The sequence below is a fragment of the Novosphingobium sp. genome, assembly GCF_025351285.1.
Lineage (GTDB): Bacteria > Pseudomonadota > Alphaproteobacteria > Sphingomonadales > Sphingomonadaceae > Novosphingobium.
Window position 1 is genome coordinate 1 of the sequence record NZ_JANXWG010000089.1, and the last position, 41,055, is coordinate 41,055.

At 63.9% G+C, this 41,055-nt stretch carries 45 protein-coding genes and 1 tRNA gene; 29 read left to right on the forward strand and 17 right to left on the reverse strand.

Translation table 11 applies throughout. The annotated features are described in order from the left end of the window. Nucleotides 1-74: 74 nt before the first annotated feature. The gene (locus Q0R16_RS10825) at nucleotides 75-1,052 is read right to left on the reverse strand and encodes an integrase arm-type DNA-binding domain-containing protein (protein ID WP_295635907.1); all 978 of its coding nucleotides are present in this window, start codon (nucleotides 1,050-1,052) and stop codon (nucleotides 75-77) included. A 147-nt stretch (nucleotides 1,053-1,199) separates the two neighbouring features. Continuing rightward, complete coding sequence (locus tag Q0R16_RS10830) at nucleotides 1,200-1,475, reverse strand: HU family DNA-binding protein (protein ID WP_295635908.1); 276 nt, start codon at nucleotides 1,473-1,475, stop codon at nucleotides 1,200-1,202. A gap of 85 nt (nucleotides 1,476-1,560) precedes the next feature. Here Q0R16_RS10830 and Q0R16_RS10835 point away from each other — a divergent pair, with 85 nt between their 5' ends. The 13 genes from Q0R16_RS10835 to Q0R16_RS10890 all read left to right on the forward strand — a co-directional run bounded on the left by Q0R16_RS10835 (nucleotide 1,561) and on the right by Q0R16_RS10890 (nucleotide 10,846). After that, entirely contained in the window at nucleotides 1,561-1,773 is a 213-nt protein-coding gene (locus Q0R16_RS10835; protein WP_295635909.1) for a hypothetical protein, read from the forward strand. 138 nt (nucleotides 1,774-1,911) lie between these two features. Next, complete coding sequence (locus Q0R16_RS10840; RefSeq protein ID WP_295635910.1) at nucleotides 1,912-3,162, forward strand: site-specific integrase; 1,251 nt, start codon at nucleotides 1,912-1,914, stop codon at nucleotides 3,160-3,162. A 98-nt stretch (nucleotides 3,163-3,260) separates the two neighbouring features. Then, entirely contained in the window at nucleotides 3,261-3,920 is a 660-nt protein-coding gene (locus Q0R16_RS10845) for a hypothetical protein (RefSeq protein ID WP_295635911.1), read from the forward strand. 715 nt (nucleotides 3,921-4,635) lie between these two features. Then, complete coding sequence (locus Q0R16_RS10850) at nucleotides 4,636-4,803, forward strand: helix-turn-helix domain-containing protein (RefSeq protein WP_295635912.1); 168 nt, start codon at nucleotides 4,636-4,638, stop codon at nucleotides 4,801-4,803. Between the two features lie 198 nt (nucleotides 4,804-5,001). Continuing rightward, nucleotides 5,002-5,244 (forward strand): hypothetical protein, encoded by a 243-nt coding sequence (locus Q0R16_RS10855; protein ID WP_295635913.1) that lies wholly within the window; start codon nucleotides 5,002-5,004, stop codon nucleotides 5,242-5,244. Continuing rightward, a complete protein-coding gene (locus Q0R16_RS10860; RefSeq protein ID WP_295635914.1) occupies nucleotides 5,241-6,086 on the forward strand; it encodes a toprim domain-containing protein in 846 nt (281 codons plus the stop codon). Before Q0R16_RS10855 ends, Q0R16_RS10860 begins: the two co-directional genes overlap by 4 nt. Then, nucleotides 6,079-7,866, forward strand: a complete 1,788-nt coding sequence (locus tag Q0R16_RS10865) for a DUF927 domain-containing protein (RefSeq protein WP_295635915.1) — start codon at nucleotides 6,079-6,081, stop codon at nucleotides 7,864-7,866. The genes Q0R16_RS10860 and Q0R16_RS10865 overlap by 8 nt, the downstream gene beginning before the upstream one ends. Before the next feature lie 352 nt (nucleotides 7,867-8,218). Beyond that, nucleotides 8,219-8,431: a hypothetical protein gene (locus tag Q0R16_RS10870; protein ID WP_295635916.1), complete on the forward strand. Its 213-nt coding sequence runs from the start codon at nucleotides 8,219-8,221 to the stop codon at nucleotides 8,429-8,431. Next, the gene (locus tag Q0R16_RS10875) at nucleotides 8,428-8,676 is read left to right on the forward strand and encodes a hypothetical protein (RefSeq protein WP_295635917.1); all 249 of its coding nucleotides are present in this window, start codon (nucleotides 8,428-8,430) and stop codon (nucleotides 8,674-8,676) included. The genes Q0R16_RS10870 and Q0R16_RS10875 overlap by 4 nt, the downstream gene beginning before the upstream one ends. Further along, nucleotides 8,657-9,457: a hypothetical protein gene (locus Q0R16_RS10880; RefSeq protein WP_295635918.1), complete on the forward strand. Its 801-nt coding sequence runs from the start codon at nucleotides 8,657-8,659 to the stop codon at nucleotides 9,455-9,457. The genes Q0R16_RS10875 and Q0R16_RS10880 overlap by 20 nt, the downstream gene beginning before the upstream one ends. Continuing rightward, complete coding sequence (locus Q0R16_RS19585) at nucleotides 9,342-9,599, forward strand: HGGxSTG domain-containing protein (protein WP_366857529.1); 258 nt, start codon at nucleotides 9,342-9,344, stop codon at nucleotides 9,597-9,599. The genes Q0R16_RS10880 and Q0R16_RS19585 overlap by 116 nt, the downstream gene beginning before the upstream one ends. 79 nt (nucleotides 9,600-9,678) lie before the next feature. Continuing rightward, complete coding sequence (locus Q0R16_RS10885) at nucleotides 9,679-10,299, forward strand: hypothetical protein (RefSeq protein WP_295635919.1); 621 nt, start codon at nucleotides 9,679-9,681, stop codon at nucleotides 10,297-10,299. Nucleotides 10,300-10,558: 259 nt separating this feature from the next. After that, nucleotides 10,559-10,846 (forward strand): lysozyme inhibitor LprI family protein, encoded by a 288-nt coding sequence (locus Q0R16_RS10890; RefSeq protein ID WP_295635920.1) that lies wholly within the window; start codon nucleotides 10,559-10,561, stop codon nucleotides 10,844-10,846. 802 nt (nucleotides 10,847-11,648) lie between these two features. Here Q0R16_RS10890 and Q0R16_RS10895 read toward each other — a convergent pair. Together Q0R16_RS10895 and Q0R16_RS10900 are read right to left on the reverse strand one after the other, a co-directional pair. Next, nucleotides 11,649-11,734: transfer RNA gene (locus Q0R16_RS10895), tRNA-Tyr, on the reverse strand. Further along, nucleotides 11,697-11,933 carry a hypothetical protein gene (locus Q0R16_RS10900; RefSeq protein ID WP_295635921.1) on the reverse strand — a complete coding sequence of 79 codons (237 nt, stop codon included), beginning with the start codon at nucleotides 11,931-11,933 and terminating at the stop codon, nucleotides 11,697-11,699. The genes Q0R16_RS10895 and Q0R16_RS10900 overlap by 38 nt, the downstream gene beginning before the upstream one ends. 50 nt (nucleotides 11,934-11,983) lie before the next feature. Here Q0R16_RS10900 and rlmB point away from each other — a divergent pair, with 50 nt between their 5' ends. The 3 genes from rlmB to Q0R16_RS10915 are packed head-to-tail and all read left to right on the forward strand — an operon-like array spanning nucleotide 11,984 to nucleotide 14,739. Next, nucleotides 11,984-12,820 (forward strand): 23S rRNA (guanosine(2251)-2'-O)-methyltransferase RlmB, encoded by an 837-nt coding sequence (gene rlmB / locus Q0R16_RS10905; RefSeq protein ID WP_295635922.1) that lies wholly within the window; start codon nucleotides 11,984-11,986, stop codon nucleotides 12,818-12,820. 19 nt (nucleotides 12,821-12,839) lie between these two features. Beyond that, nucleotides 12,840-13,706: a hypothetical protein gene (locus Q0R16_RS10910; RefSeq protein ID WP_295635923.1), complete on the forward strand. Its 867-nt coding sequence runs from the start codon at nucleotides 12,840-12,842 to the stop codon at nucleotides 13,704-13,706. Between the two features lie 19 nt (nucleotides 13,707-13,725). Further along, nucleotides 13,726-14,739 carry a sodium:calcium antiporter gene (locus Q0R16_RS10915; protein WP_295635924.1) on the forward strand — a complete coding sequence of 338 codons (1,014 nt, stop codon included), beginning with the start codon at nucleotides 13,726-13,728 and terminating at the stop codon, nucleotides 14,737-14,739. A gap of 159 nt (nucleotides 14,740-14,898) precedes the next feature. On the opposite strand, the gene Q0R16_RS10920 is transcribed toward Q0R16_RS10915, so the two are convergent. From Q0R16_RS10920 to Q0R16_RS10940, 5 genes are all read right to left on the reverse strand, one after another. Continuing rightward, entirely contained in the window at nucleotides 14,899-15,171 is a 273-nt protein-coding gene (locus tag Q0R16_RS10920; RefSeq protein WP_295635925.1) for an HU family DNA-binding protein, read from the reverse strand. 35 nt (nucleotides 15,172-15,206) lie between these two features. Beyond that, nucleotides 15,207-15,356: a hypothetical protein gene (locus Q0R16_RS10925; RefSeq protein WP_295635926.1), complete on the reverse strand. Its 150-nt coding sequence runs from the start codon at nucleotides 15,354-15,356 to the stop codon at nucleotides 15,207-15,209. Nucleotides 15,357-15,424: 68 nt separating this feature from the next. After that, entirely contained in the window at nucleotides 15,425-17,866 is a 2,442-nt protein-coding gene (gene lon / locus Q0R16_RS10930) for an endopeptidase La (protein WP_295635950.1), read from the reverse strand. Between the two features lie 265 nt (nucleotides 17,867-18,131). After that, nucleotides 18,132-18,704: a hypothetical protein gene (locus Q0R16_RS10935; protein ID WP_295635927.1), complete on the reverse strand. Its 573-nt coding sequence runs from the start codon at nucleotides 18,702-18,704 to the stop codon at nucleotides 18,132-18,134. Nucleotides 18,705-18,729: 25 nt separating this feature from the next. Then, nucleotides 18,730-19,401 carry a PspA/IM30 family protein gene (locus Q0R16_RS10940; protein ID WP_295635928.1) on the reverse strand — a complete coding sequence of 224 codons (672 nt, stop codon included), beginning with the start codon at nucleotides 19,399-19,401 and terminating at the stop codon, nucleotides 18,730-18,732. A gap of 151 nt (nucleotides 19,402-19,552) precedes the next feature. Between Q0R16_RS10940 and Q0R16_RS10945 the strand changes: the two genes are divergently transcribed. Together Q0R16_RS10945 and Q0R16_RS10950 are read left to right on the forward strand one after the other, a co-directional pair. After that, nucleotides 19,553-20,128 carry a LemA family protein gene (locus Q0R16_RS10945; protein WP_295635929.1) on the forward strand — a complete coding sequence of 192 codons (576 nt, stop codon included), beginning with the start codon at nucleotides 19,553-19,555 and terminating at the stop codon, nucleotides 20,126-20,128. 8 nt (nucleotides 20,129-20,136) lie between these two features. Beyond that, nucleotides 20,137-21,501 carry a M48 family metalloprotease gene (locus tag Q0R16_RS10950; RefSeq protein ID WP_295635930.1) on the forward strand — a complete coding sequence of 455 codons (1,365 nt, stop codon included), beginning with the start codon at nucleotides 20,137-20,139 and terminating at the stop codon, nucleotides 21,499-21,501. Nucleotides 21,502-21,812: 311 nt separating this feature from the next. On the opposite strand, the gene Q0R16_RS10955 is transcribed toward Q0R16_RS10950, so the two are convergent. From Q0R16_RS10955 to Q0R16_RS10975, 5 genes are all read right to left on the reverse strand, one after another. After that, nucleotides 21,813-22,184 carry a hypothetical protein gene (locus Q0R16_RS10955; protein ID WP_295635931.1) on the reverse strand — a complete coding sequence of 124 codons (372 nt, stop codon included), beginning with the start codon at nucleotides 22,182-22,184 and terminating at the stop codon, nucleotides 21,813-21,815. A gap of 548 nt (nucleotides 22,185-22,732) precedes the next feature. Beyond that, nucleotides 22,733-23,029, reverse strand: coding sequence for a hypothetical protein (locus Q0R16_RS10960; RefSeq protein ID WP_295635932.1), 297 nt, complete (start codon nucleotides 23,027-23,029; stop codon nucleotides 22,733-22,735). Between the two features lie 78 nt (nucleotides 23,030-23,107). Then, on the reverse strand, nucleotides 23,108-23,311 hold the full coding sequence (locus Q0R16_RS10965; protein WP_295635933.1) for a hypothetical protein: 204 nt from the start codon (nucleotides 23,309-23,311) through the stop codon (nucleotides 23,108-23,110). Between the two features lie 120 nt (nucleotides 23,312-23,431). Continuing rightward, nucleotides 23,432-24,580, reverse strand: a complete 1,149-nt coding sequence (locus Q0R16_RS10970; protein ID WP_295635934.1) for an acyltransferase — start codon at nucleotides 24,578-24,580, stop codon at nucleotides 23,432-23,434. A gap of 131 nt (nucleotides 24,581-24,711) precedes the next feature. Beyond that, nucleotides 24,712-25,047: a hypothetical protein gene (locus Q0R16_RS10975; RefSeq protein WP_295635935.1), complete on the reverse strand. Its 336-nt coding sequence runs from the start codon at nucleotides 25,045-25,047 to the stop codon at nucleotides 24,712-24,714. A 311-nt stretch (nucleotides 25,048-25,358) separates the two neighbouring features. Here Q0R16_RS10975 and Q0R16_RS10980 point away from each other — a divergent pair, with 311 nt between their 5' ends. From Q0R16_RS10980 to Q0R16_RS10995, 4 genes are all read left to right on the forward strand, one after another. Next, entirely contained in the window at nucleotides 25,359-26,102 is a 744-nt protein-coding gene (locus Q0R16_RS10980; RefSeq protein WP_295635936.1) for an SDR family oxidoreductase, read from the forward strand. 331 nt (nucleotides 26,103-26,433) lie between these two features. Further along, on the forward strand, nucleotides 26,434-28,053 hold the full coding sequence (locus Q0R16_RS10985; protein WP_295635937.1) for an FAD-binding oxidoreductase: 1,620 nt from the start codon (nucleotides 26,434-26,436) through the stop codon (nucleotides 28,051-28,053). A 160-nt stretch (nucleotides 28,054-28,213) separates the two neighbouring features. Then, nucleotides 28,214-29,113 carry a LysR family transcriptional regulator gene (locus Q0R16_RS10990; RefSeq protein ID WP_295635938.1) on the forward strand — a complete coding sequence of 300 codons (900 nt, stop codon included), beginning with the start codon at nucleotides 28,214-28,216 and terminating at the stop codon, nucleotides 29,111-29,113. A gap of 33 nt (nucleotides 29,114-29,146) precedes the next feature. Next, complete coding sequence (locus Q0R16_RS10995; RefSeq protein WP_295635939.1) at nucleotides 29,147-29,914, forward strand: hypothetical protein; 768 nt, start codon at nucleotides 29,147-29,149, stop codon at nucleotides 29,912-29,914. On the opposite strand, the gene Q0R16_RS11000 is transcribed toward Q0R16_RS10995, so the two are convergent. From Q0R16_RS11000 to Q0R16_RS11010, 3 genes are read right to left on the reverse strand one after another with little or no spacing between them, the layout of a single operon-like run. Beyond that, on the reverse strand, nucleotides 29,895-30,704 hold the full coding sequence (locus tag Q0R16_RS11000) for an alpha/beta fold hydrolase (RefSeq protein WP_295635940.1): 810 nt from the start codon (nucleotides 30,702-30,704) through the stop codon (nucleotides 29,895-29,897). The genes Q0R16_RS10995 and Q0R16_RS11000 overlap by 20 nt on opposite strands. 9 nt (nucleotides 30,705-30,713) lie before the next feature. After that, nucleotides 30,714-31,562: an alpha/beta fold hydrolase gene (locus Q0R16_RS11005; protein WP_295635941.1), complete on the reverse strand. Its 849-nt coding sequence runs from the start codon at nucleotides 31,560-31,562 to the stop codon at nucleotides 30,714-30,716. Further along, the gene (locus tag Q0R16_RS11010) at nucleotides 31,559-32,710 is read right to left on the reverse strand and encodes a zinc-binding dehydrogenase (RefSeq protein ID WP_295635942.1); all 1,152 of its coding nucleotides are present in this window, start codon (nucleotides 32,708-32,710) and stop codon (nucleotides 31,559-31,561) included. The genes Q0R16_RS11005 and Q0R16_RS11010 overlap by 4 nt, the downstream gene beginning before the upstream one ends. A gap of 193 nt (nucleotides 32,711-32,903) precedes the next feature. On the opposite strand from Q0R16_RS11010, the gene Q0R16_RS11015 reads away from it, so the two are divergent. The 7 genes from Q0R16_RS11015 to Q0R16_RS11045 form a co-directional block, all read left to right on the forward strand. Then, nucleotides 32,904-33,689, forward strand: a complete 786-nt coding sequence (locus Q0R16_RS11015; protein WP_295635943.1) for a helix-turn-helix domain-containing protein — start codon at nucleotides 32,904-32,906, stop codon at nucleotides 33,687-33,689. A gap of 139 nt (nucleotides 33,690-33,828) precedes the next feature. After that, on the forward strand, nucleotides 33,829-35,349 hold the full coding sequence (locus tag Q0R16_RS11020) for an aldehyde dehydrogenase family protein (RefSeq protein ID WP_295635944.1): 1,521 nt from the start codon (nucleotides 33,829-33,831) through the stop codon (nucleotides 35,347-35,349). Then, complete coding sequence (locus tag Q0R16_RS11025; protein ID WP_295635945.1) at nucleotides 35,346-36,512, forward strand: FAD-dependent monooxygenase; 1,167 nt, start codon at nucleotides 35,346-35,348, stop codon at nucleotides 36,510-36,512. Before Q0R16_RS11020 ends, Q0R16_RS11025 begins: the two co-directional genes overlap by 4 nt. Before the next feature lie 100 nt (nucleotides 36,513-36,612). Beyond that, the gene (locus Q0R16_RS11030) at nucleotides 36,613-37,401 is read left to right on the forward strand and encodes an enoyl-CoA hydratase/isomerase family protein (RefSeq protein WP_295635946.1); all 789 of its coding nucleotides are present in this window, start codon (nucleotides 36,613-36,615) and stop codon (nucleotides 37,399-37,401) included. A gap of 14 nt (nucleotides 37,402-37,415) precedes the next feature. After that, entirely contained in the window at nucleotides 37,416-39,131 is a 1,716-nt protein-coding gene (locus tag Q0R16_RS11035; protein WP_295635947.1) for a tannase/feruloyl esterase family alpha/beta hydrolase, read from the forward strand. Next, nucleotides 39,131-39,994, forward strand: coding sequence for an amidohydrolase family protein (locus Q0R16_RS11040; RefSeq protein ID WP_295635948.1), 864 nt, complete (start codon nucleotides 39,131-39,133; stop codon nucleotides 39,992-39,994). Before Q0R16_RS11035 ends, Q0R16_RS11040 begins: the two co-directional genes overlap by 1 nt. Continuing rightward, nucleotides 39,991-41,055, forward strand: a 1,065-nt coding sequence (locus Q0R16_RS11045) for an AMP-binding protein (RefSeq protein WP_295635949.1), incomplete at its 3' end; no start/stop codon positions are given. The genes Q0R16_RS11040 and Q0R16_RS11045, both read left to right, overlap by 4 nt.

Consider the following 41,055-nt stretch of genomic DNA (forward strand, 5'->3'; position numbering starts at 1 on the left):
GCCGCCGCGACAGCCCGCTGCTCAGCGCAATCCGCACCGCCTCACGCTTGAAATCTTCTGTATGCTTCTTCATCTCATCGGTCTCCTTGATCGAGTGTTAAACTCTCAAGTGACCGGCGCAAAACCGTTACAAGTCCAGCCCGCGCTGGACCGTTGAGGTAGATGATCTTCGGACCGGTCTTGCTGTCGGGCAGCATCAATCGGGGAGGCTGCACCCATTCCCAGCGCAGATTGAGGACCTCACTGCGCCGTGCGCCGGTGTAGATCAGCAGGCGAATTGCCTGGACGGCGATGGGATGGGATTCCTCAAACCCCCGGAGGATCGACGAGAGGCGAGCGAACTCTCGTGCGCTCAGATAGCGCTCCATAGGCTTGCGCTTGTAGCGCGGGGTTCCTCTGCACGGGTTCGAATTGCGCGGCCTGAGTTCCAACTGCTCGGCATAGGTCATCATCACCGACATGATCGGTATCGACCGGTTGAAGCTGCCGCTGCGCCTTGCCCAGCTGTCGCGCCAGCGCAGGATGTCAGCCTTGCGTATTGCTTCGACAGGAGTGTCGCCGAAGATCGCGACAAGATACTTGAAGATGACGAAGCGGTTGCTCTTGCAGGTAGAGGGCTTCCAGTGCCGCGAATAGTCCTCCCAGAAGCGCGGGGCGTAGTCGCGGAACAACATCGCATCCTTGCTCGCGAATATCCCGGGTATGGGCTCAACGGGCAGCCCGTCGAGCGCCACCGACGCAAGCTTCGCGCGCGCCAGTTTACGCGCCTCTCTTGCGCACATTGCCGGCGCGTGGCCGAGCGTCACCCGCCTCTGCCGCCCGCGCTGGCGATACTGGACGAACCAGGTCTTCGCCCCACCCGCGAAGACCCGCAGGCCAAATCCCGGCAATTCGTTATCCCAGTAAAAGCATTCCCATCCCGGCGCCTTGCGACGAGCTATGTTGCCATCGAGCCGGACGCTCTCACTACTCGCGGCACTGTCGCGATGACGACGATTCGATGTGGGCGATTCGCGCCCCACGAGCGTCATCACATAGCCATTCTTTGACATCGATCTTGCTCCCTCTATGAGGGAACAAATCAGCCACCTTTCAATGGTTTATTTTCCATTATTGCGCCTTGGCGCGTAGGGTGTGCTCAACGTAGAATCGGCGGTGGAAGACCGGGCCCCGCAAATTGCGAGGCCCGGAAACCCCGTTCAGCCGTTGAGCTTGTCTTTCACCGCCTTGGCAGGCGCAAATGTCAGCTTCTTCGATGCCGCGATTTGGATCGTGGCGCCGGTCGACGGATTGCGGCCTTCGCGGGCGGCCGTAGCCTTCACTTTGAACTTGCCGAAACCATTGAGCGAGATCTCGTCCCCCTTGGCGGCGGCATCGGCGATAGCCGAGCACACCGCATCGACGAGCTTGCGGGCATCAGCCTTGGTGAGGTTGTGGTCGGCGGCGATTACATCGGCCAGATCGGCATTGTTCATGAACTTGGACCTTTCGGATTATCAGGACGCGCCGCTTAGCCGAGAATGCGCAGGAATTCCAAGCCCCCCAGACGGATCAGAATAATTGACCAAGGACCACGGCAACATCGCCGACTGGCACAAACAGCCGCGTTCGATCACGCGGCGGCCGAGGCTGACGCTCAGCGAATGGGAACAGCCGGCCAGCTTTGAAAACATTCAATTAAATCAAAGGCCGGTGGTGGACAGGGGTTCCTCTATACTATGCTTCGCAGTGAACCGCTGGCATCCGATCATTCCCCAGAAATGCAGGCTTTAGCGATCTTTCCCGGTGTCGCTCATTCGCATTCGTTCGCTTGCGTTCCCATAAAACCGCGCTATTATCGGGGAACGGTTTAGGGAACCATCCCGCGCATCATGCCAGCCGCAAGTTCGAATCTCGGGAAAAGAACCGAACATGCCCAAGAAGCTCAGCAATGCCCTCACCCACGTGACGGTGAAGAACGCGAAGCCCGGTCGATATGCCGATGGTGGCGGGTTGCAGTTGCTGGTGAAGGACACCGGCGCGCGGTCCTGGGTCTATCGGTTCATGCTCAAAGGCCGGTCGCGAGACATTGGCTTAGGCCCGGCCGCAGGACCGGGCGCGGTTTCGCTGACCAAGGCGCGCGATCTGGCGGACGATCTGCGGCGGCTGGTCAAGGCTGGCATCGATCCGCTGCAACAGCGCGACCAGCAAGCTGCGGACGAAGCAGCGGCAACGCAGCTTGCAGCAATTGCCGGCATCACATTCAAGGCATCGGCTGAGGCCTATATCGCCGCGCACGAGTCCGGCTGGCGCAATGACAAGCATCGGTATCAGTGGACCGCTACGCTCAAGTCCTACGTCTATCCTACGATGGGTGACATTCCGGTGCGGGATATTGAAACCTCGCACGTCATGGCCGTTCTGGAGCCGATCTGGCAGGCCAAGCCTGAAACCGCCCGCCGCGTTCGCGGTCGCATTGAAACCGTTCTGGACGCAGCCAAGGCCCGTGGCCATCGGAAGGGCGAGAACCCTGCCCGCTGGCGCGGCCACGTCGATATGATGCTGCCCAAGGCCAAGCGCCTTTCGCGGGGCCATCACAAGGCGCTGCACTATGCCGAGGTTCCCGCTTTCATGGCGGCGCTCAGGGCGCGCGATGCAACCGCTGCATTGGCGCTGGAATTTGCGATCTTGACCGCCGCACGATCGGGCGAAGTGATCGGCGCGACGTGGGGCGAGGTCGATCTTGATGCCGCGATCTGGACTGTGCCGGCCGATCGCATGAAGGCCGGTAAGGTGCACCGCGTCCCGCTCTCGCCCCGCGCGGTGGAGATTTTGCAAGCATCGAAGCAACTGGACAGCGATTACCTTTTCCCCGGCGCTACAAGTGGCAAGCTGTCACCTATGGCCATGACCATGCTGCTGCGGCGCATGAAGGTTGACGCGACACCGCACGGCTTCCGTAGCAGTTTCCGCGACTGGGCGGCGGAATGCTCCAGCTTCGCCAATGAGGTTGCTGAAATGGCGTTAGCGCACGTGGTCGGTAACAAGGTGGAGGCAGCGTATCGTCGCGGCGACCTGTTCGACAAGCGGCGCAAGCTGATGGAGGCTTGGACAACCCGTTGCATGACCATCGATGCGGCCGGCGAAAACGTCACCCCAATTCGCGGCGAAGCAGCCGCCTAAAGTTTCACCGGGCGTGGTGCCCGATGGATGCGGGCCAGCAAAGGGATGGAAGCCCGATGCTGGCCCTAACCACAACCGACTGACAAGGAGTCGAGAATATGGCTACCAATCCCATAAGCGGCGTTGCCGCACCCGTCACGCTGCCCGGCACATTTCCGCCCATGCCAGCGGTCGCGCGCATCCTGGCTCGTCACGATCGCCGCAAGCTGGTGGCATTCGTCACCGTGGCGATCGACTTGCTGGACGTGCTGGACGGCGATGGCGATCTTGAGGGCGAATGCAGCGAGGACGAGGTTTCGCGCTGCACTGACATTGGCCGTGCGGTGGAAGGTGACGGGGCCGGTTGCGACATTTCCGACGCTGGCGAGAACGCTTGGCTCGAATGGACCACGATGCGCGGCAGCCAGAAGCGCGGGCCGAATATCGCCGGGCACGAGGACGACGAGGACGACGGCGACGCTGGCGATCACAGCGCCAGTGAGGACGATTGCCCCGGCATTGGGACGCGGGCGCTTCAGAGGCTTCACAGCGCCCCTGGCTGCAAGATTGGCGACCCTGGCGGGTGTGAGCATGACGGACGCGAGCCCGACCATGACGCCGAGGCTGAGCAAATGCCGGGCGACGTGCCAGCGCCGCACGTCTATTCGCTCGACCACAATCTGTTCAACGATCAGCGGACCTTGCTGGCCCGGCCGGGTCCTGGTGGTTCCGTATATTTCAAAGTGGGCGATCAAACGTGGCGGGGAATGCCGGTTTGAGGCACTGACAAAACTGACAAAAGCCCCCATACCATCGGGCGGGGATAGGCTGGCCAGCCGATAAGCGCGCATCCCACGCGCTTCCCCGTCACCCCTTGGGAACCGCTTGGGAGGCGGCATGCGTGGAGGATTAAGAGCCAATTCTGGTCGTCCGGGTCTGCTTACTGCGTTGCAGCGGTTGGCAATTGGAATTGAGTGCGAGGCTGAATTTGACGCAGTTGCGATGAGGAATCAGGCAGCCGCCGTGGAGCGCATCATTGCCCAAAGTGATTATAGGGCAGTGATCGGTAATCTCGACTATATCCCGGTCTCGAAGCGTGCAGCATGGCTGAGGTCCGAAAGTTGTGATGCCCATCGCGCCGATGTCGAGGAAGAGTGCCACGCAATTGCGGGGACCAGCCCTAGCGAGGGCGGGCCGGCGTCGCGAAACATCAGCGTTCCCTTGCGACGCCCCCAAGGCGTCAGACGTGCCATAATCGCCGCAATCGCAACGCAGTGGACGGAGAAGATGGGCAAGAATGTCAGTCGATCCACCGTTACGCGGTGTTGGGAGGAAGCCCGGTTAATGCTGAAGCGGATCGCGGACGAAGAAGCGCGCGAGCCGCCTCTTTGAATTTTGGGTAAACCAACCGGAGCGCACTCGTACATGGTCTAAATAGTCATCCGCCCCCGTTCGCAAAGACAACCGCGAACGAGATGGGCGGAGTAAATATCGATGACGAAGTTAGCCCTTTCTCGCAAGGACACCTGCGAGGCCCTTAGCATTGGCGTTACCAAGCTTCACGAACTGATCAACGCCGGCACGCTCGAAACCTTCAAGATCGGGCGGAAAACGCTCGTGAAGCGCGAGAGCATCGACCGCTTGATCGCAGGGGAGGCATAAGGCCATGCCCCACACATGCGAAACGCCGGCTGGCACCGGCGCGTCGCGGAATAGCTGTCTAGGCCCGTTCCGTGACCCCTTTAGCCCGATCGCCCTTCAATCTCAATTCCTGATCGCAGCGCACCGCGTGCGGCCTGAAATGGCTTCGACGGTGGCGGCGCTTGCGTTTGGCGGGGTGGCGTCATGACCGATAGGCCCATGCTGTTCGACATTGGCGCTGTCCACGATTTTCACGGGCAGACCTACACGGCCACCGGGCGCTTTGAGCGCGCGCGCCGTGACGGGACGATCGCCACAATCCTGATCTGGCGGTCGCCGTGCGCGACGTGCGGTGTGCCTTTCACGGTGACCACGCCCGCGACCTCGTCAAAGTTTCAACCGAACCGGCGCTGCCAAAAGCACAAGCGGCCCGGTCAACGCGTGAAAGGGGCGACGAAATGATTGTCGCGGCGGACCTTCGCGCCATAGCGGCGCACTACGGCGGCAACCTGTCAGGCAAGGAATGTCTGATTCCAACACCTGGACATTCGCGGCGCGATCGGGGCACCGCCATTCGACTGGCACATGGCGCGCCCGATGGCGTGCTGGTGGCCTGCTACAATGGCGGGCGCGATGAGGCGCTGGCCGTCAAGGATATGCTCCGCCGCGACGGCTTTCTGCCCGCGCGTGGCGACTACCGCCCCCGCCAACTGACACCGGCCGAACGGCTTGCAATTCGGCGGGCCGAGGCCGAGCGGGAAAAGGAAAAGGCAGAGGCGCGCGCCAAAGCGGCCGAGAATGCCCGCCAGAGACTCGCTGGGGCGCGTCCAGCCGAAACGGGGCATCCTTACCTGGTCCGCAAGCGCATCGCGCCAGAGGGACTCTGGCAGGGACGTGACGCCTTTGGAGCAATCGACGCCTTGCTGGTGCCCATGCGCGACCTCGATGGCCTGGTCTGGAATCTGCAGAGCATCGTCGCCGGCCGGGCCAAAGAAAAGCTCTATCAGCCCGGCTGTCGCACCAAGGGCTTGTTCTGGGCTGTGGGCGAACCTGTGGACCGGCTGGTGATAGGCGAAGGCGTGGGCACCGTTGCGGCTGTCCGTCGCGCCACTGGCTTGCCGGTTGTCGCGGCGATGACCGCCGGCAACCTGCCGACCGTGGCTGAGACAATCCACGCCAAGCGGCCCGACCTCACCCTGATAATCGCCGCCGATGACGACAAGGCCGGGCATGAAGCCGCCCGCCTCGCTTCGCAACGCACGGGCGCGCTGATCGCGCTGCCGGGAGGAATTTGGAATGGATAACCCGGCCCCCGCTTATTCGCGCCGCGATCATGCCGACTATGAGGATGATGCAATCCGCGACAGCTTCAGCACGGCCAAAGCCCATAGCGTGAAACTGCCGTTTGGGTTTCACCTGTCCGACAAGGGGCTGTTTCAGGATCAAGACGACGACAAGGGGCCGCTGCTGTTGTGCGGGCCCCTGGAGATCGTCGCTGAAACCCGCGACCGGCACAGCACCGCGTGGGGCGTCTTGCTGCGCTGGAACGATAACGACAACCAGCCGCATCAACTGGCAGTAGCGCGCGCCAATCTAGCAGGCGACGGGCGCGAGGTTCGCCAGTTGCTGTTGCATGGCGGGCTGTATGTCGCACCATCGATTAAAGCCCGCAACGCACTCCAGACGTTTCTGGCTTCGGTCAAGATCGACCGGCGAGCGCGGGCGGTGGCGCGCGTTGGCTGGGCTGACGGGGCGTTCGCATTGCCCGATCGCACGATTGGAATCAGCGGCGGCGACCTCGTTGTTTATCAGGGCGCGGGCACCGTCGACCACGAGTATCGCTCGGCCGGAACGCTGGCCGAATGGCAGGAAGGTGTTGCGCGCCACGGCATCGGCAACACGCGAATCGCCATTGCACTCTGCGCTGGATTTGTGGGGCCTTTGCTGGAAGCCGTGGGCGGAGAAGGTGGCGGCATTCACCTGCGTGGGCAGTCCTCGATCGGCAAATCGACCGCGTTGCTGGCGGCGGCGAGTATCTGGGGTTCACCATCATTCGTGCGGCAGTGGCGCGCCACGGCAAACGGGCTGGAAGGCATTGCCGAGCAAGCCAACGAAACCCTGCTGATCCTGGACGAACTTGCGCAACTCGACGCCAAGGAAGCCGGAAGCATCGCCTACATGCTGGCCAATGGTTGCGGAAAATCCCGCGCCTCGCAAACCGGTGATGCTCGGGCCGCGCGGCGTTGGCTTACGTTCTTCCTGTCATCTGGCGAGATCAGCCTGGCCGAGCACGCGCGATCGGATGGGCGCGGGCGGCGGTCCGCCGCTGGCCAAGAGGTTCGCATTCTCGACATCGAAGCCGATGCAGGCAAGGGCTTTGGTTTGTTCGACAGCCTGGGCGGGCTCGCAAATGGCGATGCCTTGGCGCGTTCGATCAAGGGCGCGGCGGCGGAACACTACGGCATAGCTGGTCCCGAATTTGTCGAACGCCTGATTGGCGAACGTGAAGCACAGGCCCGCCTGATACGGCAAGGCATCGATCGTTTCGCCAATGACTGCCAGCCCGCCGACGCATCGGGACAGGTGGCGCGGGCTTGTCGCAGGTTCGGTTTGATCGCCATGGCAGGCGAGATCGCAACGGGCCTTGGCATTCTGCCTTGGGCTCCGGGGGAAGCGACCGGCGCGGCGAAAGCGATCTTCGCTAGCTGGTTGTTAGGTCGCGGCGGTGCGGGTGCTGCCGAGGACGGCGCGGCAATCGAGCAAATAGCCGAATTTCTGACAGCTCATGGCGCGGCTCGCTTTCAGCCGATCGACGGCGATGGGCCAGTGGTCATTCACAACCGCGCCGGTTTCTGGCGGCTCGATCCGATGGGGCGGCGGGAATATCTGATACCGGCAACAATCTGGAAAGCGGAAGTCTGCCGGGGCTTGAACGTCAAGGCCGTTAGCGCGCTGTTGCTGGAGCGTCGCCACCTTTTCCCCGATAATGCGGGTAAGGCGTCCGTGAGCGTGGCGTTGCCGGGCATGGGCAAGACGCGATGCTACATCGTGCAGCAATCCATCTTTGGTGGCGACGATGCTTGATTGGCTCGACCGCATACCGAATTTGGGTGTTCCCGGTGTTCCCGGTGTTCCGTCGCGGTTTTCTGCGGGTTTGCACGGAACACCTGAGATTGCGCCCGGTGTTCCTGGTGTTCCGGAACACCTGAGCGGAACACCGGGAACACCTGCGAGAACACCTGCTGTCGCGCGTAACTCGCTAAAACATATAGAAGAACACCGGGAACACCGGGAACATCGCGAAAAGGGTGATCCCGCCGCGTGGCACACAGCGCTTGCCGAATTGGACCCCAGCCGCCCGCCCACTGGCATTGATCCCGACTGGTGGCGCACTTTGCTTGCGGACGCCCTGTGGCTGGCGCGGAACCACGCCGAGATGGCCGCTGCGATCAGCTGGACCGCAAGCGACCTGTTCGGCATCCGGCCGCACTTCGGCCCCGGAGAGGGCACCGTTGCCGATCGCCTGGACGGCGCGCGCCGGCTCGCCTTCACGTCCGGCGTTGCGCACTGGCAGGGCGACGATGGCGAGGGCTGGCTGTGGAGGCGCACGCTGGAGCCAATGCCGCTGATATGGGAGGCCCCGCTATGACGACGAATTGGCAAACCCGGCGCATTGTTTTACCCCTATTCGGAGAGTGCCGCCTTAAGCTGGAGGCGCTCGACAGCAAGCCAGCGTTCCCCGTCGCCTACGTCCAGTTGCAGGACCAGCCAGACAACCTCAAAAGCGCCGTTTGGCGTGCGGGGGAATGGCGCACGCGCGGCGGCCGTCCCTTCCGCGCCGCTGTGGTGGGCTGGTATTCGATCGTGAGGCCCGATGGCTCGCCCGTTTTCTGATCAGCCCTTGCCGGACGATGGGCGGGTGGAGCCGGAAAAGCTCGACGTAACGGTGAAGCCCAAGCGCAAACGGCGGGCGCGCAATCGTCCCGATCCGCACCCCGAATTGGTAAAGGGCGAAAGCAAGGCTGTCGATCGTGCCCTTGCTCGCCCGATCCCGCCGGGCATCATCTTGGAACCAGCCGGATTCGACAAAGAGCACTGGACCTCGCCGCACAACGATCCGGGCTTGTGGCAACTGCAACTGGCCGACGCGTTCGGCACGCGGTCGGCGTCCGTGATCGCAATGTTTCTGGCCCAACTTCAATCGCTCGTGGGCGAAAGCCATTGGGACGACGAGGCTCAACAATGGCGGCTAGATGAAAACGAATATTCTGCCGCGTTGGCGCTGGTCAACTCGGTAAAGCCGCGCAACGAGTTGGAGGCCGCACTTGCCGCCCAAATGGTCGCGATCCACTTGCTGACGATGAAGGTCGCGGCGCGCGCGATCAAATACGATTACGACACGCGCACCGCTGCCACGGCGGCAAAGCTAGCCCGGACATTCGCGATGCAGATGGATTCCCTTCGCGCGAACCGCACCAAGAACACGACCGCGCGCCAATCGATCAAGGTCCGCAAGGAAACGCACCAGCACATCCACTACCATAGGGGGGATGATAAAAATGGAAGCCAAGCCCAAGGACGGGCGACCCGCGCTATTGACGAATGCACCGCTCTGCCAAGCCCGAACGAGAGCGGGCGGGTTGTGTCGCTGCCCAGCCGTGAAGGGCAAGGCTAGATGTCGAATCCATGGGGGAGCAAAAGGCTCAGGGGCCCCCTCTGGTGAGCGCAATGGCGCGTGGAAGCATGGCGGCAGCACCAACGAGGTCATCGCGCTAAGGCGGGAAGCTGGGCAGCTTATGAAGGCAGTGCGCGATTAGCAGGATCGGTGCCCATCCGTTGAATTGCCATTGCCGTCGCGCCGCTCCTTGTTCGATAAGCTGTCGTTGGAGGTTGGCTATGCGCGATGATTACCGGTTTGATCTGCCACTTAAAAACCCGACAGTCCGCTATTTAAACAGAGGTATGAAAGGCGGCTTTTCCTTTCGTTTTTTGCCCTTGATGCTTGCGCTAGGGGCTTGCTCGCGCGAACCCGAGCCACCGCAGTTTGACTCGATGTCCGAGCAGGACGTTACCAGAATCGTGGAGAATGCGATCGTCGATACGATGGGCGATCCCGGCCAGACCCATAGGCAACGTCGTATCGACTTAGAAGAATCGCGATATTCGCAAGCTGATTTGCAGATTAAGACGATGCATAAATTGTTCAAGGATTGGGATGATTTTGAGAAGAAGCATCCTCGTCACTGGTATGACTGGCTAGGGTTTGATGCGAACCGGAGAATAGGAAGCTATGTGACAATCGGGGTGCTGCGGCTATCCGCCGATGGCGCGCTTGAAAGCGCTTGTCCGATCAACTCCGCTAACGCTACTCGGCAGGGCCGCTATTTAGCCGACGATTCAAGCGTTCAGCAAATAGGGTCTGCCTATGCTATGATTGATCGCGACGTTGCGGAATGCATGAAGAATAGGCGGGAATCGATTAAATCCCTGAAAGAAATGGCCGCGACAAATCCCTAACCCCTGTCCTCAATGTCGCGTTATTCGATAGCCATGCGCTACCTACGACGCGATAAAAGGCTGGTAAGATTGGGGTTGGCCCGGGAATCCCCTGTATTTCACAGGCAATCCATTTGAGCATCTGGAGGTTATCAAGGTGACGTCAGCGAGAACCTCAGTCATTTTATCCCTGATTCTGGCTTTACCGACTTCGGCCCAGGCTCAGGACGCGTCTCCGTTTTCTGCCGAACGGGCGGGAACCCCCCAGTTTCGACAATGCATGGAGGTGCATTCCTCGATGGTCGATGAAGGCAATTGCTTCAACGCAGAGTTGACTCGGCAAGACGCTTTCCTTTCGCTCGACTTCAAGGAAAGCGCACTGCACGCGACAGTGGCGCAGCGGGGTCAACTCATGGCTGCGCAGCGTGCATGGTCAGCCTTTCGCCTTGCAAACTGTCGGGTGCGATTGCTGAATGGCGGCAGCGGATCAGAGATATTTTACCTGGGGTGCATGGTGCGCGAGACCATTACACGGCGCGCGGAACTGGCGACCGCATGGGATTATTGAATCGCTCGCCTCCAAAGTTTCCTCATATTTTTCCATCAGGACAGGCCACGCCTTCCTTGCCGAATCGTTCCGCATTCGTTCTCATGCGAGCATGGGATCGAAGCGCCTCGACTCGATAAGCGACTACAGCCGCCACGGCTTCAACCTTCGCGTTGTTTGCCAAGGGTGCGGGCGAGCAACCGTGCTAGACAGCCTGGCGCTCAGCATGGCCCGATCTAAGGCGGGCAAAAGCCGGGACATGGGCGCGATCGAGCGCAACTTGCGTTGCCGGGCTTGTGGTTCTCGGCGGGTTAAGTGCGGACCGGTGGAATTGCTGCCCGGGGAGTAAGTACGTTTGGATAGTCCTAAAACTATCGGCACAATACGGGAAGCGACCGGCAATTCTGGTTGGCCGGGCAGCAAAGGAGCTATCATGCGAGTGTGGAGTTTGATGGCGCTCTTAGCGTTGGGCGGCTGTGGTTATAGTCTGCAACCGGCGAAGCCAGACGCAGTCCAGCCGAACGGTCGCTGGACAATCGTTCCTCTGGGGACCGTCCCTAATTTCAATCAAGAGCGGAACCCGGCGGTCTGGATACTCGACACACAAACCGGGCGGTTGTCGGTCTGCCAATTGAACTTGGGCGGATGGAACGTGCACTGCATATACAGCGCGGCGAAGCCTCTTAGCGTTTCAGACTGAATATAACGGACGATCGCTCGCCCGCGTTCGCTGCCGGCCGCCCCTAACGTGAAGCAGGTTTAGGGTGCGGTTTTGGGAACAGTCGGCCGGCTTTGAAAAAATATCAATTAAATCAAAGGCTGGTGGTGGACAGGGGTGGATTCGAACCACCGTACGCTCTCGCGGGCAGATTTACAGTCTGCTGCCATTAACCACTCGGCCACCTGTCCATACCAGCTTGTCGGTGGCGGTGCCGAAATCCAGGATTTCGATGCCGCGATTGGCCCCCGCAAAGGGGCCGTCTGGCCGAGAGGCGCTCCATTGGCGAAGCCGCGCGCGCGTGTCAATGCCGGCATTGCGCGTTCCGGGCTTTGAAAACTTGCGCAGGCGCAGTCTGGCTGGCAGGAGCGACCCCGCAGCGGCGGCCATTCCAGCGCAGGCCGCGTTCCGAAACCACCAGCAAAACCAAGGCCAGCCCCATGTCAGCCCGCGATGATCAGATCAGAAAACGCGCCTTGCGCGGGCGCGCCGGGCGAATGCAGGGTGGGCGCGGATCGGGCCGGGCCAGCACGGGCGCGGTGCGGTTGTGGGGCCGCCACGCGGTCGAAGCCGCGCTGACCAATCCTGAACGCACCGCGCGAAAATTGTGGGGCACGCGCGAGGCGATCCAGGAAATGCTCGACGCGAACGACGCCGAACTGCCGACGTCATTGCCGGTCGAATACGCGCAAGCCGCCGATCTGGGCCGGCTGGTTGCGCGCGATGCACCGCACCAGGGGCTGGTGCTCGAATGCGACGCGCTGCCCGACGTGGCGCTCGACGAGATCCTCGAAATTGCCGCCAAGGACGGGGGGGGCCGCGTGCTGGTGCTGCTTGACCAGGTCACCGATCCGCACAATATCGGCGCGGTGCTGCGGTCATGCGCCGCGTTCGGCGCGGCGGCGATGATCACGCAGGACCGGCACGCGCCCCCCGAATCGGGGGTGATCGCCAAGTCCGCTTCGGGTGCGCTCGAAATCGTGCCGTGGGTGCGCGTGGTCAACCTGGCGCGCGCGCTCGAGATGATCGCAGAGGCCGGGTACTGGCGGATCGGGCTCGACGGCGGGGCGAAGGACAGCTTCCCCGGCGCGCTGCCCAGCGGACCGGTTGCCTTGGTGCTCGGCGCCGAGGGTGATGGCCTGCGTCACAACGTGATCCAGCATTGCGATGCTACGGCCAAGCTGCCGATCAGCCGCGCGATCGAAAGCCTCAATGTATCGAATGCCGCGGCGATCGCACTTTATGCCGTGGCGGTGCGACCTGGAGCGTCGGATTGAGATAGATATGGGGGATGCGATGCGAGCGAGGGCCTGGGGATCATTCGTAGTAACCGCCGCAATGGCGATCCTGCTGACGGGGTGCCTGCTGTTGCCGGGCAAGTTCACCAGCGACCTGACGCTGAAGAAGGACGGCAGCTTCGGCTTCACCTACAAGGGCGAGATCTTCGTGCTGGCGCTGTCGCGCATGGCTGCGGGGATGAACGACCAGGCCGCGAACAAGCCGTTCGAAACCAAGGACTGCAAGGACGACGCAACCGATACGGTCCGCCCCTGCAAACCCGACGAAATCGCGCAGCAAAAGCAGGAATGGCAGGACGAGCGTGACGCCGTCAAGGCCAAGGCGACCAAGGACGCCGAAACCGCCAAGGCCATGCTCGGCGGGATCGACCCGACTGATCCGAAAGCCAGCGAACAGTTCGCGCAAAATCTGGCGCGGCAGGCCGGGTGGAAATCGGTGGTGTCGAAAGGCGATGGCCGGTTCGAGGTCGAATATGCGATTGCCGGCCGGCTCGACCACGATTTCACCTTCCCGACGGTGGAACGCATGCCGTTTCTGGTGCCGTTCGTGTCGGTGATCCGCCGCAACGATGGCACCGTGCGGATCGATGCGCCGGCGTTTTCGTCGGGGCAGTCCGCGGGGCCATTGGCCGGCATGGCCGGAATGGCGGGCGCACTGGGCGGCGCTGATACGTCCAAGGCCGACAAGACCGCAACCCCGCCCGGCTTTCCCAGGCTCGACGGCCATTTCACCGTGCACACCGATGGCACGATCCTGGCCAACAACACCGACGAGGGGCCGAAAGCCGAAGCGGGGATGCAAAGGCTGGAATGGCTGGTCAATCCGCAAACCACCGCGCCGCCGACCGCGCTGATCCGCTTCTGAAACCCATCCGAACCATGCGATGACCCCAATTCTGCTGCCGGCATTGCTCCTGCTCGGAGCCGCCGCAACGATCTATTTCGCCTGCGAATTCTTCGTCAACGGGGTCGAATGGCTCGGCCGGCGGTTGTCGGTCGGCAGCACCGCGACCGCGACGATCCTGGCCGCGTTCGGCACCGCGCTGCCCGAAAGCGCGATCACGTTCGTGGCGGTGGCGTTCGGCAAAAGCGACGCGCAGCGCGAACTGGGCGTGGGCGCCGCGCTGGGTGGCCCGCTGGTGCTGGCCACGATTGCCTATGCCACAGTGGGCGCCACGCTGATCTTCAGCCACCAGCACTTGCAGCGCAACCAGGCGGTGCGGCAGGAGTTCAAGCGCCTGAGCCGTGACCAGACCTGGTTCCTCAGCATCTTCGTGGTCAAACTGGCGGTCGGGCTGGTGGCGTTCGCGTACAAGCCCTGGCTCGGGGTGGCGTTCCTGGGTGCCTATGCGCTGTACTTCTGGAAGGAGATGAGCCGCGATGAAAGTGGCGAAGTCGAGGATGAACTCGAACCGCTGTCGTTCGCGCGCAAACGGCCGGGACCACCCCCGCTCGCGCTCGCCGCGCTGCAGACCGGGCTCGCGCTGGTAGTGATCTTTGCTGCATCGCGGCTGTTCGTAAGCCAGCTCGATGCGATCGGGCCGGCTTTGGGAATCGAACCGCAACTGCTCGCGCTGCTGCTCAGCCCCATCGCAACGGAATTGCCTGAAACCATGAACGCGGTGATCTGGGTGCGGCAGGGCAAGCACCGGCTGGCGCTGGCCAACATCAGCGGTTCGATGATGATCCAGGCCACCGTGCCGACCGCGTTCGGCCTGTTCTTTACGCCGTGGCTGCTCGATCGGTCGCTGATCATGGCAGGGGTGGTCACCGCCATCGCGGTGGCGGTGATGCTGGTATCGTTCGCGCGCGGGGTGATTTCGCGCGGGTTCCTGGCGTCGATGGGGCTGTTCTATGGGCTGTTCGCCGCGCTGCTGCTGGTGCTGCACGTCCGGTAAACCGCCCATGAAAAAAGCCGCGCCCGGATGCCAGGCGCGGCTTGATCATTCTGACCGTTCATTCCGACCGATGGCAAGCGATCGCCAGGGGTGCGGAGCGATGGGGAGAAAAACGCCGGTTGCGGCAGAACGCCGCGCGATCAGCGCAAAGGAGGTATCTTAATTCACCGAGTCCTTGAGGCCCTTGCCGGCCTTGAACTTGGGCTGCGACGAGGCCTTGATGGCCATCGGTTCGCCGGTGCGCGGGTTGCGGCCGGTAGACGCCTTGCGCTTGGCCACCGAGAACGTGCCGAAGCCGACAAGGCGAACTTCGTCACCCTTGCCGAGCGCGCCGGTGATGGCGTCGAACACGGCTTCGACGGCCTTGCTGGCATCGCCCTTGGTGAGGCCACTAGCGTCTGCGACAGAGCCGATCAGGTCATTCTTGTTCATTTGCAAACCCCCTACCACTGTCCTGGAAATCCGGACTATTGGGAAAAACGTACATTGGTTGCCTGCGAACGGCACTGAATCGCCGCGCGGGAACGCGGAATTGAGACGAGAAAGCCGGCCTTGTCAAAGGCAAAAGTGGCTGAAGCGCGGGGGTTATCCCAGATTCCACCGCGAATTTCATCCACTTTGGCATCGAAGCCACACCGAGCTTGCCTTGCAAGGCTTTGCAACTCCGCCAGTCGTCAATCCGCGATCAATGTGCCGTTGGCGTTCCAGGGACATGCCCGGGCAGAAGCGGCTGGCTCGCCAGATCGTCCGCCTCGGTCCATTCGATCGCTTCCAACGGCGCCACCAGCGCGATTTTCAGCACCTCGTCGACATGGCTGACCGGGATGATGTCGAGCCCCTCGCGCACGTTCGCCGGAATTTCGGCCAGGTCCTTGCGGTTTTCCTCGGGGATCAGCACGGTGGTGATGCCGCCACGCAGCGCCGCCAGCAGCTTTTCCTTGAGCCCGCCGATCGGCAGCACGCGCCCGCGCAGCGTGACCTCGCCAGTCATCGCCACGTCGGGGCGCACCGCGATCCCGGTCATCATCGAGACCATCGCGGTCACCATGCCCACGCCCGCGCTCGGCCCGTCCTTGGGCACCGCGCCTTCGGGCAAGTGGATGTGGATGTCCTTGCGCGCGAACAGCGACGGCTTGATCCCGTAAGCGGGTGACCGCGCCTTGACGAAGCTGAACGCCGCCGAGACCGATTCCTGCATCACTTCGCCCAGCTTGCCGGTGGTCTTGACCTGGCCCTTGCCGGGCACGGTCACGCTTTCGATCGTCAGCAACTCGCCGCCGACTTCGGTCCACGCCAGACCCGTCACCGCGCCGACCTGCGCTTCTTCCTCGCCCATGCCGTGCTTGTACTTGCGCACGCCGGCGAAATCGCCGAGGTTTTCGGGCGTGATCGTGACGCTGGTGACCTGCTTTTCCAGGATCTTGCGCAATGATTTGCGCGCCAGCCGCGCAATTTCACGCTCCAGCGTGCGCACGCCGGCTTCGCGGGTGTAATAGCGGATCAGATCGCGCAGACCCTCGGTGGTCAGCGTGAATTCGCCCTTCTTGAGCCCGTGCGCCTCGACCTGCTTGGCCACCAGATGCCGCTCGGCAATCTCGACCTTTTCGTCCTCGGTATAGCCTTCGAGCCGGATGATCTCCATCCGGTCGAGCAGCGCCTGGGGCAGGTTGAGGCTGTTGGCGGTGCATACGAACATCACGTCCGACAGGTCGTAATCGAGTTCGAGGTAGTGGTCCTGGAACTTCGAATTCTGTTCGGGATCGAGCACCTCCAGCAGCGCCGACGCCGGATCGCCGCGGAAATCCTGGCCCAGCTTGTCGATTTCATCGAGCAGGAACAGCGGGTTGCTGGTGCCTGCCTTCTTGAGATTGGTGATGATCTTGCCCGGCAGCGAGCCGATGTAAGTCCGCCGGTGGCCGCGGATCTCGGCCTCATCGCGCACCCCGCCCAACGATTGCCGCACGAACTGGCGCCCGGTCGCACGCGCGATCGACTTGCCCAGGCTGGTCTTGCCCACGCCCGGAGGCCCGACCAGGCACAGGATCGGCCCCTTGAGCTTGTTGGTGCGCGCCTGCACCGCGAGGTATTCGACAATGCGGTCCTTGACCTTGTCGAGCGCATAATGATCGGCATCGAGCACGTCCTGCGCGGCGGCGATGTCCTTCTTGAGCTTGGACTTCTTGCCCCACGGCAGTCCCAGCAGCACGTCGAGGTAATTGCGGATCACCGTCGCCTCGGCGCTCATCGGCTGCATCCCGCGCAGCTTCTTGAGTTCGACCTGAGCCTTGGCGCGCGCCTCCTTCGACATCTTGAGCTTGTCGATCCTGGCCTGCAATTCGGCGAGTTCGTTGGTCTCGCCTTCCTCGCCGCCGCCCAGTTCGTTCTGGATCGCCTTCATCTGTTCGTTAAGGTAATATTCGCGCTGGGTCTTCTCCATCTGGCGCTTCACGCGGCCACGGATCTTGCGCTCGACCTGGAGCACGCCAAGCTCGCCCTCCATGAAGGCCAGCACCATTTCCATGCGCTTGAGCGGATCGGCTTCGGTCAGCGCGGCCTGCTTTTCCGCGACCTTTGCCGCCAGGTTCGAAGCGACCGTATCGGCCAGCTTGCCCGCGTCCTCGATCTCGTCGAGCGCACCGCCGGCGTCCTGCGGCAGCTTTTTCGACAGCTTGGCATATTCGCCGAACTGTTCGACCACCTGGCGCATCATCGCCTCGACTTCGGTGCCCGAAGCCTCTTCCGGTTCGATTGCGGTCACTTGCGCAACGAGCATCTCGCCTTCTTCGCGCAGGCTGTCCAACACCGCACGGCGCTGGCCTTCGACCAGCACGCGCACCGTCCCGTCGGGCAGCTTGAGCAATTGCAGCACCGTGGCGATCACACCGGTTTCGTAAAGATCGTCGCGCTCGGGCTCTTCGCAAGCAGGATCAAGCTGCGCGAGCAGGAAGATTTCCTTTTCCGCGGTTCCACCATCCTTGTTTACGGCGCCACTCATCGCCGCTTCGAGCGCCGCAACCGACTTGGTGCGGCCGACGAACAACGGCACGACCATGCCCGGAAACACCACGATATCGCGCAACGGCAACAGCGGATAATCGGTCATGTCGGCACTTGTCTCGGGGGTCATATCGGTCACGGGGTCCATCCCATCACGCGGCGGGCGATGCGATCACGATGATCGCGGGCCGCAGCGGCTCGGTCCGGATATGGTGACAGACCCCCGCCCCTGCAATGCCGCGCTGCACAAGGACTGTGGATTGGCACCTTCGGGCGGCATCGGGATCGCCCCGGCGGGACCTGTGCCGTAGAAGCTCGTCCGCTGCACCGGATATCCGCGCAAGGCAATTGGGGACAACCGCGAGCCGCAGCTTGTCGCGTCAAGCTGACCGCGATCAGGCGACCTTGCGCCCGAAAGCAGGCCGCGCGGGCTGGACCAGCGGCACCGGCACGGCTTGCGCCTGTGCCGCCAGCCGTTCCCTTTCCGCAAGATGCCGCGCGATGATCGCATCGGCATCGAACGCCGGGGCGGCCGCTTCGGCCTGATAAGTCGCGGCGGCCTTGTCTTGCAGCGCCCGAACGGCTCCGGCTTCCGGCCCGGGCTGCGACACAGCCCGCGCAAGGTCCGCCGAACCGGGATCGGGTGCAGTCTTTTCCGCAGCCGGCAAGTGCGCGGACGCCAACGCCTTGCCTTTTGCAATCCGGCGCTGGCCCAGCCAGATCGCGAACAAGCCCATCAGCCCAGCTCCGATCAATGTTGCGACCGATCCACTGAGCAGGCTCGCCACGCCCGCTAAAATCCACAGCACACCAAAGGCGATGCCGATGTAGCCCTGGACCACCAGCGCCCCGCCATGGACCACGCGCGCGCCGGTCTGGAGCGATTTCAGGCCGCCACTGACCGCGGCCTGCGCCTTGCGGGCGCCCTCGCCCTCGCGCTGCCACTCGGCGGTCGGCTTCTTGATCACATCGCTTGCTCCTGGCCCGCCTCGGTCAGGCCGCTTGCTGCGCCTTCAGCGCGGCCAGCCGCTCGGCCACGGTTGCGGATTTCTGCATGGCGCCGATTTCGGCCACGCCGTTGATCGTTTTGGCGTCCGAACGCGTGAACCCGACCCCGCCCGCGCCCGACATCGCACGATCGAACGCGGCTTCGGCGGCATCGACCTTCTTTTCGGCCGAACGTTCGGGATGGCTCGGGCCGTCACCGCCCAGTGCAGCCTCGCGCTTCGAGATTTCGTACGCCGACAGCGCATCCTGCATCTGGGACTTGCGCGCTTCCAGAGCGGTCAGTCCATCGGCCAGCCGCGCTTCTTCCTCGCGCGCCTGGTCCTGCACCGCGTCGAGCTTGCGCGATTGCTCCTCGAAATCGACTTGCCGGGTGATCGCCGCCTCGGCCAGGTCATCGCGCCCGCTGGCCACGGCAAAGCCGGCCTTCTCGGTCAGTTCCGCAACCTTCTCGCCCAGCAGCTTCTGCTGGCGCGCGGCCGACAGCCGACGCGCCATCGCCGCATCGGCTTGCGCCTTCACCGCATCGATCGCGCGATCGGCCTCGCGCACCGCTTCGCGCATCACCGCATCGCCGCCGGCCTTCTCCATGCGATCGACCGAATCTTCGACCGAAGCGCTGAACAGCCGCGAAACGCGCGCAAAAATCGATTCGGACATGAAATCCCCCAGATAAGGACAACTCGGTTACTTGCCGTAATTTGCGGGCGAGGATTTAAGGTCGCGTTAAAATCGCCGCCAGCTCCATCCGTCAACATTTTGTCAAGCCAACCCCGGTACTTCCAACCTTACTTGTCGAAAGGAAGCATCGATGATCGCGTTTCTGCTGATTCTGCTGGTGGTGATCGCCGCGCTCATCGCCGCGCCGGGGATGATCTGGGTATCGACCAACAACCGCCTCGTCGCGCTCGACACGCGTTGCGACACCGCCTTTGCCGACATCGACGCGCACTTGAAGCACCGCCAAAACCTGATCCCCGCGCTGGTCGAAACCGTGCGCGGCTATGCCAAGCACGAAGCGCACATCCTCGATGGCATCACCCAGGCCCGCGTCGAAGCGATGCGCGCGAGCGCGCCCGACATGAAGCTCAAGGCCGAAAAGAACCTGACCCAGCAGATCAACGCGCTGCTCGGCGTGGCCGATCGCTATCCCGACCTGAAAGCATCGGGCCACTTCGCCGGCTTGCGCGATGAACTGATCGACGCCGAAAACCGCATCACCGCCTCGCGCCGCTTCTACAACCTCGCTGTCGGCGAATACGACACCACGCTGCGCCAGTTCCCCGGCAGCCTGATCGCGCAAAAACGCAACATGAGCCAGCGCAAACCGTTCGACCTGGGCTTCGAACGCGTCCTGATCGACGAACCGATGGCCATCGCGTTCTAGGCCACACCATGCGCGTAAACGGCCTTTACGGACACGTCGCCCATAACGACAAACGCTCGATCCAGTTGCTCGGCGGGTTCGTGCTGAGCTTCCAGATGATAGCGATCGTCTCGCTATGGGCGCCGCTGGCGATGTGGGACCCGGCGCACGCCCCGTTCGAGAACTGGACCGGCTACCTCCTGCGCTGGGTGCCGCTGACGATGATCGCCGGCGCTGGCCTGTTCGCGCTGCAATTCGCCTGGCACGTCCGCACCGTCCAGAAGCAGACCGGATTCCGCTTCGTCGACAACGCCGATGAACCGCGTCTGTGCCGCATCATCGAACCGCTGATCATCGCCGCCGGCCTGCCCACCCCCTACGTCGCGGTGATCGACAGCCCCGCGCGCAACGCCTTCGCCTGCGGTATCCGCGCACAGGATGCGGTGCTGGTGTTCACCCGCGGGCTGATCGACGGGCTGGATGACGAGGAACTGGCCGCGGTCGCCGCGCACGAAATCGCGCATATCAAGGCCGGCGATATCCGCCTGATCGCCGCGACGAACGTGTGCGTCGGCACGCTCGAATGGTTCACGCATCGCCAGTTCCGCAAGGTGCCGTGGTACCAGGAATCGCTGTCGCTGATCCTGTCGTCGTTCATGCTGCCGGTGATCGTGCCGCTCTACATCGGCTTTTCGACGCTGCGCCAGCAGGCGTTGCGCGGCGCGCACCTCACCCGGCTGATGGTGTCCTCCGCGCGCGAACTGGTCGCCGATGCCGAGGCGGTGCGGTTGACGCAGAACCCCGCCGCGCTGGTTTCGGCCTTGCGCGCGATCGACGGGCGCAGCGGGCTTGGCGATCTGTCTTCAGGCCAGGATGCGATGATGATCGACGGCGCGACGGACGGCCCCACCGCATCGCACCCCACGATTGCCGAGCGGATCGCGGCGATCGTCGCGGTGACCGGATCGATGGCGCTCGTCGCCCCCTCGCGCCGCGATACACGCGAGCCTTCACAACGGCCCGGCGGCTTTGGGCGTCGTGCGGCGCTGGTATCGACCGAAGCCCCCACCCCAGCCGCGCCCGCCCGCCATCGCGCCACCGCAGGCAACGGCCGCAACTGGCTGGGCCTGACCCCGGCGACAAGCTGGGGCGCGCTGATCGCCTGCTCGATGATCGCCGGCATCCACGCGCAAGACCTGACCACGCCCGCCGGCATCGCCCGCACCTTCGACGTGCGCGTGGTCGGCCGGGTGCTCAACCTGGCGGTCGGCTGCCAGACCGAAGGCTTCAGCGCGACGCGGGCCGCTCTCATCGCCGGCGTCAATCCCAAACCGAACGAATGCGACGATATGTCGCAGATCTTCAAGAGCAACGGCCCGCAAGCAGGCCACTGACGCTGCTGGCGCGGGACCAGGATCCAAGGAGCGACGCACCGGGATAAGGTCCGGTGCCCCACACAACCCCGCTCTCGCCCCCGTACAAAACCATCGTCGCCCCGCACTCGATGCGGGGATTGGCTTCGCTACGGCGCACCGCGCGCCAACAAGTCGCCAATGCGAATTCGTCCCGGCCAAGATCGGCAATCCGCAATGGCGGGACTTGTGGGACAAAAGATTTTTTGCGAGCGTAAACAAAAGGTTAGGCAGACGACGTTTAGACTCGGGGCGAAGTACGGCGTGCCCGGTCGGCATATGAGTGGCCGATCTCAGCCAGCCAACGCGAAGTTGACCCGCAAATAGGGGAGCCAGATCGCCTCGACCTCCACGTTCACATCGAAGTCTGCAAGCTGCTGCTCAGTCGCATCAGCTTCGCCATCGTCTCCAAGTACGGCAATGGTACCCTTCCGCATCGGGATTTCGCCGCACCAACCGCCTGGAGCATGACACGGGCCAGCTACCCGTTCCCCGCATTCATGATCGATAACCCATAATTCCCACCCTAGCACCTCGACACCATCAATTCGGCAAGCTGCAAGGAAGATGGCCGTATCGGTCAGCTTTATGCCCAGTTCCCCGTTCGTTGCACGAAACGCGCGCGCTTTCACAGCATCGTCCAACGAGGGCGGGAACTTCATCATCGCGACTGCCTATGCCTTCAGCTTTGCGTCCGCAATTGGGTCGTGTCCGGGCGGACCAGTTCGAGCCCCATGCCGGCACTTTCGGACATTTGCCGAGCGAACGTTACTGCTCCCCCGTCTCGTCTCCCGTCCTGCTGCCGTTGAAGCAGCACCATGGATCGCGAACGTTGCTGCGGGTTGGTGACCTTCATCGCCGATCGCCATCACGGCACGATTTCGCTTTGTTGAAGGCGCAAGGAAGCTGGGCCTCGGATCAAGCCCGCTGCGACGGTGGTGGTGGAGCCGCGTTTGCGGCGCATCCTCGCCCGCGCCCACCAAAAACTTTCCTACACGCCTCGCCCCCGCTATAGCGCCGCCGCGCCCGGTCGGTCGGGCAAAACACTCTGTGACTGCCAATCGCGTGCATGTGTTTAATCAACTTGCAGTTTGCGCAACCGGAAACCGGGGCGCGGTTTCCTGGCCTTCGGGAGGATCGGAGTTTACGCTCAGGACACCGTCCGTTCCGTCAACATGTCACCTTTTCGCTCACGCGTTCGCGGTGCGATGGATCAGGCGCTCACGCTGACCAGGCCGCCGGGTGTGGGCGCAATGCCGGCATAAGCGGCGCTTGCCGGGGAGCGTGCCGATCCTTGCGCGGCGTGGAGTTTGGCCAGGTGCGCCGGATCGCGCGCTTCGGGGGCGAAGTGCTTCTTTTCGGCCGCCTTCTTCGGGTCATTTACCCCGCCCGGCCCGGCCGAGGGGTTGGCCGGATCGATATCGGCCTTGGCCTGCGCCACCTCGGCGCAATTGATGCACGAAAAGCCGTTGACGGTTACCGGATGGGAATAGTTGCCACTGATTGACAAAGGTTCGCTCGACTCGCCGGAATGAGACGACGACCATGCCCGATCGGGGTTAACGCCAGCCCGGCACAGGGCTCCGTGTCATTCCTCGACCAGCGCGCGCAGCTTGGTCATCAACGCGCCGATCCGTTCGGCCGCTTCGGTGAAGGTGGCCACATCGGCCCGGTTGTTGTTGCCGCGCGCTTCCTTGGCACTTTCGAGATAGCCTTCGTGATCGACTTCGAGCGCATCGACCAGCATCTCGATTTCGTCTTCGGTCAGCGTCAGTTTGATTGCCTTGGCCATGGTGTCGTCGTCCGTGATTGAAAGGTTTTTGATCCGATTGGCCAGCCGGTCGGAAACCGGGCGAGCCAGACGCGAGCGCCTTAGACGAGCATCCGGCCAGCGCAACCCGCGATGTTCGGGTCAGGCAATCGACACGGCTTCGGGTTTGCGCAGGCCCAGCAATGCCTTCACCCGATCGCGCAACAGCGGGGTGCGCGCCTCGGTCATCGCGGCGAACAGCCAACCCCACGCCACCGCGCCAAGCACCACCGCGGCAAACGCAAGCAGCGCCATGCCGCCCGGAAGCAACCGCTCGCCATGGCCAGGCCCGCGCATCAGCCACGCCGCCAGCAGCACGACCAGCGGCAAATGCGTGACGTAAAGCGAATAGCTGGCATTCGCACCATAACGCGAAACGGGTCCGAGCGCGCGCACCGGCTTGGGATCGATCACCAGCAGCGCCCAGCACAAGCCGGCAAACGCGGCGCCCACCAGCAAGTCCGAAGTGACAGAGCCGAAATACTGGACCCGCGCCGCGCCCAGGTTGGCCGCCAGCAGCAGCGTTGCGACCACGAGCACCGCCGCGCCCGCTCGCCGCGAAACCCGCCCGCGCCAGCGCCGATCGGCATGATAGACCGCGCTGCCCATCAGCCACACTGCAAAACCCGGCAGTAAATGCGGGAACAGCGCCAGCACCGCGAGCGCTAACAGCGAACCAGACAGCCGCCGCGCCAGCAGGAGCACCAGCGCGGGATAACAGATGTAATACCAGAACTCGTTAGTCAGGCTCCACAGCGCACCGTTCGAGCCGAGCGTCTCGACCAGCAGCGTCTGTACGAACGCGAGGTTGCCCAGCAGCACGACCAGCCCCAGCCGTTCGGCCACGGGATACTGGATCGTCAGCGACCCCGACGTGCCCGCATAGATCGAACCGCCCAGCGCATGAACCCCCGTCCAATCGAACGCGGCACCCAGCAGCAGCGCGGGCACCAGCACGATCAGCAGGCGCGATAGCCGGTCGACCAGATAATCCGCCCAGAACCTTGGGCCATCGATCCGCCGGTCAACCGTTTTGCTGATCCAGAAGCCGGACAGCACGAAGAACACGATAACCGCAGCGTGGCCGAAGCCGGTGCCGAAATAAAGCGCCTTCCACAGCAGGCCGATCGAGCCGACGTCGGCATATTTGCGCAGCAGCAGATCGCGCACGTGCTCGATGACCACCGCCAAGGCGGCAACAAGGCGAAAGCAGTCGAAATAGAAGAATGCGCCGCGCGCGCCGGCTTTCACGAATTGGGCTTCATGGTGTGCACTGCATGATCTGGCCGGGTTCCTTGCATCGGGCGGTGAAGCGCGATGCGCCCGCACACCATCGCTGCCATAGCCAACCAGGCTTGGCAACGCCCCGCCAACCGCTTCGATCAGATGCCCGCGAAGCGACAGAACCCGATTGCGGCTGCCAGCGCCAGCGCCTGAAGCGCAAGCACTTTGCGACCGCGCTGCATCGGAGCGTAACGGCGCCAGGCGGTCGTTTCCGCGAACAGCCAGACCAGCGGCAATTGCGCCGCAAACAGTGTGCGGATCAACTGGGTGACGATGGCTTTATCGGCCAGGGCTTCACTGGCCGGAGACCATGGCATGAGCGAACGCGCAGCCACGATGCCGACAATCAATCCCGAACAGGCGAGCGGACCGATCATCCCGATCCAGTTCATCGCCGCGCGATGTTCGGCCGCCCGATTCAAGCTTGTCGCCATGGCTGCTGCCTCTCTCCAGACCTGGCAAGTTCGGTCCGCCAGTGCCTATGCTGAAGCATGATCCGCGATGGTTAACACTTCGCAAAACTACGTAGCATTTTTGGTCGGCTTGATGAGGGACAAGAACTGCCCGGCTAAACCGTCGAAGCCATTGTGGAAGGCGAGACGGCCGACTTTGATTGCCTTGCGCTGGCCGACGGGCCGAGCGAAGTGCATAAGGTGCAAGCCGCCAAGGCTTTGTTCAACCGTGGCACGGTTGCGCCCGGGTTGGTCCCGAGCAAGCATATCCCGACCCGCATGGAGACATTTGCATGATCGATCCACTGTTCGATTTCACAGGCAAGGTGGTGCTGGTTACCGGCGGTTCGCGCGGCCTGGGCTACCAGATGGTCAGGGCCTTCGCCGCGCGGGGGGCGGATGTGGTCGTGGCCAGCCGCAAGCTCGACAACTGCGAGGCGGTAGCAAACGAAGTACGCGCCCTGGGCCGCAGTGCGCTGGCAGTCTCTGCGCACGTCGGCAAATGGGCCGAATGCGATGCGCTGATCGAGCGCGCTTATGCTGCGTTCGGGCGCGTCGATGTGCTGGTCAACAACGCGGGCATGTCGCCGCCCTGCCCCAGCCACGAAATGCCTGAGAGCCTGTTTGATTCGGTGATGAACCTCAACTTCAAGGGTCCGTTCCGGCTCGCCAGCCAGATCGGGCACCGCATGGCGCAAGGAGACGGCGGGGCGATCATAAACATCAGTTCGACCGGCGCGTTGATGGCGCTGCCCGGCGTAGTTCCATACGGCGCAGCCAAGGCGGCGCTCAACGCGATGACCGTGTCGCTGAGCCGCGAATACGCACCCACAGTGCGCGTCAACACGATCAGCGCGGGCCCGTTCCTGACCGACATCGCCGAAGCCTGGGACCCCAAGCGGCGGCACAAGCAGCCAGTCGCAATCGGGCGCCCGGGCAATCCCGAAGAAATTGTCACCGCCGCGCTGATGCTGGCGAGCCCCGCCTCCTCGTTCACCACCGGGGCGCTATTGCGCGTCGACGGTGGGCAACAATGATTTTCGTTCCCTTTGCGTGATACGGGGCATTGCCTGGGCAACGGGCTCGATCGCAGGCGCCAGCGCAACCAGTTCCGCCGGATCACCCAGGCTTGGAAGCACCGGCGCGGCATCGCGGCAGTTGGTGCGCCGAATCAAGCGGGCGTTGCCATTGAGACAGTGCTGTGCACCACCGATCCGCAAGAGGCGTCGGCCCAATCCGATCAACCCCGATCGACCAATCGGATCGCAAGAAGTGACCGAATAGCGGGGGAACACGTCTCTACTCTTTCCGATCTCAGCCGTCGGTCGCAGCGTCGGGCTTGCGTTAAATCGATCGCTGGAGCCTGCAATGCCATTTTCATCCACCCCGCGCGACGATCCGGCCGGCCAGCCTGATGTCATCGCTGCCCTGGATGCGGCAGTGGGCCCGGACAGAGTGGAGCGGCACGACGGCCGTCGCGTGTTCTTTTCCACTGACCTGAGCCGCAGCGGCACCGAAGCGCTGGCGATCGTCCGCCCCGCCAACACCGACGCAGTCACCACTATCCTGAAAATCTGCCATGCCGCCGGGGTATCGGTGATCGCGCGCGGTGGCGGGTTTTCGTACACCGGCGGCTACCTGCCGATCAACGAATCCACCGTCATCGTCGACATGCGTGATCTGGACCAGGTGATCGAGATCAACGCCGAGGATATGTATGTGGTCGTCGAATGCGGCTGCACCTGGGAACGGCTTTACGAAGCGCTGAAGGCCCAAGGCCTGCGCACGCCTTATTTCGGGCCGATGTCGGGGTATGCGGCCACGGTTGGCGGGGCTTTGTCGCAAGGATCGTTCTTCCTCGGATCATCGCAGTACGGGCCGGTGGCCGACAGCGTTCTGGCGGTCGAGATCGTCCTGGCCGACGGGTCCGTGCTGCGCACCGGATCGTGGGGTGCCGCCGCCGATGCGACCCCGTTTTACCGCAGTTACGGCCCCGATTTCACCGGCCTGTTCCTGAGCGATACCGGCGCGCTGGGCTTCAAGACCAAGGCTGTGCTGAAGCTCGTGCCCTTTCCGCAGCACACCCAATTCCTCAGCTTCGTGTTCGATCGCGAAGAAGCCGCCATTGCCGCTGTCTCGGCGGTCGGACGCTTGGGGATCGCGGGCGAATGCTATTGCTGGGACCCTTATTTCGTGAAGGTCATGGCAGCGCAGAGCACCAGCCTCATGCAGGACTTGAAGCTGCTCGCAGGCGTCGCTCGCGGACAGAAAGGCTCGCGCGGGTTGTTCAACGCTGCGCGGCTGGCCATCGCGGGCAAGTCGGTGTTCGACGGCGAGGTGTTCATGCTCAACATCTCGATCGACGACCCGACCGCCGAGGGCGCCGACGCACGCCGGGCGTTATTGCGCGACCTTCTGGCCGGAACCGACGCGCGCGAGATCACGCCGTCCGCGCCAATGGCGACGCGCGGCACGCCGTTCATCAACTTCAACACGTCCGAGCGGCGCACCACCATGCGCAACCTGCCGACCAACGGGCTGGTGCCGCATTCGCGCCTTGCCGCCCTGAGCCGCGATGTCCGCCTGGTGCTGGCGAACCGCGCCGAGGATATGGCGCGGCATGGGATCGAGTGCGGGGTCATCTATTTTGGTGTCGGGCAGCAGGGCGCCTGTCTCGAACCGCTGATCTATTGGGACGATCCGCGCCATTTCCAGCACGATCGGGTAGCCGAACTGAGCAACATCAACGCGCTTGCCGGTTTCGACGGCCCGTCCGAAACCACCGAACTTGCCATGCAGATCCGCAAGGAGCTGACGGCCGTCATGGTTCGCCACGGCAGCGCACATGTTCAAATCGGCAAGACCTACCCCTGGCTGGCCACGCGTACACCGCCGATCGCCGCGTTGATCGGCGCGATCAAGCGGCACGTCGACCCAGATGGGCGGATGAATCCCGGATCTTTGGGCCTGGCCGACTTGCCGGCCTGATCGCGCTCGGTCCAAGCCATGCAAAATCGTCAAGAACTTGCCCCGTATCATGAGTTTTCGACAACCGAAAGGCGGGCGTTTGCAGTGGGCTCCCTTCCCGCAAACGCCACATTCCCGCCTCATGCCTGCTCGGATGCAAGGCCATCCCGGAGAGGCAATCATGGAGATCCAGCAACTTCGACACCTGCTTGCGGCAATCGATACCAAGAACCTGCTGCGCGCATCGGAAAAGACCTTCATTTCGCAATCGGGGCTTAGCCGCAGCCTCAAGAACCTAGAACACCGGTTGGGCGTGCCGATGCTTATCCGCGGCCCCAAGGGTGTTGAACCGACGATTTACGGGTTGACGGTGATGCGCCGCGCCAAGGTCATCCTGAACGAGGTGGCACGATCAATCGAAGAGGTGAAGGCGCTCGAGCAAGGGCGGATCGGCGAAGTTACCTTCGGCATCACCCAGAACTACGATACGTACCTCGTGCCGCCGATCCTGGCCGCGCTTCACGCCGAAAATCCCGATCTCAAGGTCACCGTGATCGCGGATGGCTTTGTCGAATTGCTGGCGCGGGTGAAGTCCGAAGCGATCGACTTCGGTTTCGGCCTGATCGGCCCGATCCACTACAGCGACGGCGTGACGATCGAGCCGTTGCGCGCGCACCGCTCGCGCGTGTTTGCCAGTTCGAGCCACCCGCTGGCGCAACAGGACACGGTGTCGAATGCCGATCTCGCGCATGTGCAATGGGCGATGCTCAACAGCGAAAGCGTGCAGCGCGGGTTCTGGCTGTTTTTCGAATCGCGCGGGATGGCGATGCCGGTGCAGACGCTGCGCAGCAATTCGATCGCCTTGATCCGCCAGATGGTGATCGACACCGACGCGCTGACGATCCTGCCGCAGGAGGTTGTCCAGCAGGAGCTCGATGCCGGCCGCCTCGTCGCGATTTCCTGCGACACGCCCGTCGAGAAAACCAACATGGGGCTGTTCTTTCGCAAGGACGGCCTGCTCACGCCGCAAGCCGAACTCGTCGCCAAGCACTTCCGCGAAGCGACCAACGCTGCCGAATAGCGCACTTCAAACCCTGTAGAGACACGCCCGACGATGACCGAAAACGCGCTGAACACTTATCGCCGCACGCTGACCACGCTCGACGAGGGCGAAACCGCCTGGTGGTATCTCGGCACCGGGATCGTGACCGTTCCCGGACACCCGCCGATCATTGTCAACCACGTCGAAACCGTGATGATCTATGGCGCGCAAACGCTTGACGACACATCCTACCGCGTGCCGTGGTGGGAAATCGGCGTGTTCCGCGACGCGATCACCGGCGAGATTTCCAGCAACTGGACCAACCCGCTGACCGGCCGGACGGTCGAGGCGGCGCGCAAGTTCGAGGAAGGCCCGTCGGGCTTCAGCCTGCGCGCGGATGGTTCGGGTGGTATCGCCATCTTCGATGCGGTCCAGGCTTTCGCGCGACTCGAAAGCGCCGAGGTCACGCTGCGCGACCTGGGTGACCGCGTCTGCATCACCCAGACCGAACGCAAGGTGCGCGCCTTCCCCAGCGGCGAAGGCATCCCCGAACTGACCGAGCAGACCGGATCAGCCGCGCACACCGTGCTCGAATGGACCGCCAGCAAGGCCGATCTCGCCACATCCAGCCCCTCGGTCCCCGCTACGGGCATGTACCGGCTCGATATCGCGACGCCGCCATGGCTGGGCTTTCAGGATTTCGAATCGCGCTTTTCGATCCACGGCATCATGCACAAGGCGGCGATGCACGAACCGCTCAACCCGCGCGGTTGGGCCGAATTGCAGCAGTTGTTTCCTGAATACTTCGAAGCGGGCGAAATCAGGCCGCGCTGGGCGTAAGCGCGTCAGCGCGCAGGAACGCATCGATCCTTGCGGCAAGCACGTCCGCGTGCAGATCGAACGCGGCGCCGCCGAGTTCGGGCAGTTCCGCGACGGTTGCGGTGCGCATCATCGCCGCCGCAATCCGCGAGGGTTCGGCAAGATGGCCGGGTGGGTTCAGCACCAGCGTCGGCTGGGTGATGGCCGCCAGCCGCTCGGCCACGGGCCAGGCGAACAATGCCTCGTGCGCCCACGATCCGTTCGGCCAGGCGAGGAGCTCATCGACGAAATTGCCGAACGCCCGCGGCAGCGTTATCCCCGCGGGCCGGCTGCGTACGAGGAAATCCCAGCGCTCGGCCAGGTGATCGAGATTCTCGTCCAGCGAATGGCGCACGGTCAGCCGCGCCTTCCAGGCGGCGAAGTCCAGCGCTTGGAAATAGGGAATGCCCGACAGCACCAATCGGCTCACGTGGCGCGGATGCCGCAACGCCATTTCGGCGGCGATAGCCACGCCCGTGTGATGCCCAAGCAGCGTCATGCCCGGCGCTTCTGGGCTCAATGCAGCGGCGATCGCATCGGCATAACCCGCGATGTCGATGCGGTCCGGCGGCGGGTCGGACTGGCCGTAGCCCGGCGTATCGATCGCGATCACATGGCGTCGGCCGTCCAGCGCCTCGGCCAGGGCAACGAAGCTGCGCGACGAATATGCGGTGGCGTGCAGGCATACCAGCGGCGGCCCGCCAAGCGGCGTGTTCTCGCGCAGATGGACTTGTCCGAACGGACCATCGATATAGCGTTTACGAATGGCCACGTCCTGGCATCAACCTTCGAGGAAATCGGCGACGACCTTCCAGATCCGCATCCGCGCGTTCTGGAGATGCGCGTAATCACCGCCATCGGGCACGATCACCAGCGCCTTGTCGTGATGCGCAATCCGTTCGAAGAAATCGCCGCGCACCGATCCGCCCTGCATGTAGTTCTGCATGCCCGCAGCATAGCCGTACAGCATCAGCGTGGGGTTGGTCAGCCGCTCGGGCACCACCGCCACGCTGCCGTTCTCGTTTTCGACGCGGATACCGTTGGGTGCGCGCGGTTCGTCGCGTTCGGCCTGCACCGCCAGCGCCTCGTGTGCGGCGGGCTCCATGAAATCCAGTTCGAGCCGCTCGCGGAAATAGGCAGCGGCGTTGAACCACCAGTCGGTCTTGTCGGGAAACGGCACGCGGTTACCCCCGCCGATCGCCGGATCGAGCAGGATCAGCCGATCGATCGACGCCCCCCGGGTTTCGGCATAACGCCCGCAAATGCGCCCACCCCACGACCAGCCGAGCAAGTGCGGTTGCGCAAACCCTTGCGCGATCGCCCAGTCGATCACCGCGGCGGTGTCCTCGATCGCCTGATCGGTCTGGACGGTATGCGGGTGTGCGCTCAATTCGGAGTCGCGATAACCGCGAACAGAGAACGTCACCACGCCATAGCCACGCGCGACCAGCGCATCCATGAACGAGTAGTTCGCGCCGCCATCGAACGCGAAGTCATAGCCGAGCTGGCCCGACAGGTTAGCCCCCTGGACCAGAATGACGACCTTTGCGGGCGTTGCCTCCAGCCCCTTGGTGCGGACCGACAGTTTCCCCACTGGTCCGTCGATGAAAATGTCCGTGGCCAAGCTCATGCGGATTTCCGTTCGATTTGAGGGAAGACGATCTGGCGGATAGCGGCGCCCGAAGCGAGCGCATCGAACATCGTGTTGATATCCTTGAGCTGGCCGACATTGCTCAGCAGCCGTTCGACCGGGAGCCGGCCCGCGCGCCACAACGCTATGTAGCGTGGGATATCGCGCGCCGGGATTGCGCTGCCAAGGTAGCTGCCCATTACGGTCTTGCCGTCGCCGACCAGGCTGACGGCGGGGATCGAGAACATCTCGCGCGGATTGGGCAGGCCCACGGTGACCACCCGGCCCCCGCGCCGGACCAGCCCATAAGCCAGTTCGAGCACGCGCGCGCTGCCCACCGATTCGACCACCAGATCGGGCCGCCCACCGAGATGCGCGACGATCGCGTCCTCTGCGCCGTCGGGCGCGAACGCTGCGGCCGCGCCGAGTTCGAGCGCCAGCGCGCGCTTGTCCGCAGACGGGTCGATCGCCACCACCGGAATTGCCCCGCCCGCCAGCCCGCCCAGCAGCGCGGCCAGGCCGACCCCGCCAAGGCCATAGACGGCAAGGCTTTCGCCCGCCTTGAGACTGGCGGTGTTCAGCACCGCGCCGACCCCGGTCAGCACCGCGCAGCCGAACAGCGCCGCGACTTCGAGCGGGATGTCGGCATCGATCCTGACCGCCGAGCGGGCATCGACAACCGCGTGATCGGCAAAGGCCGAGACGCCGAGGTGATGCCGCACGCTTTCCTGCGCGCCATCGCAGCGATGGAGGCGGCTGCCGCCACGCAGCATCTCGCCCGCGCCATTGGCCACGGCCCCACGATCGCACAGATAGCCTTCGCCCGAAACGCAGCGCAGGCATTCGCCGCAGGCCGGCATGAATGACAGGACGACCCGGTCTCCGGGCGCGAACCTCTGGTCGTCGGGATCGCCCAGTGTGACGACCGTAGCGACCGCTTCGTGCCCCAGCGCCATCGGCAAGGGCCGCAACCGATCCCCGTTGATCACCGACAAGTCGGAATGGCACAATCCGGCTGCATCGATCCGCACCAGCAATTCGCCAGCCCGCGGCGGCGCGAGATCGAGCGCGGTTAACCGCAACGGCATGCTCGCGGCGTATGGATGCGCGGCACCCGAGGTTTCCAGCAGCGCAGCGGTAATCTTCATCTCGTGCCCCTCCGATGCCCTGCTCCTGGCTATGTCTTGACGGCATAATCGGACCGACGCTACGACCGGTTAGTCAATCCTGCTTGCAAAGGCGGCAAGGTCGCCATTTTGCTTGCACCACTTGTAGCCATGCCGGCAATCCGGGCTATCATGCCCACGGCAAGGGGCAGCACCGCAGCAGGAGGGCGGCTGGGTGGACAGTGACCAGGAACTGAAATCGCTGAAGCGCGGCCTGCGGGCGATGGCGCTGATCAACAAGCAGGGTTCGATCACCATCTCGGAATTGAGTCGAGCGCTCGAATTGCCGCGCACGACTGCCGAACGCGTGCTGATGACGCTGCTCGCCGAAGGGTTCTGCGATCGCGATCCCCAGACCAAGCGCTATTTCCTGACGCTGCGCGTGCGCTCGCTGTCGCATGGCTATACCGATGAAAGCTGGATCACCCACGTCGCCGCGCCGCTGCTGTTCGAAACGACCAAGCAGATCGGCTGGCCGCTGTTCATCGCCACCCCGCTCGGCGAATACATGAGCCTGCGGCTGACCACCGATCCGGCCACTTCGCTCAACCTGCACCGCCGCCACATCGGCAGCGAAATCGCCATGGGCATTTCCAGCAGCGGGCTGGTTCACCTCGCTTTCCTCGAGGACGAGCAGCAGCGGATCATGCTGGAGATCCTGCGCGCTTCCGATGATCCCGCGCAGGCGCCGGCGCGCGACGAGGCGCGGATGACGTATGCGCTCGAACAGATCCGCCGCAACGGCTTCGGGTTCGGCTTCGATCTGGGCCGCGAACGCAGCATCGCGGTGCCGATCATGGACAAGGGCCATGTGCGCGCGGTGTTGCTGATGGCTTTCATCACGCGCGCGATCGACAATGACGGCGTTGCCCGCAAGTTCGCGCCGCAACTGATCGAAATGGCACGCACGATCGAACGGCTGGCATTTGGTGACGGCGTGGCCGGTCCCCTGACAATATAAGGCGAGACCCTGGCCCGCCGGTCGAAGGTACGGTCTCGGGCGCCATTGCCCGAATGGCGGTTGGCGGGCTGCCTGATCGTGGTCAAGGTCGTCCCGACTGGTTGAGTGAGTGCACCGGGCAGCGGGAGGGCGGCCGTCTATGACACAGCATCTGGTCTCGATCCGACGTCCCGAACCCAGCGAAGCCGCGTGCCGGTTTCTCGAAGGATCGCATCGGCTCTATATCGATGGCGATTGGGTCGAGGGCGAAGGCCGCACGATCGCGGTCGAGAATCCCGCGCGCGAGCAATGCCTTGCCGAAATTCGCGCCGCCTCGGTTGCGCAACTCGACCAGGCCGTCGCCGCCGCGCGGGCCGCGATGGCGGGACATTGGGGCCGCACATCGGGGCGCGATCGCGGCGAAATGCTGCAACGCTTCGCCACCCTGCTCGATGCCCGGGCGGACCTGATCGGCGAAGTGATGACGCTCGACAACGGCTCGCCACTGGCGTCGTCGCGGATGGTGGTGAAGTTTCTCGCGGCTGAATTGTTCCGTTATTACGCGGGCTGGGCGACCAAGATTGCGGGCGAAAGCTTCACCCCGACGATCGGCGCGCGGCCCGATACCGATTTCCTCGTCGCCACGATCCGCGAACCGATCGGCGTGGTCGGCGCGATCGTGCCGTGGAACGCGCCGCCGGGGATGATCGCGCTCAAGCTGGCGCCGGCGCTGGCGGCGGGCTGCGCGGTGGTGCTCAAGACCGCGGAACTGGCGCCGCTGGTCGGCCAGATATTCGCCGAATTGTGGGAGGAAGTGGGCGGCCCGCCGGGGTCGTTCAACCTGGTTCACGGATATGGCGAGGACATCGGCGCCGCAATGGCCGCGCATCCCGGCATCGACAAGATCGCCTTTACCGGGTCGACCGCGGTCGGTCGCCGGATCGTCGAGGCGGCGACCGGAAATCTCAAGAAGGTCAGCCTGGAACTCGGCGGAAAATCGCCGGTGGTGATCTTTCCCGATGCCGATCTGGCCACCGCGATCCCGACCGCGTCGATGGCCTGCTATTTGTCGACCGGGCAGCAATGCATGGCCGGGTCCAGGCTGTTCGTGCACCGCGACATTCACGACGAAGTGGCCGAAGGCGTCGCCGCGCACGCGCGCACGCTCAAGGTCGGCGACGGGCTCGCCCCCGATACCGTGCTCGGCCCGGTCATCTCCGCACGGCAGAAGGCGCGGATTCTCGACTATATCGCCATCGCCCGCGACGAAGGTGCGCATGCCTTGCTCGACAGCGCACCGATCGACGGACCGGGCCACTTTCTTGGACCCGTGCTGTTCACCCAGGTCACTCCCGGCATGAGGATCGAACAGGAAGAGGTGTTCGGCCCGGTCCTCAGCCTCATCAGGTTCGATGACGAAGAGGAAGTGATCGCCGACGCCAATGGCACGCCCTATGGGCTGTCAGGGTCGGTCTGGACCCGCGACATCCAGCGCGCGTTGCGTGTCGCCAAGCGGATCGATTCGGGCCAGGTGGGCGTCAACATACACGGCGCGATGAGCCCCGAAACGCCGTTCGGCGGCAATCGCCTTTCCGGCTGGGGCCGCGAATTCGGCCGTGAAGGGCTGGATGGCTATCTCAAGACCAAGGCAATCAGCATCAACCTGGGCGCAAAACCATGAGCGATGCGCGCATCCTGATCGTAGGCGCCGGGATCGGCGGGCTGGTCGCGGCGCTGGCGCTGGTGCAGCGCGGATTCGAGGTCGAAGTCCACGAAGCCGCATCGGTGCTGGGCGAAGTCGGCGCCGGGCTGACGCTGAGTCGCGGATCGCAGCACGTGTTCCGCGCGCTTGGCCTGATGGACGCGATCGCGCCGTTTGCCTGCCCGGCGGCGGGTTTCGCGTTTTTGCATTACAGGACCGGCGCAGTGCTTGCGGGCCAACTCGACTTTGCCAGCGGTGGCCCCGACGATGGCCAGGCCGACATCGGCCGACAGATCCACCGCGCCGATCTCCACCGCGTGCTGGCGCAGGCATTGACCGAACGCGCACCGGGCGCGCTGCATCTCGCTTCGCGGCTGACTGGGATCGAGGAAACCGCGAATGGCGTGCGTGCATGTTTTGCCGGCGGCGCAATTGCCACGGGCGACGCACTCATCGGTGCCGATGGCGTCCGCTCGATCGCGCGCGAATGCCTGTTCGGCGAGCAAGCCCCCCGCTACACCGGTCAGATCGCCTACCGCTTCCTGGTCGGCCGCGACGCCGCGCGGGCCTGCATGGGATTGGGCCGGGGCGGCGTGTTCCTGGGGCCGGGGCGGACCTTCAACCGCTATACCCTGCGCGGCGGAGACGTGGTCAATTGTGTCGGCATCGCGCGGCATCAGGGCTGGACCGACGACGGCTGGTCGACCCCGGCCGATCCCGCCGAAGTGTTCGACGCCTTCGCCGGCTGGCATCCCGACGTGATCGGGTTGATCCGGCAGGCGCAATCGCTGATCAAGTGGGGCCTGTTCGATCGCGCGCCGATGCCGCAGTGGTCGCAAGGGCACGCCACGCTTTTGGGCGATGCGGCGCACCCGATGCTGCCATTCCTGGGCATGGGCGCGGCGATGGCGATCGAGGACGGCATGATTCTCGCGCGCGCGTTTGCCGCCGAAGCCGGGGTGGAGCCGGCCTTCGCACGCTATGAAGCGAGCCGAAAACAGCGCACCGCGCTCGTCCATGCCAAGTCGGTCGAACAGGGCGAACTGACGCAGGCGCGCGATCCCGAGAACTACGATGCCTCGTCCGCGCCGGCCAGCGATCCTGCGATTGTCGCATACGATCCAGTCGCTACGCCGATCTAGGCCGCTTACCCGCTATCCGGGTATCGCGGGCAAGCGGCCTGTCGCGCTGCCCGCCACTGGCCAAGGATGGTCCATATCTTCCAGCGCACTTAGGGATGCCATGACCTTTTCCACGCTGACTTATGAGAAGCAGGACCGCATCGCGACGGCCACGTTTACCCGTCCACACGCGCTCAACGCGATCGACGAGGCGCGGCTGGCCGATCTCGAAGCCGTGCTCGACGATGCCGAGACGGATCAGAACATCGGCGCGCTGATCCTGACCGGCACCGGCCGCGCGTTCTGCGTCGGCCTCGATCTGGGGCTTCTCGAACGCGCCTTCGACGATGTCGACTATTTCGAGGCGACCGTGCGCCGGCTCAATGCGATCATCACGCGGATCGAAAAGCTGCCGATCCCGGTGATCGCTGCGATCAACGGCTTTACTCGCGCCGGCGGGTTCGAGATGTCGCTCGGCTGCGATTTCATCATCGTCGCCGATGATGCCAGGATCGGCGATGTCCACACCGATGCCGGGGTGGTGCCGGCCTGCGTAACGATGCGACTCAAGCGCAAGGTGGGTGACCAGCGCGCCAAGGACCTGCTGTGGACCGCGCGCTGGCTCACCGGACAGGAAGCGGTCGACTTCGGGCTGGCACTGAAGTCGGTGCCCGCCGCGTCGCTGATCGCGGAAACGCGAGCTTATGCGGCCAGCCTTATCGACAAGCCGCGCCCCGCGCTGGCCATGCTCAAGGACATCATGCTGACCGGCGCGGATATGACCGCCGAGCAAGCCGCCGACTACGAACTGGCCGGCTTCGTGCGTTACATGCGCGAACAGCCTTACGGTCGCGAAGGCTACTATGCCTTCCGCGAGGGCCGCCGGCCGGCGTGGAAAGCAGTCGCTTGAGCAGGAGCGCGGCCATGGTGCGGATCTGGTTCCTTGCCATGATGCTAGGGCTCTTTGCCGGGTCCGCGCCGGCTCATGCCCAGGACCAGGCCGCACGCTGCGCCGCGCTCGAAGGCGGCGCACTCGCCGCGTTGCCAAGCGCGGCTACTTATATCGTCAAAGCAAAAGCCCAACCCGCCTCCGCCGAACGCCAGGCCTATTGCGCGGTCGAAGGCTATGTGAACCCCACCGACCGCTTCGGCATGTACCTGCCGATCGACCATTGGAACGGACGCTACCTCGTGCGCGGGTGCGGTGGCAGTTGCGGTTCGGCCGCGGTCGAACTCGCTTGCGGGCGGCACGTGCGCGATGGCTACGCGTGCCTGATCACCGACATGGGGCACTATTCCACGCTGGTCGATAACACCTGGGTCGACAACAATCTGATGGGGCTGGTCGACTTCGGCTACCGCGCGACGCATGTCACCACCGTCGCGGGCAAGGCATTGGTGCGCGCGTTCTACGGCAAGGCACCGCTCAAATCCTACTTCTTCGCCTGTTCCACCGGCGGCCGGCAGGGGCTGATCGAGGCGCAGCGCTTTCCCGAGGATTTCGACGGCATCGTCGCGATCGCACCCGCCAGCCTGCACCCGTTCGGCGGGGTCAAGCCGGCCGAGGTTTCGGACATCGACGCGTTCAACACCGGCCCCGATGATCGCCCGATTCTGCCGAACCGCAAGGCACTGCTGATCCACGCGGCGGTCGTGCGGCAGTGCGATTTGAACGACGGGGTGCGTGATGGGCTGATCGGCGATCCGCGCCGCTGCGCGTTCAAACCCAGTCAGTTGCTGTGCCGGACTTCGGATACCCGCTCCTGCCTCACCGCCGCGCAAGTTGCCGTCGTGGACAAGCTCTACACCTGGCGCGGGGCAGAAAAAGGCTCTGAACTCAACTGGATCGGCAACTACTTGCGCGATGCCACGCTGCCCGGCGAAGTGTCCAAACCGGTGTTCGACCTGGCCGTGGGGCGCGGCGATCCGGTGGTGACCGAAACAATGATCGCACCCAACAACCCCGACTTGCGCGCCTTTCGCGACCACAATTCGCGCCTGCTCCTTGTGCAGGGCTGGGCCGACCATTCGGTCATGCCGCCGCCGACGATCGAATACTACGAAACGATGGCCACGACGATGGGCGGACCCGCCGCCACCCGCAATTTCGCGCGGCTCTACATGATCCCCGGCATGGACCATTGCTCGGGCGGCGAAGGCGCCTCGGCGATCGACTACATGGCTGCGATCACCGGTTGGGTCGAAGAGGGGAACGCTCCCGAATACCTCTACGGCGTGCACCCGCTGCCCGGCGCACCGCTCGATTACTTCGGCATCGACCTGCACCGGCTGGACCGCAAGTGGTATGGGTTCGAGCGTAACCATTTTGCCTGGACCGGTCCCGGCAAAACGGCCGTGAGCAAGCCGACCGGCGTGACCACCCCGGTCCAGCCCGTGCAACCGCTGGGCGCAACGCTCACGCAGGCGATCACCGAGGCCGATCGGCTGGGCAGCGCCTCGGGCTATTCGCGCCGCTCGATCCTCAGCGGCATCGAAAAGGCGATCTGGCAAACCTTCTACCAAGCCGGCGCCGATGATGCGGCGCAGCGCGCGGCCGTGGCCGCGATCGATCGCACCGGGCTGTCGCCGGTGGCATTGGAGGCGGTGAACCGCATGAGCGCAGAACTGGCGCTCGACTGATGGCGGGCGGCTTCATCGATATCGTCTGCAACATCTACACCCCCGAGGCGGTCGCCAACGGCTGGACCGGGCTCGACGACGATTTCAAGCGGCAGGTGCGGATGCCGACCGAGATGTTCAACGGCGTCTCGATCGATGACTACTTGCGCAAGATGGACCGCGCCGGGATCGAACGGTCGCTGCTGATCGCGGTGCGCGCGGGCGACTTGCGCGTGCGCGGATCTTGGGAGATTCCGTACATCGAGATCGCGCGGATCGTCGAGCGGCACCCCGACCGCTTCTCCGCGCTGGCTGGGATCGACCAGACGCGCGGGATGCAGGGCCTGCGCGATCTGGAGCATGCAGTCAACCAGATGGGCTTTATCGGCGCGCACTGGTATCCGCACTGGTTCGCGTGCCCGCCCGACGCACCTCAGATTTATCCCTATTACGCCAAGTGCTGCGAACTCGACATTCCGATCATGATGCAGGTCGGGCACAACCTGGTCTATTCGAAGGACCGCCGGCTGCCGTCGGTGGCGCGGCCGATCCTGCTCGACCAGGTGGCGATCGATTTCCCCGAACTCAAGATCATCGGCATCCACATCGGCGTGCCTTGGACCGACGAGATGATCTCGATGTGCTGGAAGCATGACAACATCTTCACCGCCGGCGACGCTTACGCACCCAAGCACTGGCCGCCGCAATACATCCGCTATGCCGACAGCTACGGTGCCCACAAGGTGCTGTTCGGCACCGACTGGCCGGTGATCGATCCCGAACGCGCGGTGCGCGAAGTGGCGGATTTCGGGATGAAGCCCGCCAACCACGCGAAGCTGATGCGCGACAATGCGCTGGCCGTGTTCGGCAAGCTGCCGCGATGAGTACGGCGCGCGCCGGCCCAGCAACCTTCCATCCGCTGACCTTCGGCGGCGCGATCAGGTCTGCGGCCGGGCGCATTCCGGGCAAGATCGCCATCGTCGACGGGCCGCGCCGGCTGTCATTCGGCAATCTGGCCCGGCGGATCGACCGGCTGCGCGATGCGGCGATCACCACGCTCGGGATCGCACCTGGCGAAAATGTCGCGATCCTGTCGCGCAATCGCGCAGAATTCATCGAGGTGGTCGCGGGCCTGCCCGATGCGGGCGCGGCGGTCGCGACGGTCAACCCCCGCCTGACCCCACGCGAAATCGCCGAAGTCATCGCCGACGCTGGCGCGCGGTTGGTGTTTGCCGATGCGGAGTCTGCGGCGCTGATCCGCAAGGCCGCGCTCGCGGTCGAAGTGATCGAGTTCGGCGAAGCTTACGAACGCCTGCTGACCGAAGCACAATCCCCGCCGACCCTCCCGCTGATCGGCGAATGCGATGCCTGGACCATCCCCTATACCTCGGGCACCACCGGCAAGCCCAAGGGCGTGATCCTGTCGCACCGCTCGCGCATGCTGGTCGGGCTGGTTTGCGCCGCGGAATTCGGCTGCTTCGGCCCCGACGATCATTTCCTGGCAATGACGCCGATGAACCACGGCGGCGGCCTCGGGTTTCCTTGCGGTATCCTCGCGGCCGGCGGATCGATCGAAATCCTCGACAAGTTCGAGCCCGAACAGACGCTCGAACGCCTCAAGTTCGGCGGCGTCACGGGTCTGTTCATGGTGCCGACGCACTTCCAGATGATCTTCGCGCTAACTCCCGAGATATTGGCCAAGTACGCCCGGCCCGAAACGCTGAAGGCGATTCTCGCCAACGCAGCGCCGCTGCCGCAGGCGCTCAAGCCGCAGATCCTGGATTATTTCGGCGATCGCGTTTTGCACGAACTTTACGCCGCGACCGAGACTGGCCTGGTCTGCAACCTGCGCCCACAGCACCAGCTTGCCAAGGCAAGTTGCGTCGGCACCACCTTCGCCCACGTCGAAGCCGAGGTTCGCCGCGCCGATGGGTCGATCTGCGAT

Excerpts from the sequence above, each read along its gene's own strand:
- Q0R16_RS10955 (WP_295635931.1), bottom strand. The coding sequence starts at position 22,184 with ATGATGAAGTTCCCGCCCTCGTTGGACGATGCTGTGAAAGCGCGCGCG.
- Q0R16_RS10940 (WP_295635928.1), bottom strand. The coding sequence starts at position 19,401 with ATGTCCGAATCGATTTTTGCGCGCGTTTCGCGGCTGTTCAGCGCTTCG.
- Q0R16_RS11020 (WP_295635944.1), top strand. The coding sequence starts at position 33,829 with ATGACACAGCATCTGGTCTCGATCCGACGTCCCGAACCCAGCGAAGCC.
- Q0R16_RS10915 (WP_295635924.1), top strand. The coding sequence starts at position 13,726 with ATGACCCCAATTCTGCTGCCGGCATTGCTCCTGCTCGGAGCCGCCGCA.
- Q0R16_RS10965 (WP_295635933.1), bottom strand. The coding sequence starts at position 23,311 with ATGGCCAAGGCAATCAAACTGACGCTGACCGAAGACGAAATCGAGATG.
- Q0R16_RS10975 (WP_295635935.1), bottom strand. The coding sequence starts at position 25,047 with ATGGCGACAAGCTTGAATCGGGCGGCCGAACATCGCGCGGCGATGAAC.
- Q0R16_RS11005 (WP_295635941.1), bottom strand. The coding sequence starts at position 31,562 with ATGAGCTTGGCCACGGACATTTTCATCGACGGACCAGTGGGGAAACTG.
- Q0R16_RS11040 (WP_295635948.1), top strand. The coding sequence starts at position 39,131 with ATGGCGGGCGGCTTCATCGATATCGTCTGCAACATCTACACCCCCGAG.
- Q0R16_RS10870 (WP_295635916.1), top strand. The coding sequence starts at position 8,219 with ATGGCCGCTGCGATCAGCTGGACCGCAAGCGACCTGTTCGGCATCCGG.
- Q0R16_RS10880 (WP_295635918.1), top strand. The coding sequence starts at position 8,657 with ATGGCTCGCCCGTTTTCTGATCAGCCCTTGCCGGACGATGGGCGGGTG.
- Q0R16_RS10855 (WP_295635913.1), top strand. The coding sequence starts at position 5,002 with ATGCTGTTCGACATTGGCGCTGTCCACGATTTTCACGGGCAGACCTAC.
- Q0R16_RS10840 (WP_295635910.1), top strand. The coding sequence starts at position 1,912 with ATGCCCAAGAAGCTCAGCAATGCCCTCACCCACGTGACGGTGAAGAAC.
- Q0R16_RS10945 (WP_295635929.1), top strand. The coding sequence starts at position 19,553 with ATGATCGCGTTTCTGCTGATTCTGCTGGTGGTGATCGCCGCGCTCATC.
- Q0R16_RS10910 (WP_295635923.1), top strand. The coding sequence starts at position 12,840 with ATGCGAGCGAGGGCCTGGGGATCATTCGTAGTAACCGCCGCAATGGCG.
- Q0R16_RS10830 (WP_295635908.1), bottom strand. The coding sequence starts at position 1,475 with ATGAACAATGCCGATCTGGCCGATGTAATCGCCGCCGACCACAACCTC.
- Q0R16_RS10845 (WP_295635911.1), top strand. The coding sequence starts at position 3,261 with ATGGCTACCAATCCCATAAGCGGCGTTGCCGCACCCGTCACGCTGCCC.
- Q0R16_RS10920 (WP_295635925.1), bottom strand. The coding sequence starts at position 15,171 with ATGAACAAGAATGACCTGATCGGCTCTGTCGCAGACGCTAGTGGCCTC.
- Q0R16_RS10995 (WP_295635939.1), top strand. The coding sequence starts at position 29,147 with ATGACCGAAAACGCGCTGAACACTTATCGCCGCACGCTGACCACGCTC.
- Q0R16_RS10850 (WP_295635912.1), top strand. The coding sequence starts at position 4,636 with ATGACGAAGTTAGCCCTTTCTCGCAAGGACACCTGCGAGGCCCTTAGC.
- Q0R16_RS10950 (WP_295635930.1), top strand. The coding sequence starts at position 20,137 with ATGCGCGTAAACGGCCTTTACGGACACGTCGCCCATAACGACAAACGC.
- Q0R16_RS10860 (WP_295635914.1), top strand. The coding sequence starts at position 5,241 with ATGATTGTCGCGGCGGACCTTCGCGCCATAGCGGCGCACTACGGCGGC.
- Q0R16_RS10990 (WP_295635938.1), top strand. The coding sequence starts at position 28,214 with ATGGAGATCCAGCAACTTCGACACCTGCTTGCGGCAATCGATACCAAG.
- Q0R16_RS10865 (WP_295635915.1), top strand. The coding sequence starts at position 6,079 with ATGGATAACCCGGCCCCCGCTTATTCGCGCCGCGATCATGCCGACTAT.
- Q0R16_RS10885 (WP_295635919.1), top strand. The coding sequence starts at position 9,679 with ATGCGCGATGATTACCGGTTTGATCTGCCACTTAAAAACCCGACAGTC.
- Q0R16_RS10985 (WP_295635937.1), top strand. The coding sequence starts at position 26,434 with ATGCCATTTTCATCCACCCCGCGCGACGATCCGGCCGGCCAGCCTGAT.
- Q0R16_RS11030 (WP_295635946.1), top strand. The coding sequence starts at position 36,613 with ATGACCTTTTCCACGCTGACTTATGAGAAGCAGGACCGCATCGCGACG.
- Q0R16_RS10890 (WP_295635920.1), top strand. The coding sequence starts at position 10,559 with ATGGAGGTGCATTCCTCGATGGTCGATGAAGGCAATTGCTTCAACGCA.
- Q0R16_RS10875 (WP_295635917.1), top strand. The coding sequence starts at position 8,428 with ATGACGACGAATTGGCAAACCCGGCGCATTGTTTTACCCCTATTCGGA.
- rlmB (WP_295635922.1), top strand. The coding sequence starts at position 11,984 with ATGTCAGCCCGCGATGATCAGATCAGAAAACGCGCCTTGCGCGGGCGC.
- Q0R16_RS10900 (WP_295635921.1), bottom strand. The coding sequence starts at position 11,933 with ATGGCCGCCGCTGCGGGGTCGCTCCTGCCAGCCAGACTGCGCCTGCGC.
- Q0R16_RS10825 (WP_295635907.1), bottom strand. The coding sequence starts at position 1,052 with ATGTCAAAGAATGGCTATGTGATGACGCTCGTGGGGCGCGAATCGCCC.
- lon (WP_295635950.1), bottom strand. The coding sequence starts at position 17,866 with ATGACCCCCGAGACAAGTGCCGACATGACCGATTATCCGCTGTTGCCG.
- Q0R16_RS19585 (WP_366857529.1), top strand. The coding sequence starts at position 9,342 with ATGGAAGCCAAGCCCAAGGACGGGCGACCCGCGCTATTGACGAATGCA.
- Q0R16_RS11025 (WP_295635945.1), top strand. The coding sequence starts at position 35,346 with ATGAGCGATGCGCGCATCCTGATCGTAGGCGCCGGGATCGGCGGGCTG.
- Q0R16_RS10980 (WP_295635936.1), top strand. The coding sequence starts at position 25,359 with ATGATCGATCCACTGTTCGATTTCACAGGCAAGGTGGTGCTGGTTACC.
- Q0R16_RS11010 (WP_295635942.1), bottom strand. The coding sequence starts at position 32,710 with ATGAAGATTACCGCTGCGCTGCTGGAAACCTCGGGTGCCGCGCATCCA.
- Q0R16_RS11035 (WP_295635947.1), top strand. The coding sequence starts at position 37,416 with ATGGTGCGGATCTGGTTCCTTGCCATGATGCTAGGGCTCTTTGCCGGG.